Annotated in this window: 48 protein-coding genes and 1 pseudogene (1 of these 49 cut by a window edge); 23 read left to right on the top strand and 26 right to left on the bottom strand. The window is 66.7% G+C overall.

Annotation, left to right across the window (positions count from 1 at the left end):
* Positions 1 to 130: 130 nt before the first annotated feature.
* From RI03_RS16845 to queF, 3 genes are all read right to left on the bottom strand, one after another.
* A complete protein-coding gene (locus RI03_RS16845; protein ID WP_026046809.1) occupies positions 131 to 1,411 on the bottom strand; it encodes a glycoside hydrolase family 130 protein in 1,281 nt (426 codons plus the stop codon).
* 45 nt (positions 1,412 to 1,456) lie between these two features.
* Positions 1,457 to 3,730 carry a glycosyltransferase family 4 protein gene (locus tag RI03_RS16850; protein ID WP_010218761.1) on the bottom strand — a complete coding sequence of 758 codons (2,274 nt, stop codon included), beginning with the start codon at positions 3,728 to 3,730 and terminating at the stop codon, positions 1,457 to 1,459.
* A 145-nt stretch (positions 3,731 to 3,875) separates the two neighbouring features.
* Positions 3,876 to 4,322, bottom strand: a complete 447-nt coding sequence (queF, locus tag RI03_RS16855; protein WP_037478623.1) for a preQ(1) synthase — start codon at positions 4,320 to 4,322, stop codon at positions 3,876 to 3,878.
* Positions 4,323 to 4,351: 29 nt separating this feature from the next.
* Here queF and RI03_RS16860 point away from each other — a divergent pair, with 29 nt between their 5' ends.
* The 5 genes from RI03_RS16860 to RI03_RS16880 all read left to right on the top strand — a co-directional run bounded on the left by RI03_RS16860 (position 4,352) and on the right by RI03_RS16880 (position 10,244).
* Positions 4,352 to 5,905, top strand: a complete 1,554-nt coding sequence (locus RI03_RS16860; RefSeq protein WP_010218763.1) for a cryptochrome/photolyase family protein — start codon at positions 4,352 to 4,354, stop codon at positions 5,903 to 5,905.
* A 31-nt stretch (positions 5,906 to 5,936) separates the two neighbouring features.
* Positions 5,937 to 6,776 carry a 3-mercaptopyruvate sulfurtransferase gene (sseA, locus tag RI03_RS16865; protein WP_010218765.1) on the top strand — a complete coding sequence of 280 codons (840 nt, stop codon included), beginning with the start codon at positions 5,937 to 5,939 and terminating at the stop codon, positions 6,774 to 6,776.
* A 195-nt stretch (positions 6,777 to 6,971) separates the two neighbouring features.
* Positions 6,972 to 8,165 (top strand): cystathionine beta-lyase, encoded by a 1,194-nt coding sequence (gene metC, locus RI03_RS16870; RefSeq protein WP_010218767.1) that lies wholly within the window; start codon positions 6,972 to 6,974, stop codon positions 8,163 to 8,165.
* A gap of 191 nt (positions 8,166 to 8,356) precedes the next feature.
* Positions 8,357 to 9,148, top strand: a complete 792-nt coding sequence (locus RI03_RS16875) for a TorF family putative porin (protein WP_026046810.1) — start codon at positions 8,357 to 8,359, stop codon at positions 9,146 to 9,148.
* A 133-nt stretch (positions 9,149 to 9,281) separates the two neighbouring features.
* Positions 9,282 to 10,244, top strand: a complete 963-nt coding sequence (locus tag RI03_RS16880) for a glycosyltransferase family 32 protein (protein ID WP_010218770.1) — start codon at positions 9,282 to 9,284, stop codon at positions 10,242 to 10,244.
* Positions 10,245 to 10,305: 61 nt separating this feature from the next.
* Here RI03_RS16880 and RI03_RS16885 read toward each other — a convergent pair whose 3' ends face one another.
* The 6 genes from RI03_RS16885 to sppA form a co-directional block, all read right to left on the bottom strand.
* On the bottom strand, positions 10,306 to 10,719 hold the full coding sequence (locus tag RI03_RS16885) for a DUF3035 domain-containing protein (RefSeq protein WP_010162037.1): 414 nt from the start codon (positions 10,717 to 10,719) through the stop codon (positions 10,306 to 10,308).
* Between the two features lie 36 nt (positions 10,720 to 10,755).
* Positions 10,756 to 11,307: a signal peptidase II gene (gene lspA, locus RI03_RS16890; RefSeq protein WP_010162036.1), complete on the bottom strand. Its 552-nt coding sequence runs from the start codon at positions 11,305 to 11,307 to the stop codon at positions 10,756 to 10,758.
* On the bottom strand, positions 11,304 to 14,237 hold the full coding sequence (gene ileS / locus RI03_RS16895; RefSeq protein ID WP_010218772.1) for an isoleucine--tRNA ligase: 2,934 nt from the start codon (positions 14,235 to 14,237) through the stop codon (positions 11,304 to 11,306). Before ileS ends, lspA begins: the two co-directional genes overlap by 4 nt.
* Before the next feature lie 81 nt (positions 14,238 to 14,318).
* On the bottom strand, positions 14,319 to 14,783 hold the full coding sequence (locus RI03_RS16900; protein WP_238542423.1) for an endonuclease domain-containing protein: 465 nt from the start codon (positions 14,781 to 14,783) through the stop codon (positions 14,319 to 14,321).
* An 89-nt stretch (positions 14,784 to 14,872) separates the two neighbouring features.
* On the bottom strand, positions 14,873 to 15,472 hold the full coding sequence (locus RI03_RS16905; protein ID WP_010218776.1) for a GNAT family N-acetyltransferase: 600 nt from the start codon (positions 15,470 to 15,472) through the stop codon (positions 14,873 to 14,875).
* Complete coding sequence (gene sppA / locus RI03_RS16910; RefSeq protein WP_010218778.1) at positions 15,469 to 17,364, bottom strand: signal peptide peptidase SppA; 1,896 nt, start codon at positions 17,362 to 17,364, stop codon at positions 15,469 to 15,471. Before sppA ends, RI03_RS16905 begins: the two co-directional genes overlap by 4 nt.
* Before the next feature lie 250 nt (positions 17,365 to 17,614).
* Here sppA and groES point away from each other — a divergent pair, with 250 nt between their 5' ends.
* Entirely contained in the window at positions 17,615 to 17,902 is a 288-nt protein-coding gene (groES, locus tag RI03_RS16915) for a co-chaperone GroES (RefSeq protein ID WP_010162031.1), read from the top strand.
* A 53-nt stretch (positions 17,903 to 17,955) separates the two neighbouring features.
* Positions 17,956 to 19,599 (top strand): chaperonin GroEL, encoded by a 1,644-nt coding sequence (gene groL, locus RI03_RS16920; protein ID WP_010218779.1) that lies wholly within the window; start codon positions 17,956 to 17,958, stop codon positions 19,597 to 19,599.
* A gap of 152 nt (positions 19,600 to 19,751) precedes the next feature.
* On the opposite strand, the gene RI03_RS16925 is transcribed toward groL, so the two are convergent.
* Positions 19,752 to 20,813 carry a mannose-1-phosphate guanylyltransferase/mannose-6-phosphate isomerase gene (locus tag RI03_RS16925; RefSeq protein ID WP_170318393.1) on the bottom strand — a complete coding sequence of 354 codons (1,062 nt, stop codon included), beginning with the start codon at positions 20,811 to 20,813 and terminating at the stop codon, positions 19,752 to 19,754.
* Between the two features lie 181 nt (positions 20,814 to 20,994).
* Here RI03_RS16925 and RI03_RS16930 point away from each other — a divergent pair, with 181 nt between their 5' ends.
* The 4 genes from RI03_RS16930 to RI03_RS16945 all read left to right on the top strand — a co-directional run bounded on the left by RI03_RS16930 (position 20,995) and on the right by RI03_RS16945 (position 26,685).
* Positions 20,995 to 22,383, top strand: coding sequence for a TIGR03013 family XrtA/PEP-CTERM system glycosyltransferase (locus RI03_RS16930; RefSeq protein WP_010218784.1), 1,389 nt, complete (start codon positions 20,995 to 20,997; stop codon positions 22,381 to 22,383).
* 20 nt (positions 22,384 to 22,403) lie between these two features.
* Positions 22,404 to 24,446, top strand: a complete 2,043-nt coding sequence (gene prsK, locus RI03_RS16935) for an XrtA/PEP-CTERM system histidine kinase PrsK (RefSeq protein WP_026046812.1) — start codon at positions 22,404 to 22,406, stop codon at positions 24,444 to 24,446.
* Complete coding sequence (prsR, locus tag RI03_RS16940; protein ID WP_010218788.1) at positions 24,443 to 25,792, top strand: PEP-CTERM-box response regulator transcription factor; 1,350 nt, start codon at positions 24,443 to 24,445, stop codon at positions 25,790 to 25,792. The genes prsK and prsR overlap by 4 nt, the downstream gene beginning before the upstream one ends.
* Positions 25,793 to 25,866: 74 nt before the next feature.
* On the top strand, positions 25,867 to 26,685 hold the full coding sequence (locus tag RI03_RS16945) for an ATP-binding protein (protein ID WP_010218790.1): 819 nt from the start codon (positions 25,867 to 25,869) through the stop codon (positions 26,683 to 26,685).
* Between the two features lie 85 nt (positions 26,686 to 26,770).
* On the opposite strand, the gene RI03_RS16950 is transcribed toward RI03_RS16945, so the two are convergent.
* On the bottom strand, positions 26,771 to 28,567 hold the full coding sequence (locus RI03_RS16950; protein ID WP_010218791.1) for an ABC-F family ATP-binding cassette domain-containing protein: 1,797 nt from the start codon (positions 28,565 to 28,567) through the stop codon (positions 26,771 to 26,773).
* Positions 28,568 to 28,736: 169 nt separating this feature from the next.
* Between RI03_RS16950 and RI03_RS16955 the strand changes: the two genes are divergently transcribed.
* Genes RI03_RS16955 through RI03_RS16965 form a run of 3 tightly spaced genes read left to right on the top strand, consistent with a single transcriptional unit; the run spans position 28,737 to position 31,190 of the window.
* Positions 28,737 to 29,045 carry a hypothetical protein gene (locus RI03_RS16955; RefSeq protein WP_010162022.1) on the top strand — a complete coding sequence of 103 codons (309 nt, stop codon included), beginning with the start codon at positions 28,737 to 28,739 and terminating at the stop codon, positions 29,043 to 29,045.
* Between the two features lie 34 nt (positions 29,046 to 29,079).
* Complete coding sequence (locus RI03_RS16960) at positions 29,080 to 29,745, top strand: response regulator transcription factor (RefSeq protein WP_010162021.1); 666 nt, start codon at positions 29,080 to 29,082, stop codon at positions 29,743 to 29,745.
* 5 nt (positions 29,746 to 29,750) lie between these two features.
* Complete coding sequence (locus RI03_RS16965; RefSeq protein WP_010218794.1) at positions 29,751 to 31,190, top strand: sensor histidine kinase; 1,440 nt, start codon at positions 29,751 to 29,753, stop codon at positions 31,188 to 31,190.
* Positions 31,191 to 31,314: 124 nt separating this feature from the next.
* Here the strand turns inward: RI03_RS16965 and RI03_RS16970 are convergent, their stop codons facing one another.
* The 3 genes from RI03_RS16970 to RI03_RS16980 form a co-directional block, all read right to left on the bottom strand.
* The gene (locus tag RI03_RS16970) at positions 31,315 to 31,971 is read right to left on the bottom strand and encodes a PEPxxWA-CTERM sorting domain-containing protein (protein ID WP_238542424.1); all 657 of its coding nucleotides are present in this window, start codon (positions 31,969 to 31,971) and stop codon (positions 31,315 to 31,317) included.
* 240 nt (positions 31,972 to 32,211) lie between these two features.
* Positions 32,212 to 33,210 carry an LLM class flavin-dependent oxidoreductase gene (locus tag RI03_RS16975; protein ID WP_010218796.1) on the bottom strand — a complete coding sequence of 333 codons (999 nt, stop codon included), beginning with the start codon at positions 33,208 to 33,210 and terminating at the stop codon, positions 32,212 to 32,214.
* 23 nt (positions 33,211 to 33,233) lie between these two features.
* Entirely contained in the window at positions 33,234 to 35,633 is a 2,400-nt protein-coding gene (locus RI03_RS16980; RefSeq protein ID WP_238542425.1) for a S8 family peptidase, read from the bottom strand.
* A gap of 116 nt (positions 35,634 to 35,749) precedes the next feature.
* Here RI03_RS16980 and RI03_RS16985 point away from each other — a divergent pair, with 116 nt between their 5' ends.
* The 4 genes from RI03_RS16985 (at position 35,750) to RI03_RS17000 (ending at position 40,448) form a co-directional block, all read left to right on the top strand.
* The gene (locus RI03_RS16985; RefSeq protein ID WP_010218798.1) at positions 35,750 to 36,418 is read left to right on the top strand and encodes a pyrimidine 5'-nucleotidase; all 669 of its coding nucleotides are present in this window, start codon (positions 35,750 to 35,752) and stop codon (positions 36,416 to 36,418) included.
* Entirely contained in the window at positions 36,415 to 37,239 is an 825-nt protein-coding gene (gene dapD / locus RI03_RS16990) for a 2,3,4,5-tetrahydropyridine-2,6-dicarboxylate N-succinyltransferase (RefSeq protein ID WP_010218799.1), read from the top strand. The genes RI03_RS16985 and dapD overlap by 4 nt, the downstream gene beginning before the upstream one ends.
* A 109-nt stretch (positions 37,240 to 37,348) precedes the next feature.
* Entirely contained in the window at positions 37,349 to 38,320 is a 972-nt protein-coding gene (gene glpX / locus RI03_RS16995) for a class II fructose-bisphosphatase (RefSeq protein WP_010162013.1), read from the top strand.
* A 268-nt stretch (positions 38,321 to 38,588) separates the two neighbouring features.
* Positions 38,589 to 40,448: a CocE/NonD family hydrolase gene (locus RI03_RS17000; RefSeq protein WP_010218800.1), complete on the top strand. Its 1,860-nt coding sequence runs from the start codon at positions 38,589 to 38,591 to the stop codon at positions 40,446 to 40,448.
* Positions 40,449 to 40,553: 105 nt separating this feature from the next.
* Here the strand turns inward: RI03_RS17000 and RI03_RS17005 are convergent, their stop codons facing one another.
* The 7 genes from RI03_RS17005 to gluQRS all read right to left on the bottom strand — a co-directional run bounded on the left by RI03_RS17005 (position 40,554) and on the right by gluQRS (position 46,300).
* Positions 40,554 to 41,423 carry a 3-hydroxyacyl-CoA dehydrogenase NAD-binding domain-containing protein gene (locus RI03_RS17005; protein WP_010218801.1) on the bottom strand — a complete coding sequence of 290 codons (870 nt, stop codon included), beginning with the start codon at positions 41,421 to 41,423 and terminating at the stop codon, positions 40,554 to 40,556.
* 38 nt (positions 41,424 to 41,461) lie between these two features.
* Positions 41,462 to 42,229 (bottom strand): class I SAM-dependent methyltransferase, encoded by a 768-nt coding sequence (locus RI03_RS17010; RefSeq protein WP_010218802.1) that lies wholly within the window; start codon positions 42,227 to 42,229, stop codon positions 41,462 to 41,464.
* On the bottom strand, positions 42,226 to 43,203 hold the full coding sequence (egtD, locus tag RI03_RS17015) for an L-histidine N(alpha)-methyltransferase (protein WP_010218804.1): 978 nt from the start codon (positions 43,201 to 43,203) through the stop codon (positions 42,226 to 42,228). Before egtD ends, RI03_RS17010 begins: the two co-directional genes overlap by 4 nt.
* Complete coding sequence (gene egtB, locus RI03_RS17020; protein ID WP_081504254.1) at positions 43,203 to 44,462, bottom strand: ergothioneine biosynthesis protein EgtB; 1,260 nt, start codon at positions 44,460 to 44,462, stop codon at positions 43,203 to 43,205. Before egtB ends, egtD begins: the two co-directional genes overlap by 1 nt.
* 71 nt (positions 44,463 to 44,533) lie before the next feature.
* Positions 44,534 to 45,118, bottom strand: a complete 585-nt coding sequence (locus tag RI03_RS17025) for a cob(I)yrinic acid a,c-diamide adenosyltransferase (RefSeq protein ID WP_010218806.1) — start codon at positions 45,116 to 45,118, stop codon at positions 44,534 to 44,536.
* Positions 45,119 to 45,169: 51 nt separating this feature from the next.
* Positions 45,170 to 45,412: a twin transmembrane helix small protein gene (locus RI03_RS17030; protein ID WP_010218807.1), complete on the bottom strand. Its 243-nt coding sequence runs from the start codon at positions 45,410 to 45,412 to the stop codon at positions 45,170 to 45,172.
* Positions 45,413 to 45,421: 9 nt separating this feature from the next.
* Positions 45,422 to 46,300 carry a tRNA glutamyl-Q(34) synthetase GluQRS gene (gene gluQRS, locus RI03_RS17035; protein ID WP_010218808.1) on the bottom strand — a complete coding sequence of 293 codons (879 nt, stop codon included), beginning with the start codon at positions 46,298 to 46,300 and terminating at the stop codon, positions 45,422 to 45,424.
* A gap of 186 nt (positions 46,301 to 46,486) precedes the next feature.
* Between gluQRS and RI03_RS17040 the strand changes: the two genes are divergently transcribed.
* From RI03_RS17040 to ppc, 3 genes are read left to right on the top strand one after another with little or no spacing between them, the layout of a single operon-like run.
* Positions 46,487 to 47,053 carry an HNH endonuclease gene (locus tag RI03_RS17040; protein ID WP_010162002.1) on the top strand — a complete coding sequence of 189 codons (567 nt, stop codon included), beginning with the start codon at positions 46,487 to 46,489 and terminating at the stop codon, positions 47,051 to 47,053.
* A 44-nt stretch (positions 47,054 to 47,097) separates the two neighbouring features.
* Complete coding sequence (locus RI03_RS17045; protein WP_238542426.1) at positions 47,098 to 47,514, top strand: calcium-binding protein; 417 nt, start codon at positions 47,098 to 47,100, stop codon at positions 47,512 to 47,514.
* Positions 47,515 to 47,552: 38 nt separating this feature from the next.
* Positions 47,553 to 50,231 (top strand): phosphoenolpyruvate carboxylase, encoded by a 2,679-nt coding sequence (gene ppc, locus RI03_RS17050; protein WP_026046813.1) that lies wholly within the window; start codon positions 47,553 to 47,555, stop codon positions 50,229 to 50,231.
* Positions 50,232 to 50,416: 185 nt separating this feature from the next.
* Here the strand turns inward: ppc and RI03_RS17055 are convergent, their stop codons facing one another.
* From RI03_RS17055 to RI03_RS17070, 4 genes and pseudogenes are all read right to left on the bottom strand, one after another.
* Positions 50,417 to 51,037, bottom strand: coding sequence for a YbhB/YbcL family Raf kinase inhibitor-like protein (locus tag RI03_RS17055; RefSeq protein ID WP_010218811.1), 621 nt, complete (start codon positions 51,035 to 51,037; stop codon positions 50,417 to 50,419).
* 55 nt (positions 51,038 to 51,092) lie between these two features.
* Positions 51,093 to 51,487, bottom strand: a pseudogene (locus RI03_RS17060) (acyl-CoA thioesterase).
* A complete protein-coding gene (locus tag RI03_RS17065) occupies positions 51,484 to 52,059 on the bottom strand; it encodes a DedA family protein (RefSeq protein WP_010218813.1) in 576 nt (191 codons plus the stop codon). Before RI03_RS17065 ends, RI03_RS17060 begins: the two are co-directional and overlap by 4 nt.
* Positions 52,060 to 52,183: 124 nt before the next feature.
* Positions 52,184 to 54,277, bottom strand: coding sequence for a S9 family peptidase (locus tag RI03_RS17070; protein ID WP_010218815.1), 2,094 nt, complete (start codon positions 54,275 to 54,277; stop codon positions 52,184 to 52,186).
* Positions 54,278 to 54,521: 244 nt separating this feature from the next.
* Here RI03_RS17070 and RI03_RS17075 point away from each other — a divergent pair, with 244 nt between their 5' ends.
* Together RI03_RS17075 and RI03_RS17080 are read left to right on the top strand one after the other, a co-directional pair.
* Complete coding sequence (locus RI03_RS17075) at positions 54,522 to 55,568, top strand: DUF4118 domain-containing protein (protein ID WP_026046814.1); 1,047 nt, start codon at positions 54,522 to 54,524, stop codon at positions 55,566 to 55,568.
* A 236-nt stretch (positions 55,569 to 55,804) separates the two neighbouring features.
* Complete coding sequence (locus RI03_RS17080) at positions 55,805 to 57,598, top strand: aminopeptidase P family protein (RefSeq protein WP_010218818.1); 1,794 nt, start codon at positions 55,805 to 55,807, stop codon at positions 57,596 to 57,598.
* Here the strand turns inward: RI03_RS17080 and RI03_RS24140 are convergent.
* On the bottom strand, positions 57,588 to 57,671 hold the 3' portion of the coding sequence (locus tag RI03_RS24140; RefSeq protein WP_170318391.1) for a hypothetical protein. It continues 54 nt past the right edge of the window; 84 of the gene's 138 nt are visible here — the last part of the coding sequence; its start codon lies beyond the right edge, outside the window; its stop codon occupies positions 57,588 to 57,590. The two genes, RI03_RS17080 and RI03_RS24140, sit on opposite strands and share 11 nt — an antisense overlap.

The following is a 57,671-nucleotide window of genomic DNA, read 5'->3' on the forward strand; positions in this document are numbered from 1 at the left end:
AGGCACAGTCCGGACTCGCGGAGGGCTGGATCCTGAAACGAGTTCAGGATGACGGACGGCTTTGCAGAACGCTCGCCATCGCGGGAAGGACGGGTGGGTTGCACCGCGCCGGCCACCCCACCCAAAACCGCTACCCCATCGCCTCAAGCAACGACCCGATCTGAATAAACGCAAACGCCACCGAGCTGTCCGCCACGCCATACGGCACGAACAGCGTATCGCCATGCCGGATCGCGCCACACGTATAGACGACGTTGGGCACATACCCCTCGCGATCCTGGTTCGCCGCCGCGAGGATCGGCTCGCGCGTGCGGCCGATCACCTTCGACGGATCGGCCTTGTCGAGCAGCACCGCGCCGATCGCATATTTGCGCATCGCGCCGACGCCGTGCGTCAGCAGCAGCCAGCCCTCGTCGAGCTCGATCGGGGGCCCGCAATTGCCGATCTGCACCAGCTCCCACGGGAACGCCGGGGTCAGCAGCTTCTGCCCCTCGTCCCAATGCGTCAGCGTATCCGACTTGAGCAGGAACAGATTCTCGCCGTCCTGCCGGCCGATCATCAGATATTGTCCGCCGACCTTGCGCGGGAACAGCGCCATGCCCTTGTTGCGCGCCGCCGGCCCGGTCATCGGCACCAGATCGAACGCGCGGAAATCGCGGGTGCGCATCAGCTCGGACTGGATCACCGAGCCGTTATAGGCGGTATAGGTGCCAAGCCATTCGACCGTGCCATCGTCATGCGTGAACTGGACGAGGCGGAGATCCTCGAGCCCTTTCGACTGCGCGGCGGTGATCGGGAAGATCACCGTGCCCGACAGCGTCGAATCGCGATGCCGGAACACCGTGATCGGACCTTCGGGAAGCGTTTCCTCGTCGATCCCGACCGCATCCGTCGCGGTCGCGAACGGCGGCTCGGGCGCGAGCTTCAACTGGTTGCCGTCGGTGATGATCCCCTCGCGGAACGCGACCGAGGAAATGTGCCCCTCGCCCACGGCGCGCAGCGACATCAGGATGCGCTGCGATCCCGCCGGCATGCCCGACTGGTCGAAATGCGGCACAGCGCTGGGGTTCATCAGCGCGGCGGCGGCATAGCTGTATTCGTGGCAGAAATACGCGCCGATCAACTGCCGCTTCTCGTCGCCGATCTCGCTGCCGTCGATCCCGAGCATGTCCTCGATTTCGTCGTAGCGCGTCATGAAGACGCGGCGCGTCTGCCAGTGGCGTGCCTCGAAATCCTTGAGGACGAGTTCGAGCTCGGCGCGGGTCTGCGCCGCGTCGAGCGACATCACCGCGGCGACGATCCGCTCGGTCCGGCTTCCGCCGTTGCGCGACCAGGCGAGATGGAACGGCCGCACGACGACTCGGGATGGGTCGGCGTGCAGCCGCAGGGCATGCTGGAACAGTTCTATCACGCGCAAATTGCCTCGTTCAATGCCTTGGCGGCATCGCGAGCGAGGCTACGCGACGGCGCTGTGGGGTCCTGCCACGCTTTCCGTACGCTTTGCCAGCCCCGAAATCGTGCAATTCGCCATTTGCAGCGCCAGAATCGACTCGGCACCCTGGTTTCGGTTCAATCCGGTCGGCATCAGACCGTCGAAACACCCGCCATCCTGCGAGGTCGCCAGCGGCAGGTCGAGATCGTTCGCCCCGAGATACCAGCGATACGCACGACCCGCTTCCTCGACCCAGCGCAGATCGTCCGATGCCAGATACGCCGCATGGCAGGCATCGATCGTCGCCTGCGCTTCCAACGGCTGCTGGTCGAACTGGAGCGGTTCGGCATAGACGCGCCCGAAGCTCTCGCTGCCGACTGCCCGGAAGCGCCCCTCGGGCGACGTCTGCCGCCCGACGATCCAGTCGAGCGTGGCGAGGCCGCACTTGACAAAATCGGGCCGGTCGAGCGCCATGCCGGCACGGATCAGCGCTTCGGGCAGGCGCGCGTTGTCATAGGCGAGGACGATCTCGAACCACTCCCACTCGGGCCGCCGCGCGACTTCGAGCAGAGCGCAAAGTTCGTCGCCGTAGCGCGCGAGGATCTGCTTGGACTGGCTATGCCCCGGATGCGCATCGAGCATCGCCGCAGCACCGAGCATCGCGAAACCGTGCGCGCGCGGCGATCCCAGTTCCATCGTGATCGACACGGTCATGTCGAACATCCGAACCGCCCAGTCGCGATGCTTGGACGACTGCGCGTCGCGAGCGGTCACGCCAAGCGCCCAGAGCGCGCGCCCGTTCGAATCTTCCGAACCGGTATCCTCGCACCAGGTCCGGTCGAAGTTCATGAAGTTGCGGAAGCGCCGTTCGTCCGGGTTCCACGCATATTGAACGAACGATGCGTAGATCGTCATCCACTTGTCGCGCTGGACCTCGTCCATCCCCGGCATCTGGCTGACCAGCATCAGCGCGCGCGCATTGTCGTCGATGCAATAGCCATGACGGCGATCGGGCACCGAATAGATCGAATGCTGAAGCATTCCGGTCGAGTCGCTCATCCGCTCGACCGCCGCGAAATCGGGCTGGAGCGGGGTGAACGACATGCTCGATCCGTGCAGCCGCCGCGGCTTGGCCGCGACCATCGCGGTGATCTCGCGCATCGCGACCTCCGCGAGGCGCGGCCAGATCATCGTGCGGCCCCGCGCATAGGCGCGCTGCTCCAGCCGCTTGCGGTTGCGATCGCTGCTGAGCAGCGCGTTGATCTCGCGCGCGAACGCGTCCGAATCGCTGAAATCGACGAGCACGCCGTAGCCGTCCGCCAGAATCTCGGTCGCATGAACATACGGCGTCGAGACGACCGCCTTGCCCACGCCAACCGCGTAGCTGAGCGTGCCCGACGTGATCTGCGCCGGGTTCAGATACGGCGTCGCGTAAATGTCGGCGGCCTGGAGATAGTCGATCAGCTCGTCATGCTCGAGGAAGGCGTCGATGAACTGGATGTTGCCCGACACGCCGAGCTTTTCGGCGAGGGCCTTGAGGCCATCCCGATACTTCTCGCCCTCATAGGCGACGAGGTTCGGGTGAGTCGCCCCCAGCACGGTGTAAAGCGTCTCGGGATGCGCCGCGACGATCTTGGGCAGCGCCTCGATCATCACTTCGATGCCCTTGCCCGGCGCGAGCAGACCGAAGGTCAGCACGACTTTGCGCCCTTCCCAGCCGAAGCGCGGCTTGAGCGTATCGGGCTCGACGAAATCGCGATCCGGCACACCGTGCGGGATCATCACGATCGACCGACCGCTCGCACCATAGACGCGCTCGAGAATTTCGCGACCGCGCTCGGCCATGACGACGACGCGCGACGCGCGCTGCAGCAGGCCTTCCATCACGCGACGCTGATCGGCATCGGGCTTTTCGAGAATCGTGTGCAGCGTGACGATGACCGGCAACGAGACGCGGTCGAGCAGCGCGAGAATATGCTCGCCGGCCGGACCGCCGAAAATGCCATATTCGTGCTGCAGCCAGATCGCCTGTGCACCGCTCGCTTCAATCGCGCGCGCGGCGTCGAGATAGGCGACACGGTCCTGCTCGGGGATGCTGCGCGTTACCTCGGGCGGATAGACGTAGCGACCGGGATGGTCGTCCATCGCATAGACGTCGATCTTCAGATCGGGGAAGCGGCCCTTGAGGGCCGTGAACGTGTCCGTCGTGTATGTTGCAAGGCCGCATTTCCGGGGCAGGAAATTGCCAATCAGTGCAAGGTGATCGATCGGGGTCACGACATCTGCCAAATGCACCATGTTCGTAATCCTAAGAGTGAAATCGGGGGAACACCCCTCAGCTGTCACCAAACGAACGGCCAAGTTTCAATATGGTTGCAGTGATGTTGCATCGCAACACAGGATTCATGTTAACTTCGATCACTCGCGCGACGGAACGAGCGTCTCAGCCGCGCCCGCGATAGCCCGGAACGTCCTGCGGCGGGAGCCACAGATGCTCGGGCGGCGGTCCGGATTGCCAGAACACGTCGATCGGGATGCCGCCGCGCGGATACCAATAACCACCGATTCGCAACCAGCGTGGCTGCATCTCGTCGAACAATCGCTGGCCGATCCCGACCGTGCAATCCTCGTGGAAACCCTGATGGTTGCGGAAGGCACCGAGGAACAGCTTGAGCGATTTCGACTCGACGATCGTGTCGCCGGGGGCATAGTCGATCACCAGATGCGCAAAATCGGGCTGGCCCGTTACCGGGCACAGGGACGTGAATTCGGGAACCGCGAACCGCACGAGATACAGCGATCCCGCGCGGGGGTTGGGAACGTAATCGAGCACTGCGGCTTCTGGGGAAGCGGGCAGCGCGCTGGTTTGGCCAAGATGAAGTGGTGTCATGCGCAAAAGATAGGGGAGCAGCAGCCGAAATGAAACCGCCGCCCCTCACGCTGATCCCGGTGCTCGGCGACCAGCTCTCGCTCGGCCTGTCCTCGCTCGAGGATGCGGACCCGGCGACCACCACGATCCTGCTGATGGAGGTCGCTGACGAGACGACCTATGTCCGGCACCACAAGCAGAAGATCGCGTTCATCCTGTCCGCGATGCGCCACCACGCCGAGCTGCTCCGTGAGCAAGGGTGGACCGTGGAGTACGTCACGCTCGACGATCCCGACAACAGCGGCAGCTTCACCGGTGAGGTCGCGCGCGCCGTTGCGCGGCTCGAGCCGGAGCGGATCGTCGTAACCGAAGCGGGCGAATGGCGTGTCCAGGCGATGCTCGAGGCGTGGGAAACGCTTTTCGGAATTCCGGTCGAGATCCGCAGCGACGATCGCTTCCTCGCGACTCACGCGGCGTTCCAGGCATGGGCGGAGGGCCGCAAGCAACTCCGCATGGAATATTTCTACCGCGAGATGCGCCGCGAAACCGGGCTGCTGATGGACGGCAAGGATCCGGTCGGCGGGCAGTGGAATTTCGACCATGACAATCGCAAGCCCGCGCAGTCCGACCTGCTGATGCCGCACCCCCTGCGTTTTCCCCCCGATGCGATCACGCAGGACGTGCTCGCGCTGGTGGCGGACCGGTTCGCGGATCATCCCGGCAGCCTCGACAGCTTCGCCTGGGCGGTGACCGCGCACGACGCCGAACGGCAGCAGAAGCATTTCCTCGATCATGCGCTCGCTGGATTCGGCGATTATCAGGACGCGATGCTGACCGGCGAGCCTGCCTTGTGGCATTCGCTGCTCTCGCCCTATCTCAACTCCGGGCTGCTTGATCCCCTCGCGCTCTGCCGCGCGGTCGAGAAGCGGTTCCGCGCGGGCAAGGTGCCGGTCAACGCGGCGGAAGGCTTCATCCGCCAGATCATCGGCTGGCGCGAATATGTCCGCGGGATCTACTGGCGCGAAAGCCCCGAGTACGCGCAGCGCAACGCGCTCGGCGCGACCCGTGCGCTCCCCGCTTTCTACTGGACCGGCGAGACCGACCTGCACTGCATGGCCGAGGCGCTAGGGCAGACGCTCGCCAACGCACACGCGCATCATATCCAGCGGCTGATGGTCACGGGCACCTTCGCGCTGCTGATCGGCGCGGACCCGCACGCGGTCCATCTGTGGTACCTCGAAATTTATATCGACGCGTATGAATGGGTCGAACTGCCCAATACGCTCGGCATGAGCCAGTTCGCCGATGGCGGCCTGCTCGGCTCCAAACCCTATGCGGCAAGCGGCGCGTACATCAACAAGATGTCCGATTACTGCAAGACTTGCCGCTACGACGTCCGCCAGCGGACCGGCCCCGACGCCTGCCCGTTCAACGCGCTCTACTGGGACTTCATCGCCCGCCACGAGGACACGCTCGCGCGCAATCCGCGCATGGCGATGCCGTACCGGACGTGGAGCAAGATGGCCCCAGCGACCCAGGATGAGATCCGCGGGTCGGCAAAAGCCTTTCTCGACCGTCTCGACGCCGCTGCGGAGGCAGGTTAGGCTCCCCAAAACAAGCAAAAGGAGACGGGACATGGACTCGCTGGTGACCACCGAATGGCTCGCAACCGAACTCGGCGCGAACGACTTGCGGATCGTCGACGCGACCTATTTCGCGGGCTTCGGGGACCGCAACGCTGCCGCCGAATATGAAGCGGCGCATATCCCCGGCGCGGTGTTCATGGATCTGGGCGAAATCGCCGACACGTCGAGCGACCTTCCCTCGATGCTTCCCACGCCCGAGAAATTCGCAAGCCGGATGCAGTCGCTCGGGCTCGGCGATGGCAGCCGGATCGTGCTCTACGACAACTCGCCCTATCATACGTCGGCGCGCGCGTGGTTCATGCTCCGCACCTTCGGCGCGCATGACGTCGCGATCCTCGATGGCGGGCTTTCCAAGTGGCAGGCGGAAGGTCGCGACACCGCCAGCGGCAAGGAACAGCTCCGCCACCGGCACTTCACCGTCTGGGCCGACGACAAGGGCGTCCGCACGCTCGACCAGATGAAGGCCAACGTCGACAGCGGCGCAGAGCAGGTGCTCGACGCACGCTCCGCCGCGCGCTTCACCGGCGAGGAAGCCGACCCGCGCCCCGCGACGCACCCGGGGCATATCCCGGGGTCGAAGAACCTGCCGGTCGGTCAGCTGTTCAACGAAGACGGCACGTGGAAGACCGGCGACGCGCTCCGCAGCGCGTTCGAGGGCGCGGGGATCGACCTCGCCAAGCCGCTGGTGACGACCTGCGGCTCGGGTATCACCGCCTCGGCGCTCGCGTTCGGCGCGCATCTGCTGGGGGCGAACGCCGCGGTCTATGACGGCAGCTGGTCCGAATGGGGTGCGGATCGCACGACGCCTAAGGCGACCGGCGCGGCGTAACGCCTTCTTTTCTTTAGCCCCTCCCCTTCAGGGGAGGGGTTGGGGGTGGGGCAGTGCCTCGCAGAGAGCGAAGTTCTGCTGGACTTCCCCACCCCAACCCCTCCCCTGAAGGGGAGGGGCTTCTAGAACGAAGCTCAGCGCTTGCCTTTCCTCACGCAGAGAGCTTTGCAGTCCCGGCACTGCCGGAGCGACACCATGAAGAAGACCGATACCCCCAAGGGCAACTCCACCCGCGTCGTCACCGCCGGTCGCCGCAAGGAATGGACCCAGGGGATCGTCAACACCCCCGTCTGGCGCGCCTCGACGATCCTGTACGACTCGGTCGCCGACCTCCGCGCCGCCGGCGCGCGCGACACGCACCACCGGCTCTTTTACGGCCGCCGCGGCACGCCGACCCAATGGAGCCTTGCCGACGCGCTGACCGAACTCGAGCCCGGCGCCGAAGGTACGTTCCTTTATCCATCGGGTGTCGCAGCGATCGCCGCCGCGATGCTTTCGGTCCTGTCCCCCGGCGACGAAGTGCTGATCCCCGACACCGCCTATGACCCGACCCGCTCGCTCGCCAACGGGCTGCTCGCGCGGATGGGGATCACGACGCGCTTCTATGATCCGCTGATCGGGGCGGGCATGGCCGACTTCATCGGCGACTCCACCGCTGCGATCCTGCTCGAAAGCCCGGGCAGCCTGACCTTCGAGGTGCAGGACATCCCCGCGATCGTCGCCGCCGCCAAGGCGCGTGGCATCACGACGCTGCTCGACAACACCTGGGCGACGCCGTTGTTCTTCCCCGCGATCGCGCACGGGATCGACCTGACGATCCTTGCGTGCACCAAGTACGTCGTCGGGCACAGCGACGTAATGCTCGGCTCGGTCACCGCCGCGCCGGGGCATTTCGCACGGCTGCGCGACACCAGCTTCCAGCTCGGGCAGGTCGCCAGCCCCGACGATTGCTGGCTCGGGTCACGCGGTTTGCGCACCATGGCGATCCGGCTGCGCCAGCACGAACAGAGCGCGCTCCAGATCGCGCGTTGGCTGCACGACCGCCCCGAGGTCGCCACCGTGCTGCATCCTGCCCTGCCCGACTGCCCGGGGCATGAAACCTTCCTCCGCGATTTCTCCGGCTCGTCCGGCTTGTTCTCGTTCGTATTGCAGGGCGGCACCGAGGCGGCGCGCGCCGCGCTGATCGACGGGCTCGAGCATTTCGGGATCGGCTATAGCTGGGGCGGATATGAAAGCCTCGCGATCCCGGTCGATCCGCATCGCCATCGCACCGCGACGCGCCGTGCTGATGCCGGGCCGATGGTGCGGTTGCAGATCGGGCTGGAAGACCCCGAGGATCTGATCGCCGACCTCGCCGCGGGTCTGGAGCGGTTCACCGCCACGCGTTGACCCGGCGCTGTGGCCCGACAGCAACATTGCCTTACGAACCAGCAATGCTCGCGCAATGCTTCTTGTGCGGTGCGGTGAAACACGGCATCATTACCGCCTCTTCGGTCATCGGCGCGGGACGGCTTCAAGCCTTCGACAGATGCCGGATCGAAGACGGCAGGCGGGGACAGTCGCATTTCGAAAGGGAAATGATGCGCTTCTCCAGAACAACGCTTGGCGGGCTGCTGCTCGCCGGATTCGCTACCCCTGCGTTCGCGCAGGAAACCGCCCCACCACCCGCGATCACGATCAACGGCACCGCGGCGGTCGTCACCGACTATCGCTTCCGCGGGATCTCGCAGACCGATCGCAATGCGGCGGTTCAAGGGTCGATCACGGTCACGCATGAATCGGGCTTCTATGCGTCGGTCTGGGGGTCGTCGGTCGACAATTACGTCACCGTCGCCGGGACCGGACATCAGGAAATCGATCTGATCGGCGGCTACAAGAAGACCGTCGGCGGCACGACGTTCGACATCGGTGCGCTGTATTACTTCTACCCGAAGACGCATCCCGCCGGCGACGCCAGCAGCTCGGACTTCGTCGAGCCGTATGTCGACATCTCGCACACCTTCGGCCCGCTGACCTCCAAGGTGACGGTCAATTATGCGCCCAAGCAAAAGGCGCTAGCGCTCGACCAGGGCGCGTCCGGGCTGCTGCGCAAGCGCGACAACGTCTATCTCGCCGGGGATTTCTCGGCGGGCATCCCGAAGACCCCGCTCGGGCTGACCGCGCATGTCGGGCACAGCTTCGGGCCAAGCTGGCTCGCGACCGATTCGACCGGCAAGAAGGGCTATACCGACTGGGGCCTCGGCGCGACCGCGACCTACAAGGTGCTGATTCTCGGCGTATCCTATGTCGACACCGACGCCCGCTTCCTGTCGAGCGGCGGCCGCAACGTCAGCAAGGGCGGCGTCGTCGCCTCGTTGGGCGTGGCGTTTTGACCACGCCAGGATTATAATAAAAAACGCTCCCCCGGCACAGGCCGGGGGAGCGAGTTGCTCTTCCAACGCTTCGCCTGTTGCCTGTTCCCCAAGCGTGCTTGACGAACCGCCATCAGAACAGGGGGCCTATGCGATGGCAGAACCGACGATCCTGCGGGCGAAGCGCGTTATCCATTCGCTTACGGAGGAATCGGCGTGGCGTGTTGCCCGCTTCCTGTACCGGGACCGCCACGATGCAACCGCCGTCATCCCCGCTGCCAGCGAAGCGCCCGTACCGGGCAATTACCGCGAGGATGTCGCACGGATTGGCACGGCAGATCCCGACAGCTTCCCCCCGCTAATCTATCAGACCTGGAAGAGCCGCTCGGTGATCCCCGCCAATTACCGGCACTGGCGGCAAACCTTCGTGGATCTCAACCCGGACTGCCAGGTCTTGCTGTGGGACGATGCTGACAATCGCGCGTTCATCGCGGATCGCTTCGCTTGGGCGCTGCCCGTCTACGACAGCTACCAACGGGAGATCTTCCGCGCCGATGCGGTGCGGTTCTTCTTTCTGTTCGAATTCGGTGGCCTGTATGCGGACATGGATACCGAATGCCTCCGGCCGATTCACCCAAGCGCGACGGCGGGCGCGGTCGTGCTGTGCCGGATGGGAGGCAACCCGGATTTCGCCCATGCGCTTCCGAATGCCGTCATGGCCTCGCGGCCGTTCCAGATATTCTGGCTATTCGCTATCAAACGCATGCTCGACGCAGCCGCTAGCCCCGCCGCAGCAACCTCTGGGCCGGAAGCGTTGACCGGGCCGGTGCTGCTCAAGCAGGCTCATGATGCGTTCGTCAGGCTCGACGAAGCAGCCGTCATGGCGGAGTTGGCACCCGTGCTGGCACTCCTCAACGAGCGTCAGCAGGCTTCGCTCCGCTATGCACAACCGACTCTCCTTCCCGGGCCGGTCTGGTATCCACTCGACTGGACCAACCTGATCCACAAACGCCTTCGCGACCGCCTCCGAAAAGACCAACGGATCCTGCCCGCATCGGTCGGCAGGACGTTGTTCCCGCATGCCGCAGTCGTCACCTATTGGAGCCATTCCTGGTAAGACGGCGGATGTTGCGCAACCGACGCGGTCGCGCTTCGTCCTGACCGCGTCCGGGCATCGCTTACTTCGGCGTGGACGTCCGTGCGGTCTGGCCGTCGCCTTCGGGCGCGGAGACGATGTCGCGCGTCGTCGTGCCCTTGTCGACGACGGTCGTGCCCGGATCGCCGACCGACGACCGGATACCCGGATCGTCATTGTCGATCCCGGCCTGGCTGATCGTCGCCGCCTCGCCCGCGCTGCGCTGCGCCGCGCCGCCGAACAGCGCGTCGAGCGCCTGTGCATTGGCGCTGACGTCGTTCGCGCGCGCCGCCCCGGGCTTGGGCGGGGTCAGCGAGAAATCGGGCGGGATCACTAGCGGGGCCTGGCGTGCGACAGTGAACTCGTCGGGGCCGCTACGTCCGTGGACACGGTTGTGTGCACAGCCCGACAGCAGAACGAGCGCAAGCGCAGCGGGGAGGATCGTCGAAATACGCATGCAAAGTCTCCGTTGGGCCCTGATCTGCCCCTGATTCTATCGTGCCCGGGGCGATCCGGGCCCCGTCGCTGGTGTTGTCGCTGGTGCATCCGCTGCCGGACTCCCCCGCACCGGCTTCTCTCGTACCAGAAGCGCGCGCGCGAACAAGATGACGACGCCGATCGAGATCGCCGCATCCGCGATGTTGAACACGAGGAACGGCTGCCAGCTGCCGAAATGCAGATCGGCGAAATCGACGACATAGCCAAGCCGTACGCGATCCAGGATATTCCCCGCCGCGCCGCCGAGCACGAGGCCGAGCGCCGCCTGCTCCGCGCGGTTGGTTTCGCGCCACATCCACACCAGCACGCCGAGCGCGATCACCCCGGTCATCGCGACCAGCAGCCACCGCATCGTGTCGGTATCGGCATGGAGCAGCCCGAGCGACACGCCATGATTGGCGACGAAGCGCAGGTTGAAGAAAGACGTGACGTAATGCGCATCGCTCAGCGCATCGAGCTTGAGCCCGTCGGTCACGCCGAGCTTCGCCGCCTGGTCACAAACGAACAGAAGCGCGGCGGTCGCCAGCCCGGCCAGCGGCAGCTTCATGCGACCACCTCTTCGCAGCGATCGCACAAATCGCCGTCGACCGTGACTTCGGGCAGATGCCGCCAGCAACGCCCACATTTGTGGAAGTCGGTCCGGCTGACCGCGACGCCCGCGCCCGTCGTCACCTTGGCGACGATGAACAGCTCGGCGAGTGCCTCGACCGGCATCGGGGCCTCGGGGACGACGACCTCCGCCTCGAGGCTCGAGCGCACGATCTTCTCGCGCCGCAGCGGTTCGATCGCCTCGGTCACTTGCGTGCGAAGCGCACGAACCTGCGCCCAATGTGCGGCATCGACCCCGTCGACCGCGGGCAACTCGGGCCATTCGAGCAGGTGCACCGACCCGTCCTCGCTCGGGAAGCGCGACTGCCACGTCTCCTCGGCAGTGAAGCACAGCACGGGAGCGGCATAGCGCACCAACGCGTGGAACAGCATGTCGAACACTGTCCGGCAGCCGCGCCGCTTCGGATCGTTTACCCCATCGCAATAGAGCGAATCCTTGCGGATATCGAAGTAGAAGGCCGACAGGTCCTCCTGCGCGAATTCGGTCAGCAGCCGGACATAGCTGTTGAAATCATACACCGCGACCGCCGCGCGCAGCTTGGCGTCGAGCTCGGCAAGCAACTGGAGCACATAACGTTCGAGCTCGGGCATCTCCGCGACCGGCAGGCGTTCCGCCTCGTCGAACCCTTCGAGCGCGCCGAGCAAATAGCGGAAGGTGTTGCGCAGCTTGCGATACTGGTCGGAGACGCCGTTCAGGATCTCCTTGCCGATGCGGTGATCCTCGGTGAAATCGACCGACAGCGCCCACAGCCGCAGGATATCAGCGCCCGATTCCTTCATCAGGTCGAGCGGGTTGATCGTATTGCCGAGGCTCTTGGACATTTTCATGCCCTTGGAATCCATCGTGAACCCGTGCGTCAGCACCGCCTTGTACGGCGCCCGCCCGCGCGTTCCGCAGCTCTCCATCAGCGACGACTGGAACCAGCCGCGATGCTGGTCCGAGCCTTCGAGATACAAATCGGCGGGCCATTGCAGGTCGGGCCAGCGCCCGCTGTCGAGCACGAACGCGTGCGTGCAACCGCTGTCGAACCACACGTCGAGAATGTCGGTAACGCGCTCGTAATCGGTGAGGCGGTAGTCCGGGCCGAGCAGCTCCTGCGCCGCTTCCTCGCTCCACGCATCGACGCCCTCGGCGCTTACCGCCGCGACGATCCGCGCGTTGACCGCGGGGTCGACGAGATACTGCCCGGTCTTGCGATCGACAAACAAAGTGATCGGCACGCCCCACGCGCGCTGGCGGCTGATCACCCAGTCGGGGCGACCCGCGACCATCGCGGTGATGCGGTTCTGGCCCTTGGGGGGATACCAGGTGGTGGCTTCGATGGCGGCGAGGGCGGTTTCACGCAACGTTCGCCCGGTTCGCCCCTCCCCTTCAGGGGAGGGGTTGGGGGTGGGGGGTGTCTCACCGAGACCGCACTCTGCTGGTGTCTCACCGAGACCGCCCTCTGCTGGACTGCCCCACCCCAACCCCTCCCCCGAGGGGGAGGGGCTAAGATCCATCGGGATAAACCATTGCGGCGTGGCGCGGAAAATCACCTTCGCCTTCGACCGCCACGAATGCGGATAGCTATGCGCGAAATCGTCGCTCGCCGCGATCAGCGCGCCGACGTTGCGCAGGTCCGAACAGATCGGCCCCTCGGCGGAGACGAACTTCTTGTTGATCACCGAGCCCTGCCCGCCGAGCCACGCCCAATCGTCGCGATACATCCCCGCGCCATCGACCGCGAAGACCGGCTCGATGCCGTATTGCTTGCACAGCAGGAAATCGTCCTCGCCATGATCGGGCGACATGTGGACAAGCCCGGTGCCCGCGTCGGTGGTGACGAAATCGCCCGGCAAAAACGGCCGCGGCTTGGCGAAGAACCCGCCAAGCGCATGCATCGGATGCCGCGCGGTCGCGCCCTCGAGCTGCGAGCCCTTGATCGACTGCAATGCCGTGACGGTGCCCGCGCTGTCGCCGATCTTGAGGATCACCGGATGCCCGATCCGTGCGCCGAAGCTTTCGAGCAGATCATGCGCGACCAGCAGCGTGCGCGGCCCCTCGGCCATGTCGTCGAAGCGGACCAGCAGATATTCGATCTCCGGCCCATAGCTCAGCGCCTGGTTGACCGGGATCGTCCACGGCGTCGTCGTCCAGATCACCGCATGCGCGCCGACCAGCTCGGGCGCGTTCGGCGCATCAACGATCTCGAATGCGACGTCGATCTGCGTCGACACCACGTCCTCATATTCGACCTCGGCCTCGGCGAGCGCGGTCTTCTCGACCGGCGACCACATCACCGGCTTCGCGCCGCGATACAGCTGACCGCTCTCCGCGAACTTCATCAGCTCGGTGACGATCGTCGCTTCGGCCGCGAAATCCATCGTCAGATAGGGATGCTCCCAGTCGCCGTTGATCCCGAGCCGCTTGAGCTGCTCGCGCTGCACGTCGACCCAATGCTGCGCATAGGCCCGGCACTCGGCGCGGAACTCGCGCGGCGGGACTTCGTCCTTGTTGCGCTTCTTGGCGCGATACTGTTCCTCGACCTTCCACTCGATCGGCAGGCCGTGGCAATCCCAGCCGGGCACGTACGGCGCGTCCTTGCCGAGCAGCGTTTGCGTCCGGCACACCGTATCCTTGAGGATGTGGTTGAGCGCATGGCCAATATGCATGTCGCCATTCGCGTACGGCGGGCCGTCGTGCAGGATGAACTTCTCACGCCCGGCGCGCGCGGCGCGGACCTTCTCGTACAGCCCCATCGCCTGCCATTTCGCGAGAATCCCCGGCTCCTTGGCGGGGAGCCCCGCCTTCATCGGGAAGTCGGTCTTCGGCAGGAAGACGGTATCGCGGTAATCGCGCGCGGGTGCGGGGGTGGGAGCGTCGGTCATTTGCTTGAGCGCTTAGCCTGAAGCGCGCGCCGTAGAAAGCCCCTCCCCTTTGGAAGACCTCACCAGAAAAGCCCCTCCCCTTCAGGGGAGGGGTTGGGGTGGGGCAGTGCGCTGCCACCGGCCGGGAAGCGTGGAAGCGGTGGCTGCGATGATCTCGGCAACGCCCGCGAGGTTCGTCATGACGTCGGGATTGCCGAAGCGGATGATTGTGAAGCCGAGTGCCCTCAGGCGGACGTCGCGTTTTTCATCAACAGGCCCATCATGCGTGTCGCCGTCTACCTCGACCCCAAGCCCAATGGCAGGGCAGAAAAAATCCAGAATCGCCTGCGCCTCGAACACGACATGCTGGCGACGAAACTTCAGGCCATTCAGTTGGGAGTTAGAAAGCGCCCGCCACAGCCTAACCTCAGGCTCGGTAGGGTTCCGCCGCATCTCATGCGCGCGAGCCAGCAACTCCGCCTCAGTAGCCCTTACTGCCCCACCCCAACCCAGCGCCGGGTCGGTCATGCCCCCGGCATGACCTGAACAGCGCGGGGCGCTGTTCACCCGGCGCTCCTGAAGGGGAGGGGCTAATCGCGCCCTACTCCTGCACTCGCTACTCCCTCGACACGCCTACTCCCTCACACCCCACACCCTCACCAACTCCACACCATCCCCGTCTCGCTGAACGGTTTCGGCTCCATCGGAGGGATCGTCGCCGCATTCAGCTCGCACTGCCAATAACCGACGTCGATCCAGCGCCCTTCCTTATACCCCGCCTCGCGGAAGAACCCCGCGCGCCTGAACCCGACCGATTCATGCAGCCGGATCGAATGGTCGTTCGGCAACGCGATCACGCCGATCGCGTGGGTAAAGCCCTGCGCGCGCACCGTATCGATCAGCGCGTCGTACAATTGCCGCCCGTTGCCGCGCCCGTGCGTGCCGATCTCGAGATAAACCGTCGTCTCGATCGTGTAGCGATACGCGGGTCGATCGCGGAACGCCGATGCATAGGCATAGCCGCGCACCGGCCCGCCCTCGCCTTCGGTCACGACCAGCCACGGGTACAGCCCGTTAGACTTTGCCATCCGCGCGCACATGGTCGCAGTGTCGGGCGCGTCGGACTCGAACGAGACCGTCCCGCGCTCGACATAGGGGCGATAGATCGCCGCGATCGCCGCCGCATCGTCGAGCGTCGCGGGGCGCACTGCGACGCGGGTCGGCCCCTCGGACGGAACCTCCCGCGGCGCGATCACAGCGCGAACCGTGCGAGCACCAGATCGAGCAGCTTGGCATCGCCAGGGCGCGGTGCGGTCCCGCCGATGCCGTCGCACTCGAGGCAGCGCGCCTGAATCGCGGCGCCCGTGCCGATCCGCTTCACATCGCCGAGCGCGCGCGCGAACACCGCGCGACGATCCGCCGCCATCCGCGTGAACGCGTCGCCCGCCGAGGCATCGTCATCATCGCGTCCCGAGGACAGGATCTGGGCGATCATCATCGCGAACGCGCCCGGCTTCTTCTCGAGATATTCGGCATGGACATCGGCGGGCTTCAGCCCGGCGCGCTTGGCGGCTTCGTCGATTGCATCCTGCAACCCGCCGAAGCGGTCGACCAGCCCGAGCTGCCGCGCGGTGCCGCCATCCCAGACGCGCCCCTGCCCGATCTCGTTGACGCGCTCGGGCGTCATCTTGCGCGCATTGGCGACGCGGGTGATGAACTGGCGATAGCCGTTCTCGATTCCCGCCTGGAAGATCGTGTCGGTCTCGGGCGTGGTGCCGCCGTAAATGTCGGGCTGCCCCGACAACGGCGTGGTGCGGACGCCGTCCGAGGTCAGGCCGATCTTCTTGAGCGTGTTCTCGAAGGTGGGAATGATCCCGAAGATCCCGATCGAGCCGGTGATCGTCGTCGGTTCGGCGAAGATCACGTCGCCCACGGTCGACACCCAATAGCCGCCCGACGCCGCGAGGTTGCCCATCGACACGACGATCGGCAGTTTCTGCGCCTTCGCCTCGATGATCGCGCGGCGCATGTCCTCGGACGCGAGCGCCGAACCGCCGGGCGAATCGACGCGGACGACGAGCGCCTTGAGGTCCTTCTTGGCGAGGCCCTCCAGCACCAGCTTGGCGACCGTGTCGCCGCCGACCGAGCCCGCCTTCGACTTGCCGTCGATGATGTCGCCCGCGATCGTCAGCACGCCGATCTTGGCGCCCGCGGTCGGCAGCGGGTTCGCCGCGACGTAATTGGCGAGCTTGATCGTGTTGAACGTCCCCGGCGCCTTGCCATTGGGGGTGCCGGCAAGCTGCGCCACGCGCTTGCCGAAATCGAGCCGGGTGCCGAGCTTGTCGACGATCCCGGCCGAGAGGTTGGCCTCGGCGATATTCCCCTGCGCCGCGGTGATGACCGCGCCCGGGGTCGTCAGGAACGGCTGGAACTTCGCCTTGGGCCGCGCCTTGGTGACGACCTCCTGCCACTGCTGGAACAGCACCTGGTACAGCTTGACGACTTCTTCCTTGGCCTCGGGCGAGGCTTCGGTGCGCGTGTACGGCTCGACGAACGACTTGTACTTGCCGACGCGATAGACGTGCGCGTTGACGCCGAGCTTGTCGATCAGGCCCTTGTAATAGAGCTGGCTTCCGCCCGGCCCCATGAACAGCGTGCCCCCCATCGGGCTCATCCAGATCTCGCTCGCGTTCGCGGCGAGGCGGTAGCCGCCATCGGTATAAGCGGTGGCATAAGCGAGCACCGGCTTGCCCCCCTTCCCATCGGAACCGTCGCGCACGCGGCGGAGCGCGTCGCCGACTTCGGTCAGCGCGGCGGGATAGCCGCCCGCGAACGAGTCGAGATCGAGCACCACCGTCTTGACGCGGTCGTCCTTCGCCGCCTTGTCGAGCGCACGCACGACGTCGCGCAGGCGATATTCCGGGGTCGACCCGCCGCCGCCGAGCGCCGCGAAGGGGTCGCCGGGTGACGGCTGCTCGACGATCGGGCCGTCGAGCTTGAGCACCAGCGCGCCATCCTTGATCGCGCCCGTATTGGGTTTCGCCGCCAGCGCGCCAAACAGCAGGCCGAAGAACAGCAGCATGGCGACCAGCACCAGCGCGTCCTTGATCCCGACCAGAATTCTCCAAGCGCCCCGAACGAGTTTCACCTGCGCCGCTCCCTGCAATGCGGAAAAATACCGCCTACAGCTAGAGCAGCCCCCGGGCGGAGTAAATGCGTGTTAGCGGCGCAACACAGCTTTTTGCCATGAGGCTCGGCCCGCCTGCCAATCGGACCGGCTCGCCACGGAATCGCGGCAGGCCCGTATTGACGATGGCGGGTGGCGTACGCATATGCGCCGTGCTGGCACTCACTGCTGGCGAGTGCCAACAGCTGTTCATAGAAAAGGGACTCCGCGCATGAACTTTCGTCCGTTGCACGACCGCGTCCTCGTCCGCCGCGTAGAGGCAGAAGAGAAGACCGCAGGCGGGATCATCATCCCGGAAACTGCCAAGGAAAAGCCGCAGGAAGGCGAAGTCGTTGCCGCAGGCACCGGCGCCCGCAACGAAGCCGGTGAAATCCACCCGCTCGAAGTCAAGGCCGGCGACAAGGTGCTGTTCGGCAAATGGTCCGGCACCGAAATCAAGATCGACGGCGAAGACCTTCTGATCATGAAGGAATCGGACATTCTCGGCATCGTTGCCTGAGTCTTTCCGTAAACGACCTTCACTATCTTCAACTTCTGAAAGGGTAGCCCACCATGGCATCCAAGGACGTAAAATTCGGGCGTGACGCCCGTGAGCGCATTCTCCGCGGCGTTGATATTCTCGCCGACGCGGTCAAGGTCACGCTGGGGCCAAAGGGCCGCAACGTCGTGATCGACAAGAGCTTCGGCGCCCCGCGCATCACCAAGGACGGCGTCACCGTCGCCAAGGAAATCGAGCTCAAGGACAAGTTCGAGAACATGGGCGCGCAGATGCTGCGCGAAGTCGCGTCGAAGACCAACGACATCGCCGGCGACGGCACGACCACCGCAACGGTTCTTGCTCAGGCGATCGTCCGTGAAGGCATGAAGTCGGTCGCGGCCGGCATGAACCCGATGGACCTCAAGCGCGGTATCGACCTCGCGGTCGTCGAAGTCGTCAAGGATCTCCAGGCGCGTTCGAAGCCGGTTTCGGGTTCGCATGAAGTCGCCCAGGTCGGCATCATCTCCGCGAACGGCGACAAGGAAGTCGGCGAGAAGATCGCGGAAGCGATGGAGAAGGTCGGCAAGGAAGGCGTGATCACCGTCGAGGAAGCCAAGGGTCTCGAATTCGAGCTCGACGTCGTCGAAGGCATGCAGTTCGACCGTGGCTACCTCTCGCCCTACTTCATCACCAACCCCGAGAAGATGTCGGTCGAGCTTCAGGATCCCTACATCCTGATCCACGAGAAGAAGCTGTCGAACCTGCAGGCGATGCTCCCGATCCTGGAAGCGGTCGTTCAGTCGGGTCGTCCGCTCCTGATCATCGCAGAAGACATCGAGGGTGAGGCTCTCGCCACGCTCGTCGTCAACAAGCTGCGCGGCGGCCTCAAGGTCGCAGCGGTCAAGGCACCGGGCTTCGGCGATCGTCGCAAGGCGATGCTCGAGGACATCGCGATCCTGACCAAGGGCGAGATGATCTCGGAAGACCTCGGCATCAAGCTCGAGTCGGTCACGCTCGGCATGCTCGGCACCGCCAAGCGCGTCACGATCGACAAGGACAACACCGTCATCGTCGATGGCGCTGGTGACCATGAGTCGATCAAGGGCCGCACCGATGCGATCCGTCAGCAGATCGAGAACACGACCTCGGACTATGACAAGGAGAAGCTCCAGGAGCGTCTCGCAAAGCTTGCTGGCGGCGTTGCCGTGATCAAGGTCGGCGGTTCGTCGGAAGTCGAAGTCAAGGAGCGCAAGGATCGCGTCGACGACGCGCTGCACGCAACCCGCGCAGCAGTCGAAGAAGGCATCGTCCCCGGCGGCGGTACGGCTCTGCTGTACGCAACCAAGGCGATCGAGAACCTGACCGGCGCGAACGAAGACCAGACCCGCGGGATCGACATTGTCCGCAAGTCGCTGACCGCACTGGTTCGCCAGATCGCCAGCAACGCGGGCCATGACGGCGCCGTCGTCTCGGGCAAGCTGCTCGACGGCAACGACACCACGATGGGCTTCAACGCAGCGACCGACACGTACGAGAACCTCGTCGCTGCCGGCGTGATCGATCCGACCAAGGTCGTCCGCACCGCCCTGCAGAATGCAGCGTCGGTCGCCGGCCTGCTCATCACGACCGAAGCGGCCGTGTCGGAAATGGCTGAAGACAAGCCCGCCATGCCCATGGGCGGCGGCGGCATGGGCGGCATGGGCGGCATGGACTTCTGATCCGGCGGGACCTGCACCGGCTTCGGCCGGTGCGGGCCCCCTGTCGGCTCGGCAAGGACCGGACCACCCAGCCCATACAGGTTGGACGAAAGAAGGGCCGGGGGAGCGATCCCTCGGCCCTTTTTGTTGGACGCGAAAACCCGGTGGTCAGCTCAGCGCTTCATCGCCTCGATCAGCGCCTTGACCTCCTGGCTGCGCCCGCGCGGCAGGATCAGGATATCGGTGCCGCTCGCCACCACGATCAGATCCTCGACGCCGACCATCGCGATCCGCGCACCGTCGCTGCGCACCAGACAGTTGCGCGTGTCGATAGCGATCACCTCACCCTCGTTCTGCCCCGCATGCGCATTGCCGTCCGCGTCGCGCTCACTGATCTCGTGCAGCGCATCCCAACTGCCGAGATCGCTCCAGCCCATGCTGACGCGGACCACCGCGACCCGTTCGGCCTTCTCCATTACCGCATAATCGATCGAGTCCGACGGGGCTGCGCCGAACGCCTCCGCGTCGGGGTACACGCGCGTACCGTCACGGCGGGCATCCGCCATCGCGCGCTGGCAGGCCGACAGCATCTCGGGCGCATAAGCCGTTAGGGCGTCGAGATACGCGTCCGCGCGGAACAGGAAGATCCCACCGTTCCAGGCGTGGTCGCCCGCGGCGAGCATCGCCTCGGCGGCATCGCGCGGCGGCTTCTCGACAAACCGCGCGACCCGGTGGACGCCGCCCGCAATCTCCTCGCCGATGCGGATCCAGCCGTACCCCGTCTCGGGTGCATGCGGGTCGATCCCGAAGGTCACCAGCCAGCCCTGCTCGACCAGCGGCAGCGCCGCCTCGATCGCGGCGTGGAAGGCGGGAACGTCGAGAATGACGTGATCCGACGGCATCACCAGCAACGGTGCGTCGCCAGGGGCGGCGAGCGCGGCGAGCGCGATGGCGGGCGCGGTGTTGCGACCGACCGGTTCGAGGATCAGCGCCTGCGCTGCGGCACTCACCGCATGCAACTGTTCCTCGACCATGTCTGCATGCCGTGCGTTGGCGACGACGATCGGCGCGGCAAACCGCTCGCCTTGCGCGCGCTTGGCGGTCAGCTGGAGCATCGTGTCTTCCGCGGTCAGGGCCAGCATCTGCTTGGGCATCGCGGGAGTCGACATCGGCCACAAACGCGTCCCCGAACCTCCCGACAGGATGACTGGAACGATCGGTGTGGACTGCGGCATTCGGGCGACTCCTTGTTGACGCCCGCTCTAGCGCGCGTGCGCGGATTTGGTAACCGCCCTCGATCAACCGCGATCCCGCGAATTCAGTCTTTCTTCGTCAATTTCTGCGACATCAAGGTTCAACCGTTGAAGGAGCTGTCATCGGCGCGCGTTTTTTGCGGGTGGACAGGGTACGCATGCGATGATCAGGCTGTTCAAACATTATATCCCAAACGCCGTGCTGCTGCTCGGAATGTTCGACGTGTGCCTGCTGATCCTCGCGGGCGAGCTTGGCTACACGCTCCGCATGGGACAGCTCGTTCTGCCGCTCATTCCGATGTCGGACCGGGTTCCCCAGCTCGTGACCTTTGCGGGCAGCGTGGATCTCGCGATGTTCGCGGTCGGCGTTTACGGCGCGAGCGCGCTGCAGTCGCTGCGGCATGCGGTCGCACGGATCCTCGTCGCGGTATCGCTTGGCACGATCTTCCTGAGTGTGATCTATTTCGCCTTGCCGACGATCACCTTCTGGCGCTCCAGCCTGTTGTATTCGATGCTGATCGCGGCCGTCCTGATGATCGCGCTGCGCATCCTGCTGGGCAAGACGCTCGGCGGCCAGGTATTCAAGCGCCGCGTCGTCGTGCTGGGCGCGGGCGCGCGTGCCGCGCGACTCAAGGCCCTGTCGCAGACGCCGGGGTCGGGCTTCGTGGTGGTGGGCTATGTCTCGATGAGCGAAAGTGCGCGCGTCATTCCCGAGGCGATCGCGCGGGATGCGATCTACAATCTGGCGGACCACGTCGTCCTGCTCAACGCGAGCGAAGTCGTCCTCGCGCTGGAGGAACGGCGCAACGCCCTGCCGCTCAAGGACCTGCTCCGGATCAAGACGACCGGCGTCCATGTCAACGAGATCTCGACTTTCCTCGAACGCGAGACCGGGCGGGTCGACCTGCAGAGCGTCAACCCGAGCTGGCTGATCTTTTCCGACGGATTCTCGTCCGGGCGGATGCTGTCTTCGATGTTCAAGCGGCTGTTCGACATCGCCGCGAGCTTCATCCTGCTCACGCTGACGCTCCCGCTGATCCTGATCACCGCGATCGCGATCAAGCTCGAGAGCAAGGGGCCGGCCTTTTATCGCCAGCGCCGGGTCGGACTCTACAATGTCGGGTTCGATTGCATCAAGTTGCGGTCGATGCGGCAGGACGCCGAGGTCGCGGGCACCGCGGTCTGGGCGGAAAAGAACGATCCGCGCGTAACGCGGATCGGTCGCCTGATCCGCAAGGTCCGGATCGACGAGTTGCCGCAGACCTGGTCGGTGCTGAAGGGGGAAATGAGCTTCGTCGGCCCACGTCCCGAGCGCCCGCAGTTCGTCGACGATCTCGAACAGCAACTGCCGTATTACGCCGAGCGCCACATGGTGAAGCCGGGCATCACCGGCTGGGCGCAGATCAATTACCCCTATGGCGCATCGATCGACGATTCGCGGCAGAAGCTCGAATACGACCTGTACTATGCAAAAAACTATTCACCCTTTCTCGACCTGCTGATCCTGCTCCAGACGATCCGCGTCGTCCTGTGGCCGGAGGGCGCGCGCTGAGCATCGAAGCCGGCCTAGCGATGCCGATCCTGTTGAGCCACGCACTGGCCGCGTTGCTCTTTACAGGCGTCGCTCTGTCACGCCTGCACGAGCGCGCCACCGGCCTCCCGCGCGTGACGTTCATCGCAGCCTTGCTGGCCACCGCCTTATGGGCGTTGTCAATCGCGGGGATCGATCAATCGGACGGGATTCCGCGGGTCGCCGAGTCGCTGCGCAACCTCGCGTGGCTCGGTTTCATGTATGCGCTCGTCCGCCGTGACCCGCGCACGCCCGAACATCGTGCGGTCGCAATCCTGTACGGCATCGTCGCGCTGCTGGTCCTGGTCAATGCCGGCCTCGCGATGGTGTGGATCGGGTCGGGCGGAGCGATGCTGCCGGAGATCGCGACGCTACGCCTCGTCCTGCACATGATGGCGGCGATCAGCGCGATCGTGCTGGTCCACCACCTCTATACCGCCGCCGCACCGGGCACGCGCGGGGGCATCCGGCTTGTCGTCCTCGCGCTGGCGGCGATGTGGGGGAGCGACCTCCTGCTGTACGGCGCAGCCTGGCTCGAGGCGGATATCCCCGGCCAGATCGTGGTGGCGCGCGGGATCGTGATGGTCGTGGCCGCCCCCGCGCTGCTGATTGCGGTCACGCGCAACGGCGACTGGACGCTGCACCTGTCGCGCACCGTCGCGTGGCAGACGCTCTCGTTTGCGGCGGTGGTGCTCTACGCCGCGGCAATGGTCGCGGCGACGAGCATCATCGCGCTGGTCAGCGGCCACGATGCCCGCCTGTGGCAGACCGCCTTCGTCGTCGGCTCGACCGCGACCGGGCTGGCGTTCCTCGCCTCGCCACGGGTGCGCGCCTGGACCAAGGTGAAAGTCGCGAAACACCTGTTCCGCCACCGCTACGATTACCGCAGCGAGTGGATCCGCTTCACCGACACGCTTGGCAAGCCCGACGATGCCGCCCCGCTCGACCAGCGGATCGTCAAGGCCGTCGCCGACCTCACAGATTCCCCGGCCGGACTGTTGCTCGTCCCGGAATCGACCGGACCGGGCGGAGGTCTCGGCGTCGGGCTCGACTGGAACTGGGATCTGCCGAGCGGCAGCGCCCCTGCCGCACTGGCGCAATATCTCGTCGACACCGGCCGGATCGTCGAACTGGATACGGTCCGCTCCGGCGCGACCGACGCGGTCGAGGCCGTCGCAATCCCGCGCTGGATGCTGGAAGGCGACGGCTGGGCGATCGTCCCGCTTGCGCATCTCGGTCGTCTTCAGGGCGCGATCCTGCTCGCGCGGCCGCCGATCGACCGGGCGCTCGACTGGGAGGATTTCGACCTGTTGCGGATCGCCGGTCGACATGTCGCGAGCTACCTCGCGGAAGCGCGCGCGCAGGAGGCGCTGGCGGAGGCGCAGCGGTTCGACGAGTTCAACCGTCGGTTCGCCTTCATCCTGCACGACGTCAAGAACCTCGTCAGCCAGCTGACGCTGGTCGCCCGCAATGCCGAACGCCATGCCGACAATCCCGACTTCCGCGTCGACATGGTCGCGACGCTCAAGGACTCTGCGGGGCGGATGAACGACCTGCTCGCGCGCCTGTCGCAGCACCACCGCGCGCGCGCCGATACGCTGCAACCGGTCGCGCTGCGCGACGTGCTCGAACGCGTTGCCCGCACCCGCAGGGCCTATCATCCGGTCACGGTCTCCGGCGATCCGGCGTTGCTTGCACAGGCGGACCCGGCGCGGCTGGAGCAAGTGCTCGCGCACCTCCTCCAGAACGCGATCGAGGCAAGTCTCGCCGACGCCCCGGTCGCGCTATCGCTGACCGTCGACGGCGGACACGCCACCGTCATCGTCGAGGACCACGGCTGCGGGATGACCCCCGCCTTCCTGCGCGACCAATTGTTCAAGCCGTTTGCCTCGTCCAAGCCCGCTGGCTTCGGAATCGGCGCATTCGAGGCGAAGCAACTCGCCGAGGCGATGGGGGGCCATGTCACCGTCGCCAGCCAGCCCGGCCACGGCACGCGCTTCTGCGTCCACCTCCCCCAGCCGCGCAGCCTGGACGCAGCGGCATGAGCGACAAGCCCAAATTGCTGATCGTCGAGGACGATCTCGGCCTCCAGCGCCAGTTGCGCTGGGCCTATGAGGATTATCAGGTCATCACCGCGGTCGACCGCGCGACCGCAATCGATGCCGTCCGCGCGGAGGAACCCGCGGTGGTGACGCTCGATCTCGGTTTGCCACCCGACGCCGACGGCACGCGCGAGGGGTTCGCGACGCTTGCCGAGATCCTCAAGCTCAAGCCCGATACCAAGGTGATCGTCGCCTCGGGGCATGGTGCCCGCGAAAGCGCGCTCCAGGCGATCGCCGAGGGCGCGTGGGATTTCTACGCGAAGCCGATCGATATCGATGCGCTCGGGATGATCGTCGCGCGCGCGTTCCACGTCCATGCGCTCGAGACCGAGAACCGCCGGCTCGCCGCCCGCACCACCGGCACCGCACTGGGTGGGATGATCACCGCCAGCCCCGAAATGCTCAAGGTGACGCGCACGATCGAGCGCGTCGCCCGCGCGGATGTCTCGGTGATGCTGCTCGGCGCGTCGGGCACCGGCAAGGAACTGCTCGCGCGCGGGCTTCACGAGACGAGCGGGCGGCGCGACGGCGCATTCGTCGCGATCAACTGCGCGGCGATCCCCGACACTCTGCTCGAGTCCGAACTGTTCGGGCATGAGAAAGGCGCGTTCACCGGCGCGTTCAAGACCACCGAGGGCAAGATCGAACAGGCCGCCGGGGGCACGCTGTTCCTCGACGAGATCGGCGACGTGCCTTTGCCGTTGCAGGTCAAGCTGCTGCGCTTCCTCCAGGAGCGCACGATCGAGCGGATCGGCGGGCGCAAGGCGATCGCGGTCGATACGCGGATCGTCTGCGCGACGCATCAGGACGTCGATGCGATGGTCGCGGCGGGCAGTTTCCGCGAGGATCTGTATTACCGTCTGGCGGAAATCGTCGTGCGGATCCCGTCGCTCGGCGAGCGTAGCGGGGATGCGGTGCTGCTCGCGCAACATTTCCTCAAGCTCTACGCGCGCACGCTCGACTCGGCGGTCACCGGGCTTGCGCGCGAGGCGCGCGACGCGATCGCGGCATGGGGCTGGCCGGGCAACGTCCGCGAGCTCGAAAACCGCATGAAGCGCGCGGTTATCATGGCGGACGGCAAGCTCGTCACCGCCGCCGACCTCGACCTGCCGGGCGGCGACCCCGAACCCGCACTCAACCTGCGCATGGTCCGCGAATCCGCCGACCGCGCCGCGATCGGCCAGGCGCTCGCGCGCGCCGACGGCAACATTTCCAATACAGCCAAGCTGCTGGGGGTGAGCCGGCCGACCCTGTACGATTTGCTCAAGAGCTATGACCTCCAGGTCTAGACGGGAGCGCTCGACGCACTGCGCTGGACCGCCGGGCTGGCGATGCCGCGGACCGCGGTGTAGCACCGCCGGCGATGACCAAACCGCTCGCCCGTATTGCCGCCGCGCTCGAACGGCTTTCACCGCCCGTCGCCGACTCCGCCGATCCGCTGGCGCATCCCGCCTATGTCTGGCGCGGCGTCGCGCTCGAACCGGTCCGCGCGTTTCGCCCGCTCCCGCTCGAGCGGCTCCACGGGATCGACGCGCAAAAGGCAGCGCTGCTTGCGACCACGCGGCATCTGGCGAACGGTGCGGCGGCGCATGACGTGCTGCTGTGGGGCGCGCGTGGCTCGGGCAAATCGGCCCTGGTCAAGAGCGTAACCGGCGCGGTGCAGGCCGATGGCGGCGCGCTCGCGCTGGTCGAGATCGTGACGCCGCAGCTCGATACGCTCCCCGCTCTGTTCCGGCTGATCGCGGACGTGCCGCGCGCGTTCCTGCTGTTCCTCGACGATCTCGGGTTCGACGCGGCGGCGGACGGACGCGCACTCCGCTCGATGCTCGACGGCGGCGCGGAGGCGCGGCCCGCGAATGCGCGGCTGGTCGTCACGTCGAACCGCCGCCACCTCGTCCCGCGCGACATGATCGACCAGCCGGATGCGGTCAATCCGCGCGACGCCGCCGACGATGGCCTCGCGCTCGCGGACCGGTTCGGGCTGAGCCTCGGCTTCCACGTGGTCGATCAGGACGGCTATCTCGCGATCGTGCGGGCCTACACGGAAGCGCATGCGTTGCCGTTCGATCCGGTCGACGCGGTCGGCTGGGCGACGCGGCGCGGGAGCCGGTCGGGGCGCGTCGCGTGGCATTACATCGTCGATCTCGCGGGGCGCGAGGGGCGCTCGCTTGATCAGGCGTAACCGCGTTCCTGCGCAGGCAGGAACCCAGCGCCGCGAACGCTGCGCCAAGGTACCCTGGGCTCCTGCCTCCGCAGGAGCCCTGAAATTACCCCTGCCCTTCGACCATTTCCGCCAGCTCGAGCCAGCGCAGTTCGGCGGCGTCCTTGTCCGCCTGCGCCTGGCCGATCGCCTCCATCAGCTTCTCGAACCGGTCGGGATCGCGGGTGTAGAGTTCGGGATCGGACAGCAATTCCTGGTCGCGCATGATCGCGGCCTCGAGCGTCTCGATCCGCTTGGGCAGGATCTCGTAATCGCGCTGGTCCTTGTAGGTCAGCTTGACCTTGCCCGGCGCCGCCCCGCCCGCAACCGGCGCCGCCGAAGTCGCGTTCTTGGCGATCGAGCCGCGCTTGGTCGGCGCGGCGGCCTTGCGGCGGCGCTCCCAATCCTCATAGCCGCCCGCCACGACATCGACCGTCCCCGACCCGTCGAGGCCGAGCGTGATCGTCACGGTGCGATCCAGAAAGTCGCGATCGTGGCTTACGATGAGCACGGTGCCGTCATAGTCGCCGATCACGTCCTGGAGCAAATCGAGCGTCTCCAGATCGAGATCGTTGGTCGGCTCGTCCAGCACTAAGAGATTGGAAGGCTTGGCGAATTCCCGCGCCAGCAACAGCCGCGAGCGTTCGCCGCCCGACAGCGTCCCGATCTTCGCGTCGAGCACGCCGGGCTCGAACAGGAATTCCTTGAGATAGCCGACGACATGCTTGCGGATGCCCTGCACCTCGATCCAGTCGCCGCCGTCCGCGAGCACGTCGCGGATCGTCTTGTCGGGCTCCATCTTGCTGCGCTGCTGGTCGATCACGATCCGCTCGATCGTCTTGGCGAAGCGGATCTGGCCGGTGTCGGGCTCGAGCTCGCCGGTCAGCAGCTTGAGCAGCGTCGATTTGCCCGCACCATTCGCGCCGACGATGCCGATCCGGTCCTTGCGCGTCACGCGCAGCGACAGGTCGCCGATGATCGTCCGGTCGCCGAACGCCTTGGAGATGTGCTTGGCGTCGATCACCACCTTGGAGCGCGCGTCGTCGGTGCCGATCGTCAGATTGGCGGAGCCCTGCGGCCCGACCATCGACGCGCGTTCGGCGCGCATCTCGACCAGCTTGGTCAGGCGGCCCTGGTTGCGCTTGCGCCGCCCGGTGACACCGCGCAGCAGCCAATGCTCCTCGAGCTTCAGCTTCGCGTCGAGCTTCTCGGCGTTGCGCTGCTCGTCGGCATAGACCTGCTCGGTCCATGCATCGAACCCGCCGAAACCGATCTCGGCGCGGCGCAGATTGCCGCGGTCCATCCACAGCGTCTGCTTGGTCAGCTTGGTGAGGAAGGTGCGGTCATGGCTGATCACGACGAACGCGCCGCGGAACCGGCCGAGCCATTCCTCGATCCACTCGATCGCGCCGATGTCGAGATGGTTGGTCGGCTCGTCGAGCAGCAACACGTCGGGGTTCTGCGCGAACGCGCGGACGATCGCGGCGCGGCGGCGCTCGCCACCCGAGGCCTTGGCGGCTTCGCGCGTGAGATCGATGCCCAACTGATCGGCGATCGCCTCGGCTTCATATTGCAGCGGCGCATCGTCTCCGCCGAGCACGTAATCCGCGAGCGTATTGCACCCGATCATTGCGGGCTCCTGCTCGAGCAGGATCACGCGTGTACCGGGCACGATCGTGCGGCGACCCTCGTCCGAATCGATCTTGTTGCCGAGCAGCTTGAGCAGCGTCGTCTTGCCCGCGCCGTTGCGCCCGATCAGGGCGAGTCGGTCGCGCGGGCCGACATGGATGTCGAGGCCACGGAAAAGCCAACCCGAGCCCTGAATGACGCCGAGATTTTCATATGCGAGGATAGGTGCTGCCATAAAGACGCGCGTTAGGCGGTGGGGCGGCTTGCGGCAAGCTTTGTGCGTTGCAGCATGCCGCCAACCCGGCACGGGTCCGACTCCGCGCATCCGGGATTGCACCGGATGACGACGGAACACTTCACCGCCATTCACAGGCTGTTCAACGCAACGCACCTATGCCAAGCCCATGAAGATGCTCGCCGCCATCCTGATGGGACTTGCCGTGACCCCCACCCCCGCCGTTCCACCGGCGGCAGGGATGCTGCAACGTGGCGACCAGATGGAAGCGTTGCGCGGGCGTCGCGAAGGGCGCTGGCTCCCTTCCAAGGAAATCGAGGCGCGGATCGTGCCGACCATGCCGGGTGCGCGCTATCTCGGGTTCGACTTCGACCCAGAACGTGGGATTTACACGCTCAAGTTCCTGCGCAATGGATCGGTCATCTGGGTCGAGGTCGACGGCCGTTCCGGCCAGATCATCGGCCGCACCGGCAACTGAACGCCCGAGCGGCGTCGTCCAAGGGGAAAATTGCATGCGCGTTCTGATCGTCGAGGACGAACCCAATCTCGGCCAGCAGCTGAAAAGCACGCTCGAAGGCGCTGGCTACGCGATCGACCTCGCGACCGATGGCGAGGAAGGCCATTTCCTCGGATCGACCGAAAATTACGACGCGATCATCCTCGATCTCGGCCTGCCCGAGATCGACGGGCTGACCGTGCTCGACCGCTGGCGCAAGGAAGGCCGCACCGCGCCGGTCCTCGTGCTGACCGCGCGTGACAGCTGGTCGGACAAGGTCGCCGGGCTCGATGCGGGCGCGGACGATTATGTCGCCAAGCCGTTCCAGTCGGAGGAGCTGATCGCCCGCCTGCGCGCGCTGATCCGCCGCGCCTCGGGCAACGCCTCGTCCGAACTGACCGCAGGCGGCGTCCGGCTCGACACGCGCAGCGGCAAGGTCACGCTCAACGGCGAATCGGTCAAGATGACCGCGCAGGAATATAAGCTGCTCAGCTACCTCCTCCACCACAAGGGCAAGGTGGTGAGCCGCACCGAGCTGATCGAACATATCTACGACCAGGATTTCGACCGCGATTCGAACACGATCGAAGTGTTCGTCACGCGGATTCGCAAGAAGCTCGGGCAGGATGTCATCACCACGATCCGGGGGCTTGGCTACAGCCTCGAGGATCCTGATGCCTGACGCGCATGGCTGAATCGGATCCGCACGCGCAGGGCTCGCTCGCGCCGCCGCTTCCCCCGCTCGAAACCGAGCCGCGGACGCTGCCGCGCGTGCAGACCACGGGGTCGCTCAGCCGCCGGATGATCCTGATCGCGGCGGGATGGATCCTGCTGCTGCTCACCGGCGGCGGGTTCGCGCTCGACCGCGTGCTGAGCACCGCGGTGACGCGCAACTTCGATGACCAGCTCGAATATGTGCTGACCGCGCTGATCGTCTCGGCCGAGATCGGCCCGGAGGGCGAGGTGATCTCGAACCGCGAGCCGGCCGACCAGCGCTTCATCGAGCCCAATTCGGGATTGTACTGGCAGATCAGCGCGCCCGGGCAGGAACCCTTCCCCTCGCGCTCGCTGTGGGACCGGAAGCTCGCCTATGGCTCGCAGCATACCGATCTCGCGGTCCACTCCTATGACAGCAACCAGTTCGTCGACCCCAAGGCGGACACGCCCGAAAAGCTTCGGGTGGTCGAGCGCGACGTGACGCTGCCCGGGTCGAAGGTGCGCTGGCGCTTCCAGGTCGCGCAAAGCCGCGACGGGCTCGACGCGCAGATCAAGGTGTTGCGCAAGACGCTGGTGCGCAGCTTCACGTTGCTCGCCTTCGGGCTGATCGTGATGGCGGCGCTCCAGACCTTCTACGGGCTGTGGCCGCTCCGCCGCGTGCGCGAGGAAATCGCGCGGATGCGCGCCGGAAAGGCGCGGCAGGTCGAGCGCCCGATGCCGGTCGAGGTTGCGCCGCTGGTCGAGGAACTCAACGCGCTGATCGAGCATAACGAGCGGCAGGCGGAGGAAGCCCGGCGCCACGCGGGCAACCTCGCGCATGCGCTCAAGACCCCGCTGACCGTCATCATGAACGCCGCGACCGCCAAGGCGGACGATCTCGGCGAGACGGTCGTACGCGAGGCGCGGACGATGCGGCGGCAGGTCGACCATCATCTCGCACGCGCCCGCGCGGTCGGGCGGCGCGGGTCGGCGCACAGCCGCGCGGATGTCTGGCCAAGCCTCGAATCGGTCGAGCGCGCGGTCGGCGTGTTGTATCGCCACGTCCGCATCGACACGTCCGGCCCACGCGACCTGCAGGTCCATGTCGAGCGTCAGGATCTCGACGAGATGCTCGGCAACCTGATCGAGAATGCCGCAAAATATGGCGGGGGCAGCGTGTTCGTCACGGTGTCGAAGCATTCGGGCTTCGTCGAATTCCTGATCGAGGACGACGGCGTTGGCATCCCCGAGGAAGAGCGCATCCGCATTTTCGATCGCGGCGTCCGGCTCGATTCGGGCAAGCCCGGGACCGGGCTGGGGATGGCGATCGTGCGGGATGTCGCCGAGATTTACGAAGGTACGGTCAGCCTCGAGGAGAGCGAGGATCTCGGCGGATTGCTCGTCCGCTTACGCTTGCCCGCGGCCAACTGAACGAGGCCGCGCGTTTCAGTCACGGCTGGCGGGAGCCCCGCGCTGCGCCGTTCGATGATCGTCGATTGGAAAAGCCGCCGATCCCGCTGGACCGGCGGCTTCCCTGTATCCGGCGATCCCGCGATCAGCTGTAGGTAACGCGCATCCGAACCCTGGAGCGCGCACGGAGGCCGCCGCCGACGAGACCGAAGCCGGCCAGCATCATGATCCAGGTGGCAGGCTCGGGCACGCCCACGACCGAGATGGCGAACTGACCGCTATAATCGTGTGTATCGCCACCTGGGCCGACATGGTTCGGGCCGACCGTGTTCGAACCCCGTCCGGTCGAACGGTGCCAATCGAAGCTGCTGAGGCTGTACTCGAACCCGTTGACCGTCTGGACGGTCGTCCCAGAGAAGCCGCCGGTAGCGTCGTCATCGAGCAGACTGTTGTAAACGCCGCCAATCGACTGGCCGTTGGAGAGCAGGACCGTGATCAGATAGGACGTCGACGCTTCCGCCTTGCTGCCGAATGGCTGACCGTCTCCCAGAATGGCGAACGCGGCGTCGCCGGGAAGCAGCGGTATCGAGATCGGCTGACTCACGTTATTGTAGTTGGACGTGACCGTACCGATGTTCTGCGCGATGAAAACGGTGTTGTTGAGCTTTTTTTCCGTATCCCAGACATAGTTCGTACCAATACCCCGGATCGAAACGCCCGTGATGTTGACGGACGCCTGCGCGCTGGTCGCAAGCATTGCAATGGTGATGGCGGCTGCAGTCGATAAGAGTTTCTTTCGCATGATAGAGTTCCCCCTGATGTGCCTCGTCAGAGAACGCCCGCAATAGTCATGCCATATCAGTTTTATCAATACTGTAGCGCGTTACGCACGACCATTGTGTAACTTGCGCCGACACTAGATCCCGTTCGGCCAAGACATGGCTTTTCGTGGATTTCTCCGTTCGTCGTGCTCCGGCCGTCCTTTCGGCCTTTCCGGCGAACGCGGCGGGGACAACGCCCGCCGCCTGCGGAGCGCGCGCGGCTAGGCCGCGATCGCCAGTTCGCGAAGCGCGTCCGCCGTGATCGTCAGGCTGCGCTTGCGCGCCGCATGATCATAGATCGAGCTCGCGATCATCAACTCGTCGACGCCCGTCCGCGCGACAAAGCCTGCGATCTCGCGTGCGACTTTGGCGGGGCCGCCGACCGCCGAGCAGGACAGCACATGATCGAGGATCGCCCCGCCTTGCGCGCCGAGGGTTTCGCGATAGCCCTCCACCGGCGGCGGAAGCTGGCGCGGATTGCCGGTGCGCAGCGCGACGAACGCCTGCTCCTGCGAGCTTGCGATCAGCGCGCCTTCCGCATCGGTATCCGCCGCGAACACGTTGAAGCCTGCCATCACATGCGGCTTCGCCAGCACCGCCGACGGGCGGAAGGTACGGCGGTAGATTTCGATCGAACTCATCAGCGCATCGGGGGCGAAATGCGAGGCGAAGGCGTACGGCAGGCCCAGCATTGCCGCGAGTTGCGCGCCATAGGTGCTCGACCCGAGGATCCACAGCGACACGTCCGCCCCCGCACCCGGGGTGGCGCGCACGCCGGTCTGGCCGTCGTCGGCGAAATAGCTCTGCAACTCGAGCACGTCGTTGGGGAAGGCGTTCGGATCGGTGTTGAGGCTGCGCCGCATCGCGCGCGCGACGATCTGGTCGGAACCCGGCGCCCGCCCGAGGCCGAGGTCGATCCGGCCCGGGAACAGCGCGTCGAGCGTCCCGAACTGCTCGGCGATCGCGAGCGGCGCGTGGTTGGGGAGCATGATCCCGCCTGCACCGACCCGGATCGTCGAGGTCACGCTGCCGATATGCGCCAGGACGACCGAGGTCGCAGCACTCGCGATTCCGGTCATGCCGTGATGTTCGGCGGTCCAGTAACGCGAGAAGCCGAGGCTCTCGGCATGCGCGGCGAGATCGCCCGCGTTGTGGAGCGCCTGGGCGACGCTGCCGCCTTCGACGACGGGGACGAGATCGAGCAGGGAATAAGCAGTCATGGGCTGGATATGGGAGCCAAGTTTCAAAATGCTACCGACCACCGCGCCGCTGCGCCGAGATCCTGCCCCAGCGCGACGAAATTCCCCGGCTGGCGGCGCAGGAACAGGTTGGTCTGGAGCAGCCCTGTCCACACGGGCAGCGCATAGCGCGCCTCGACATCGATCTCGCGCCCGGTCGGCGCGAGGTTCAGCCGCTGCGCCGTCCAGGTCGAGACCGCGAGCGTGTCGTAATCGTACGCGGTGGGGAGCGTCAGATCGATCCCGCCGCTGGCGACGCGCAGCGGTTGCGCGATCCGCAGCCCGAAACTGTCGCGCGCGCCGAACAGCCGGTCCTTGCCGACGTCCGCCGCAAACGCATTTGTGCGGATCGCGCCGGTGCCGGTGAGCCCGCCACGCACGGTCGCGCCGGTCCAGCCCTGCCGCATCGATCCGCCGACGCTCCACCCGCCGCCCGCCTCGAACCGCGCGGCGGTATCGAGGAACCACGTCGTCGCGCGCGTTCCCCCGAGCGCATCGCCGAAGCGCGCGCCGAGCACCGTCGCCTGTTCCGCCAGCCGCGTTCCGGTAAGCGCGACGCTCAGGCCACCGAACTGCCGGTCGAGCGTAATCGCGCTGCGGTCATAGCCATAGCGGCGATAGCGGTTGCGGATCGCAGCGAGCGCATCGGGGTCGCGCGACAGCGTGTCGCCGCTCTCGACCGCCGCGGTCAGCCCGAACGCACCGATCTGGCGCCGCAGCGCGCTCGACCCGCGCGCGCGATTGTCGAACCCCGCGCCCTGCAGCGGATCGCGCGCGACGAGGAACGCCGGGTCGCTCCGCCCGACGAGGCGCGCGGTCAGCGTCGCGCCCCCCTCGGCGAACCCGACCGCGAAAGCGGCACGCGCGCCGAGCCGGCTCGTCACCGTCCCCGCGATCGCGCGCGCCTGTTCGGCGCTCCCGCGCGAGAGCATCAGCCGCGACACGCTCGCGCCGCCGCCCGCGACCGGCGCGACGGTCATCGCGACGTTCATCATGCCGCCGACGCTGGTCTGGTAATTGCGCGTGGTCGCGAGCAACTGCCCCGCGAGCGTCGGCGCGGGGCCATCGCGGTGGATCGTCCGCGCGAGATCGACCGCGAACGCGCGGCTGAACCCGTCGAGGATGACCGCACCGAGCGCGCCCTGCGCCGCATCCCCCATCGGCGCGGACAGGACCGCGTTGGAGCCGAGCGACGCAGCGGCGTGAGTCCCCGCGACCGACGTCCCGCCGAGCGGCTGGAACGCGCGGGTCAGGTCGAGCACGCCCTTGCCGTACACCGCGTCCTCGCCGGCCGTGCCCGCATCGCGCGCCGAGGCGTAGAGGATCTGGACGATCTGCGCGCCGGTCAGATTGGGAAAGGCCTGCGCCAGCAACGCCGCCGCGCCCGCGATCTGCGGCGCGGCGAAGGACGTGCCCGACCACAGGAACGGCGTTCCCGTCTCGTCGGGCGCGCGCACGCCCTCCCCGACCGCCGCGAGATAATGCGCCGACGAATTGCCGGCGCGGTTGCTGAAGCTCGAGATCGTGTCCGCCCCCGCGGTCCGGCTGTTGTTCGCGCCCACCGACCCCGCGATGATCACCAGCCCGCGCGCGGCGGCGGTGTTGGCAAGCTGCGCGAACCCGTCGGGATTGACCGCGTTCGTCGGGTCGGTCGCGAAATCGTTCCCCGCCGCGATCACGATGACGATCCCGGCTGCGGTCGCGCGGTTGACCGCGGTGACCACCGAGCTCCCCGCCGCACTGCCGCCGAGCGAGATGTTGATGACGCGCGCACCATTGTTGACCGCAAGATCGATCCCGCGCGCGATCGCGCTGTCGGCGAAACTGCAATTGTCGGTCGAGGTCGAGGTGGTCGCGCACGACCCCGGCGTGTCCGCGCGTGCGGCGATGATCGTCGCGTCGAACGCGATTCCCTGCGTCCCCGCATCGTTACGCCGCCCGGCAAGCGTGAAGGCGACCGCGGTGCCATGCCCGTCCTCGTCCGCCGCCGTCGTCCCGCCCGCGACATTGGCGGACGCCGACGAAATCCGCCCGGTAAACTCCGCACTGGCGAGCGCGACTCCGCTGTCGACGATCCCGACCGTGATGGTCCGCCCGGTCGCCCCCGCCTGATATAGGGCAAGCGCGTTCGCCGAGACCGCGCCGACGGTCGCGCGATATTCGGCGGTGTCGTAATTGGTCGCGCTCGGCGTCGGCGTCGGCGCGGGTGTCGGAGTTGGAGTTGGCGTCGGAGCCGGAGTCGGCGCGGGAACCGGGGTCGGTGCGGGCGTCGGCGTCGTGGTCGGTGGTGCAGGAATCGATCCGACTCCCCCGCCGCCGCCGCCGCTGCATGCGCCGAGCGAACCGAGCCCTGCCAGAACCGTCGATCGGGCAATGAACCCCAATAGCCGCCGTCGCATTGTCATTCACGCCATCCCGATACGAAACTCGCCCCACAATCTCCTCGCCGTGTCCCGACGGGTATCGTAGTCGCGCCATCCCTGCCTTGCCCGCCACGCGCCCTGCGCTTAGAGCCGCGCGCATGCTCGCGCGCCTCGCCCTTATCCGCAATTGGGTTTTCGATTTGGATAACACGCTGTATCCGGCGTCGGCGCGGCTGTTCGACCAGATGGACGTCAAGATGACCGCTTATGTCGCGCGCGTGCTGGGCGTCGACCTGATCGAGGCGCGGCGAATCCAGAAGGCCTATTTCTTCGATCACGGCACCACGCTTGCCGGGCTGATGGCCGAGCATGGCGTCGACCCGCACCATTTCCTCGCCGACGTCCACGATATCGAGATGGACGTGCTCGACGAAAACGCCCCGCTCGCCGCCGCGATCGCGCGATTGCCGGGGCGCAAGATCATTTTCACCAACGCCGACACGCCCTATGCGACGCGCGTGCTCGACCGGCTCGGGCTCGGCGAGACTTTCGAGGCGATCCACGACATCCACGCGATGGACCTGAAACCCAAACCCAACGCCTCGGCCTATGCCGGGCTATGCGCGGCGTTCGACATCGATCCGACCGAGTCGCTGTTCGTCGAGGACATGGCGCGCAACCTCGCGCCCGCCAAGGCGATCGGCATGACGACGGTGTGGATCGACAATGGCTCCGAACAGGCCGTCGCCGAACAGGACCGCAGCTTTATCGACTTCACCACGCCCGATCTGACGGCGTGGCTTCACGACATCATGGGGGACGCATGAGCGACTTGCAGACGACGATCGACGCGGCATGGGATGCACGCGACACGGTAAGCTTCGAGACCAAGGGCGCTATCCGCGACGCGGTCGAGACCGCGCTCAACCAGCTCGATTCGGGCACGGTGCGCGTCGCCGAGCCCGATGGCGAAGGTGGCTGGCGCGTCAATCAGTGGCTCAAGAAGGCGGTGCTGCTGTCGTTCCGACTCAATGACATGGCTGAGATCGCCGGCGGTCCCGACGGCGCGCACTGGTGGGACAAGGTGCCCTCCAAGTTCCACGGCTGGGGTTCGGCCGAATTCCGTCAGGCGGGCTTCCGCAGCGTGCCTGGCGCGATCGTCCGGCGCGGCGCGTTCATCGGCAAGGGCGCGGTGCTGATGCCGAGCTTCGTCAACCTGGGCGCCTATGTCGGCGAGAATTCGATGATCGACACCTGGGCGACGGTCGGCAGCTGCGCGCAGATCGGCAAAGGCGTGCATATCTCGGGCGGTGCCGGGATCGGCGGCGTGCTCGAGCCGCTCCAGGCGGATCCGGTCATCATCGGTGACGGCGCGTTCATCGGCGCACGCAGCGAAGTCGCCGAGGGCGTCCGAGTTGGTGAAGGCGCGGTGCTCTCGATGGGCGTCTATCTCGGTGCCTCGACCAAGATCGTCGATCGCGCGACCGGCGAAGTGTTCCGCGGCGAAGTGCCGCCCTATGCGGTGGTCGTCCCCGGCAGCATGGGCGGCGGCGACGGCAAGCCGAGCCTGTACTGCGCGGTGATCGTCAAGCGCGTCGATGCGCAGACGCGTTCGAAGACGAGCATCAACGAGTTGCTGCGCGACTGACCTAATAGCCCCTCCCCTTCAGGGGAGGGGTTGCCAGACGCTGCCCCCAACCTCGACATCCTTTGCCTCCCCGCTTAGTCCACTCGACAAACGACAAAGAGGATACCCGATGACCGCAGCTACCCGCTCCAAGACGCTCGACCGCGTGCTCGTGCTCGAAATGGTCCGCGTGACCGAGGCGGCGGCGGTCGCCGCCTCCACCCTCACCGGGCGCGGTGACGAGAAGGCAGCGGATGCCGCCGCGGTCGAGGCGATGCGCGCCGCGCTCAACGAACTCTACATGGACGGTACCGTCGTCATCGGCGAAGGCGAGCGCGACGAGGCGCCGATGCTGTTCATCGGCGAAAAGGTCGGCTCGGCGATCGGCAAGGGCCCGAAGATCGACATCGCGCTCGATCCGCTCGAAGGCACGACGATCTGCGCGACCGCCGGCCCCAACAGCCTTGCCGTGCTCGCGATCGCCGAGGAAGGCGGGCTGCTCAACGCCCCCGACGTCTATATGGACAAGATCGCATGCGGCCCGGGCTATCCCGAGGGGATCATCGACCTCGACAAGTCGCCCAGCGAGAACGTCCGCGCGCTCGCGGCGGCGAAGGGCGTCGAGCCCAAGGACATCATCGCCTGCGTGCTCGATCGCCCGCGCCACCAGAAGCTGATCGCCGAGCTGCGCGAACTGGGCTGCGGGATCATGCTGATCGGTGACGGCGACGTCGCGGGCGTGATCGCGACGACCAACCCCGATACGACGATCGACATCTACATGGGTGCGGGCGGCGCGCCGGAAGGCGTGCTCGCGGCAGCGGCGCTGCGCTGCGTCGGCGGGCAGTTCAAGGGTCGGCTGCTGTTCCGCAACGATGACGAGCGCGCGCGGGCGGCGAAGTGGGGCGTGACCGATCTCGACAAGCAATACGACCTGACCGAACTGGCGCGCGGCGACTGCATCTTCGCGGCGACGGGTGTCACCGACGGCTCGCTGCTCGCGGGCGTCAAGCGCAAGGGCAAGATCATGACGACCGAGAGCGTCGTGATGCGCGCCAGCTCGGGCACGGTGCGCTGGGTGAAGGGCGAACACCGGATTTGATCCAATGCTTTAGCCCCTCCCCTTTAGGGGAGGGGTTGGGGTGGGGCCGTGCAGCAGAACACGCTCTCTGCGAGGCACGGCCCCACCCCCAGCCCCTCCCCTGAAGGGGAGGGGAGTCCTAAGCCTCTGTCAGCGTGCTTGCACTCCCGCAAATCCCCTATCGTCATGCCGGGCTTGTCCCGGCATCCACCGTGCCGCACACTCGTCACAGGGAATCGGTGGCACGGTCGCCCCCGGCACAGCGCCGGGGTGACGGATGGGGGGCATTATGAAGAGGCTTGCGATACTTCTCGCGCTGACGACCGCGAGTCTGTCCGTGCCGATTGCGGCCAACCCGGTCCAGGCGCCCGCAATCACCCCGCAATTCCCCTACACCTTCGAAGAAGTGATGGTCCCGATGCGCGACGGCGCACGGCTGCAGACCGTTATCCTGCGTCCGCGCGGGCGGACTGGTCCGCTTCCGATCCTGTTCCAGCGGACCCCTTATGGCGTCCCCGATGCCGCGCCCGACAGCGTCCCCGACAATCAGGTCGCGCTCGACAAGGACGGGTATATCTACGTCATCCAGTCGATGCGCGGGCGGTTCAAGTCGGACGGCGTGTTCACGCTGTCGACCGCGGTCCACCCGGGCGACCGCAAGGCGACCGACGAATCGACCGACGCCTATGACAGCATCGACTGGCTGGTGAAGCATGTGACGGGCAACAGCGGCAAGGTGGGGATGTGGGGCGTCTCCTACCCCGGTTTCGCCGCCGCGATCGCGCTGATCGGGCCGCATCCCGCGCTCAAGGCGGTCAGCCCGCAGGCGGCGTGGATCGATTGCTGGCAGTCGGACGATCTCCACCGCAACGGTGCGCTGCGGCTGAGCTATGCGACCGACTGGCTGGCGATGCTCCAGCTCGACAAGACGCAGGACACGACCTTCGTCTACGACCGCTACGATACCTACGACTGGTTCCTGAAAGCGGGTTCGGTCGAAGAGATCGACCGTCAGCATTTCAAGGGCAAGGTGCCGATGTTCACCGCCTTGCTCGACCATCCGAACCACGACGCCTTCTACACCGACCAGCGCTGGAGCGACCGGCTCGGCCGGACGACGGTGCCGACCCTCAACGTCGCGGGCTATTGGGACCAGGAGGACCCCTGGGGTTCGTGGCAGATCTACTTCAAGCAGGCGCAGAACGACCCCGATCATCTCGCGACGATGGTCGCGGGGCCGTGGGCGCACGGCTGGTGGCAGCGCCCGACCGATTCGCTCGGGCCGATCCCGTACGGCGTGCCGAGCGGGCTGCAGTTCCAGGAGCAGGTCCAGGCACCGTTCTTCGCTTATTGGCTCCACGGCACGGGCACGCGTCCGACCACCGGGATCAAGAGCTTCCAGAGCGGCTCATGGACGTGGAAAAGCTACGGAGCCTGGCCGGTCGCGGGGGTGAAGCCGACCGATCTCTTTCTCCACGCCGACGGCTCGCTGTCGTTCACCGCCCCCGCCGCGGGGGAAGCGTGTCGCGCCTATGTGTCCGACCCGGCCAACCCGGTGCCGTTCCGGCAGCGCCCGATGTCGGGGACCTATCTGTCCCCCGACTGGCAGTGGTGGGAGGCGGCGGACCAGCGGTTCGTGCAGGGGCGGCCCGATGTGCTCAGCTACACCAGCGCGCCGCTCGACGCAGACCTGACCGTGACCGGGCATGTCGCCGCTGAACTCGCTGCAGCGACCACCGGGACCGACGGCGATTTCGTCGTCAAGCTGATCGACGTCTATCCCGAAGATGCCGCGAAGCCGACCGGCCGCCCCAAGCCCGGCGACTATGCCCGCTCGCTCAACGGCTATCAGTTGCCGATCGCGATGGACGTCCGCCGCGGGCGTTTCCTCGCAAGCGACACCGCGCCGCAGCCGCTCGTGCCCGGCAAGGTGATGCGCTGGGACGTGCCGTTACGTGAGCACGACCATGTCTTCCTCAAGGGCCACCGCCTGATGGTGCAGGTCCAGTCGAGCTGGTTCCCGGTGATCGACCGCAACCCGCAGACCTTCGTCCCCAACATCGCGCGCGCGAAGCCTGCGGATTTCAAGAGCGCGACGCAGACGGTATGCGCCGGATCCAAGCTGGTGCTGCCGGTGATGCGGCCCTAGGCGTCCCTGCCCTTCCGGGCGTTTTCCCGCGAAAGCGGGAACCCAGGGTTACGAACGCCGCGCTCAATAACCCTGGGCTCCGGCCTGCGCCAGAGCCCAGGACCGTTACCGCGTCGGCACGGGCTCCGCGCCCGAATAATCATAGAACCCGCGCTTGGTCTTGCGGCCGAACCACCCCGCCTCGACGTACTTCACCAGCAGCGGCGCGGGCCGGAACTTGGGATCGCCCGTCCCCTCGAACAGGACGCGCGTGATCTCGAGACACGTATCAAGCCCGATGAAATCGGCGAGCGTCAGCGGCCCCATCGGATGGTTGAGCCCGAGCTGGCACGCGACGTCGATATCGCGCACCGTCGCCACGCCCTCGCCCAAAGCGAAACACGCTTCGTTGAGCATCGGCATCAGCACGCGGTTGACGATGAACCCCGGCGCATCATTGGCGTGGACGATCTCCTTGCCGAGCTTGCGCCCGAACGCCTCGACCGCGGCCACCGTCGCGTCGGACGTGGCGAGGCCGCGGATCAGCTCGATCAGCCCCATCACGGGAACCGGGTTGAAGAAGTGGACGCCCATGAACCGCGCCGGATCGGGCGATGCCTGCGCCAGCCGCGTGATCGGGATCGACGAAGTGTTCGACGCGAGGATCGCATCGCTGGCGAGCACCTTGCCGACCTCGGCGAAGATCGCGCGCTTGATCTCCTCGCGCTCGGTCGCCGCCTCGATCACGAGGAACGCCGGTGCCATCGCGGACAATCCCTCGACCGGCTCGATCAGGCCAAGCGCCGCATCGCGCGCCTCTGCAGTCATCTTCTCCTTGGTGACGAGACGGTCGAGCGCCTTGGCGATCCCCGCCTTGCCTGCGTCCGCACGGTCCTTCGACACGTCGCTGAGCAGCACGTGGAACCCCGCCTGCGCCGCAACCTGTGCGATCCCCGCACCCATCTGGCCCGCGCCGATGACACCTACCGTCTGCATATCCTGTCCTTTGCTGCGTTTTGCCGCAGCCTTAGGGATCAGGCGATGCGGCGGCAATCATAGCCCTTGGTGACATAGGGAAAAGCGACCGGATTGTGCTGAAGCGCGGGCGTCGCGGTAATCAAGTCGCGGACCTGCGCGACCACCTCGGCGCGCGCCGCCGCGGGCAAGGTGGCGATGAAGCTGGTCGACAGCGTGCGCCCGACCACGACATCCTCCACCGTACCATGGTGCGCGTAAGCCCATTCGCTTTCTTCGAGCGAAGAAAAGCCCTCCGCAGGAAAGACGTCGCGCCACGCATCGGCCCGTTCGCGCAGGGCGGTGCCCTGATGCGCGTTGGTCAGCACCGACAGCTGCTTGACCCAGCCGACCGCCTCGTCGCGCAGGTTCCACACCAGCCCGAGCGTCCCGCCAACCTTCAGCACCCGCCGGATCTCTGCCATTACGGCGGGGGTCGCGAACCAGTGGAACGCGGTCGCGCAGACCACCGCATCAACGCTTTCATCGGGCAGCGGGATTGCCTCAGCCTGCCCGACCAGTGGACGCACCTCAGGAAAGTCGGCGACGAGGTGGTCGAGCATGGCCGCGATCGGTTCGAGGGCGAGGATATCCGCCCCGGTCCTGACCAGCGACGCTGTGAACTTGCCCGTCCCTGCACCGAGCTCGAGCACCGTCCGGCCCGGCGCTATGCCTAGCCGGTCCCGCATCCAGTCCACGATCGCACCGGGATAGCCCGGGCGGCTCGTCGCATAGACGCCTGCCGCCCGGTCGAACCCGGTCGCCGCGACCGGATGCAGCGGTGTCACGGCGCGAGGCGGGCGGGCTGTGCCTCGGCGAGGATCACCGCGAACCGCCCCTCGGGGTCGGTCCATTCGCCGACCGGCGTCCATCCGCCCGCGCGCAGCAGGATCCGCGCGTCGCGCGCGCCGAACTTGTGGCTGTTCTCGGTGTGGATCGTCTCGCCCGCCGCCATGTCGAACGGCCGGCCCTCGATCGTGAAGGTCACGTCGCGAGTCGCCTCGAGATGCATCTCGATCCGCGCGCGATCGTCGTTCCAGATCGCGCGGTGGCGGAAGGCGTCGAGTGGGATCGTCGCGCCCAGCTCGCGGTTGATCCGTTCGAGCAGGTTGAGGTTGAACGCCGCGGTCACCCCCTGCGCATCGTCATAGGCGGCTTCCAGCGTCGCCTGGTCCTTGATCCGGTCCATCCCGATCAACAGCATCGCGCCTTCGCCGAGCGACTTCTTCATCGCGCGCAGCAGATCGGTACTCGAATGCGGGATCATGTTGCCGATCGTCGAGCCCGGGAAGAACCCGAGCTTGGGCGTGTCGGCAACCTGCGCGGGCAGCGCGATCGGGTGCATGAAATCCGCCTCGACCGGGAGAACCGACAATGCGGGGAAGGCATTCGCCAGCACCGCCGAGGATTCGCGCAGGAAATCGCCCGAGATATCGATCGGCACGTAAGCCGCCGGGTCGACCGCTTCGAGCAGGATCGGCGTCTTGGTCGACGAGCCCGAACCGAACTCGACCACCGCGCGGCCCTTGCCCGCAATCCGTGCCACGTCGCCACAGCACGCGCGCAGGATCGCGGTCTCGGTCCGCGTCGGATAATATTCGGGCAGATCGGTGATCTTCTCGAACAACTCCGACCCGCGCCGGTCGTAGAACCAGCGGGCCGGGATCGCGCGCGGGCGCAAGCCGAAGCCGCGCAGTACGTCGTTGCGGAAGGCGGGGTCGGCGAGGCTGGCCTGCCCATCCTCGATTTCGGGTTTCAGCATTACAGATCCTTGGCGAGCCGGACGCCGGTGAACTGCCAGCGTTGATGGGGATAGAAGAAATTGCGGTACGAGGCGCGCGCATGGCCGCGCGGGGTCGCGCAGGATCCGCCGCGGAGGACACACTGCCCGCTCATGAACTTGCCATTATACTCGCCGACCGCACCCTCGACCGCGCGAAACCCCGGGTACGGGCGGTAGGCGCTCCCGGTCCATTCCCACACGTCGCCGAAGAAGGCCGGGCCGCCCGTCGACGGCCGCGGCTCGACCGCACCGGCGGTGTCGAGCTGGTTGCCGCCAAGCGGATCGTGACCGGCAGCAGCCGCTTCCCACTCCGCCTCAGTCGGCAGTCGCGCACCCGCCCAGCTCGCATAGGCGTCCGCCTCGAAGAAGCTGACGTGAGTCACGGGCGCCGCCGGATCGATCGCGCGGCGGCCGTCGAGCCCAAAGCGAGTCCACGCTCCGTCGCGCTGCTCCCAATACAGCGGCGCGACGATCCGCTCGCGCTTCACCCACGCCCAGCCGTCGGACAGCCAGTGGCGCGGCTCGGTATATCCGCCATCCGCGATGAAGGCTGCCCATTCGCCGTTGGTCACGGTGCGATCCGCGATCGCGTGGGCACCGAGCAGCGTCTGGTGCCGCGGCCCCTCGCAATCGAACGCAAACCCGTCGCCGTCATGGCCGATTTCGACGATCCCGGCGGCATGCTCGATCCAGCCCGCCGGGCGGGGCATCTCCACCGGCACCTTGCGCGCGGCGGGCCAGACCGCGGGCTCGACCGGATTCTGCGCCATCAGGTGCAGGATGTCGGTGACGAGCAGCTCCTGATGCTGCTCCTCATGATGGCACCCCAGCGCGATCAGCTCCTGCGCCGCCTCGGGCAAGTCGGGGAGCGCGGCGAGCACCTCCGCATCGACGTGCGCGCGATAAGCCAGCACTTCATCGAGCGCCGGACGGGTCACCATCCCGCGCCGGTTGCGCGCGTGCCGCTGTCCCTCGGCCTCGTAATAGCTGTTGAACAGGAACGGGAAGCGTTCGTCGTACAGCCGGTAGCCGCTGACGAAGTCGCGCAGGATGAAGGTTTCGAGGAACCAGCTCGTATGCGCCAGATGCCATTTGGCGGGCGACGCGTCGTCCATCGACTGCGCGGTCGCATCCGCGTCCGACAGCGGCGCGACCAGCGCGACGGTCAGGTCGCGCACCGCCTGGAAACGCGCAGAGAGCGCGGAGGCGTCAGTCCTGGGGGCAGTCCGTGTCGCCATCGCCTCGTCCGTTCCGGAAGTCTTCTGCCCCACCGGGGGAGATCTTCGGGGCTATCCCCCGCTGAACCGTATCAGCGGGTTGCACCCGGTCGCCACAAAACGTCGCCACCGGCATTTTGGTTCACCACCCGCGCGGCAACGAATAGATAATCAGACAATCTGTTGAGATAGGCGAGCGCCAACGGATTGAGCGCGACGTGCCGCGCCGCGCCGACCGCGGTCCGCTCCGCCCGCCGGACGGTCGCGCGCGCGACGTGCAACGCCGCCGCACCGCGCGTTCCGCCGGGGAGGATGAAGCTCGTCAGCGGCGCGAGGTCGGCGTTCATCCGGTCGATTTCGGTTTCGAGCCGCTCGACCTGCGCCGCGACGATCCGCAGCACCATTTCCGACGGCGCGAAATCCTCGCCCGGAGTCGCGAGATCTGCGCCGAGATCGAACAGGTCGTTCTGGACGCGTTCGAGCAGCGCGACGAGCCAGAACACCGACACGCCGGCGTCCTTCAACGCCACTGCGGCGACACCGATCAGGCTGTTCGACTCGTCGACATCGCCGATCGCGGCCATCCGCGCGTCATCCTTGGCGACGCGCGAGCCATCGACCAGCCCGGTCGATCCATCGTCGCCGGTGCGCGTGTAGATACGATTGAGCTTGACCAAATTTCGTCCCCAGGTCCGGTCCTGCCCCGGACCGGCGGTTGTATGGCAGGCTCAGCTCTTGCCTGCGAGCCACATCAGCAGCACGACAATGAAAATCGCGACCGCCTGGAACATGATGCGATACTGCATCATCTTGTTCGACTTAACCGCCGACGGGCTGACACCGTCCGCACTCCCCGTCCCGTCGCGCGCCTGCTGGCTTGCGCCGAGCAGGAAAACGACCAGTCCTCGGACGAGGACGACGACCGTGGCGATCATCGCCGCAATCAGCAGGATTGTCAGGAAAGTGCTCATGCCCTCAACTTAGGCGCTTGCCGCCAGAAAGCCAGTGGTCAGAATGTCCGAGGGCAGCCGCCCCGCCCGCAACAGCGCCGCCAGCGCGTGCCCGTCGTCGCCGCGCAGGCGCAAGCGTTCCAGGGTCGGCGAATCGTTGCGCTTGGCGAGTCGCGCGCCGTCCGCGTCGGTCAGCAATTGGTGATGCCGATAGGCCGGAGTCGGCAGCCCGAGCAGCGCCTGCAGCAACCGGTGCACGTCGGTCGCCGCGAACAGGTCGACCCCGCGCACCACATGCGTCACGCCCTGCGCGGCATCGTCCACCGTCACCGCGAGATGATAGCTCGCGGGCGCATCCTTGCGCGCGAGGACGACATCGCCGTGCCGCTCGGGGTACGCAACCACGTCGCCCGCGATCTCGTCGGTCCATTCGAGCGGTCCGGCACGTTCCGCTGCCGCCGTCATGTCGATCCGCCATGCATGCGCGACGCCCGCGTCGATCCGCGCCGCGCGATCGGCGGGGTCGAGGTGGCGGCACGTTCCGGGATAGACCGCCTCCAGGCCATGCGGCGCGGACAGGCTCGCGGCGATTTCGGCGCGGGTGCAGAAGCACGGGTAGAGCAGCGCCATCCCGCGCAACCGTTCGAGCGCACCGGCATAGACGTCGAGCCGCGCCGACTGGAACAGCACCGGCCCGTCCCATTCCACCCCGAGCCAGCGCAGGTCGGCGAGGATCGCGTCGACATGCTCGGGCCGGCTGCGCGTGCCGTCGATATCCTCGATCCGCAGCAGGAACCGCCCGCCCGCGGAACGCGCCCGATCGTGCGCCTGGATCGCGGAAAAAGCGTGGCCAAGATGCAGCCGCCCGGTCGGGCTGGGGGCGAAACGACTGGTCGTCGGCGCGCTCATGTTCGGGGCCCAAACCGCTGCGTCGGGGTCGATCCTTGGTTGCAAATCGGCACGCTCCCCCTTGACCGCGAGTCGGGCGCTGTGCTGAACTTGTTAACGAAGGGCGTCGCTGTCATCACAGCGTCATCCTAAACGGCAAGAAGCCGCGCAGGAAGTGCCACTCGACTGAGGAATAGGGGGGCTCGCATGTACCATCCCGATCTCATCCGCCACCCCGATGGCTGTCCCGCGCTCGTGCTCAACGCGGATTACACCCCGCTCAGCTATTATCCGCTTTCGGTCTGGCCGTGGCAGACCGCGATCAAGGCGGTGTTCCTCGACCGGGTCGACATCGTCGCGGAATATGAGCGCGAGGTGCGCAGCCCCACCCAACGCATCAAGCTGCCTTCGGTCATCGCGCTCAAGCAATATGTCCGGCCGAGCGCCTTCCCCGCCTTCACGCGATTCAACCTGTTCCTGCGCGACAAGTTCACGTGCCAATATTGCGGTGCGGGCCACGAACTGACCTTCGACCACATCGTCCCACGCGCGCAGGGCGGACGGACGACGTGGGAGAATGTCGCGACCGCCTGTTCGCCGTGCAACCTCAAGAAGGGCGGGCGGACGCCCAAACAGGCGGGCATGCCGCTCCATATCGACGCGATCCGGCCGACGAGCTGGCAGTTGCAGGAACATGGCCGGCGCTATCCGCCGAATTTCCTACACGATACGTGGCACGACTGGCTCTATTGGGACGTTGAGCTCGAAGCTTGACGGGCATCGCATATTCGCCGAGCCCCTCGGTACGGGAGACGACGATGCAGCGTATGTTGATGACAAGCCTGGCCACGCTTCTACTGACGACGACGGGGTGCAACCGCTCGACGCCCGGCGACGACGCGCTTGCCGATTTCGTCCCGCCGACGCTGGTGAAGCGCGAGGAAGTCCGCGCCTGGCTCGAAAAGCGCTTCGCCGACCGCGACGTCGACGGCGACCGGCGGCTGACCCGCGTCGAGCTTGGCAACACCCGGGCGGACCGGATCGCGGGCGCTGATGTCGATCAGGACGGCGCGATCAGCCATGACGAATTCATCGCACACGGGCTGGCGCGATTCGACAAGGCCGACGCCAATGGCGACAAGATGGTGACCAACAAGGAACAGGACGCCGCGCGCGCCGCCGCCGCAGCGACCCCGACGCCAAAGACGATTCCGCCTGCGACGACGGTCCAGTGACGGTTGACCGCGCGGGTGTTGCGTTGCAGCATCCGCACATGGCTGACCTCCCCTCGATTACCAACAATCCCGACATCCGCTTCCTGGGCAAATTGCTCGGCGACGTGATCCGCGCCTATGGCGGCGACGCGCTGTACGAACGCACCGAAGCGATCCGCACCGCCTCGGTCGAACGGCATCGCGGCGCGGGCGAACAGGACGGGGTCGATCTCGAGCTCGACCGGCTCGATCTCGACGAGACGCTCGATTTCGTCCGCGGGTTCATGCTGTTCTCGATGCTCGCCAACCTTGCGGAGGACAGGCAGGGCGTGACCGCGGACGGCGGCGCGGATCTCGCCTCGGCGCTCGACCGGCTCGCCCAGGAAGGGATCGACAAGCCGCAGGCGATCGCCTTGCTCCAGAACGCGCTGCTCGCCCCGGTGCTGACCGCGCACCCGACCGAAGTGCGGCGCAAGTCGATGATCGACCATCGCAACCGCATCGCCGCGCTGATGCTGCTGCGCGACGGCGGCGCGACCGCGACCCCCGAAGGCGACGATATCGAGGAAGCGATCCTCCGCCAGATCGCGCTTCTGTGGCAGACGCGCGTGCTCCGGCGCGAGCGGCTTTACGTTACCGACGAGGTAGAGACCGCGCTCAGCTACCTGCGCGACGTCTTCCTCCCCGCCCTGCCTGCGCTGTACCAGCGCTGGGACCGCGCGCTCGGCGAACGCACCCCCGGTTTCCTCAAGCCCGGGAGCTGGATCGGTGGCGACCGCGACGGCAATCCGTTCGTCACCGCCGACAGCCTGCGCGCCGCGCTCGGCAAGGCGAGCGAGGCGGTGCTCGTCTATTATCTCGATGCGGTCCATGCGCTTGGCGCGGAGCTGTCGATCTCGACCGATCTCACCCCCGCGGATAGTGCGGTCGTGGCGCTCGCCGACGCAAGTGGCGATGGCGCGGAGAGCCGCAGCGACGAACCGTATCGCCGTGCGCTGTCGGGGATCTACGCGCGCCTTGCCGCGACGCATCTCGCGCTGACGGGCAAGCCCGCGCCGCGTCCCGGCCCGCTCAAGGGCGACCGCTACGCCGATCCGCAGGCGTTCCGCGCCGATCTCGTCGTCATCGCGCGCGCGCTTGCCGCGGGCGGCGGCGGGACCTTGTCGTCGGGTGGCGCGCTCGGGCGGCTGATCCGCGCGGTCGAGACGTTCGGTTTCCACCTCGCGACGCTTGATTTGCGGCAGAACAGCGCGGTGCTGGAGCGCGTCGTGGCCGAACTGCTCAAGGTCGCTGGGGTCGAGGACGATTACCTCGCGCTCGGCGAATCGCAGCGCGTGTCGCTGCTCCGCCACGAACTGTCGAACGCCCGACCGCTGGGGAGCGCGTTCGCAGACTATTCGGACGAGACGCAATCCGAACTCGCGATCCTGCGCGCCGCCGCCACCGCGCACGCGACCTATGGGCCGGCGTGCATCGTCCAGCACATCGTGTCGATGGCGCAATCGGTATCCGATCTGCTCGAACTCAACGTGTTGCTCAAGGAAGTCGGGCTGTATCGCCCGCAGGGGGATACCCCGTCCGCCGCGATCATGGCGGTGCCGCTGTTCGAGACGATCGGCGATCTGGAAGCCGCGCCCGAGATCATGAGCGAATGGTTCGCGCTCCCCGAGGTCCGCGGCGTCACCGCCACGCGCGGCTATCAGGAAGTGATGATCGGCTATTCGGACTCGAACAAGGACGGCGGCTATCTCACCTCGACCTGGAGCCTGTCCAAGGCGTCGACCGCGCTGAAAAGCGTGTTCGCGGACGCAGGCGTCGGCATGCAACTGTTCCACGGACGCGGCGGCGCGGTCGGGCGCGGCGGCGGGTCGGCGTTCGCGGCGATCCGCGCGCAGCCGTTCGGCACGGTGCAGGGGCGAATCCGCATCACCGAACAGGGCGAAGTGATCGCGGGCAAATATGGCACGCGCGACAGTGCGATGACCAATCTCGAGGCGATGGCGTCGGCAACCTTGCTCGCCAGCCTCGAGCCCGATCAGCTGTCCGCGGCGGACACGCAGCGGTTTGCCGAGGCGATGGACCGGCTCTCGGCAAGCGCGTTCGAGGCGTATCGTGGCCTCGTCTACGGCACCGAGGGGTTCCGCACCTTCTTCCGCGAAATGACCCCGATCGCGGAAATCTCGGGCCTCAAGATCGGCTCGCGCCCCGCGAGCCGGACCAAGAGCGACCGGATCGAGGATCTGCGCGCGATCCCCTGGGTGTTCAGCTGGGCGCAGGCACGCGTGATGCTGCCGGGCTGGTATGGCGTCGGGCAGGCGCTCGACTCGTTCGAGGACAAGGGGTTGCTCCGCGACATGGCGCAGGGCTGGCCGTTCTTCGCGGCGACGCTGGCGAACATGGAGCAGGTCATTGCCAAGTCCGACATGGCGATCGCCGCGCGCTATGCCGCGCTGGTCGAGGACCGCGGCCTCGCAGACGCGATCTTCCCGCGGATCGAGGCGGGGTGGCGGCAGGCGCATGACGGGCTGTTGACGGTGACGGGACAGTCGCGCCTGTTGGAGGCGCATCCCGCGCTCGAGACGTCGATCCGGTTGCGGCTGCCCTATATCGAGCCGCTCAACCTGTTGCAGATCGAGCTGATCAAGCGGCGGCGTGCAGGCGATGCGGACGAACGGATCGGCGAAGGCATCCTGCTATCGATCAACGCGATCGCGACGGCCTTGCGCAACAGCGGGTAAGGGTTGCGTCCCCTCACCCTGTTTCTACTTTCCCATTTATGCTGCCCCGGCGGAGGCCGGGGCCCAGTTGCGGTGGTCGAGGTAACGACGCGCGCACGCCTGCAACGCCGGTCTCACTACTGGGCCCCGGCCTTCGCCGGGGAGGTAAGGGGGGGATAACGCGATTTCCCACCCCGCGTGAAGCGTCAGGCGATGACCGGCGCGCCATCGTCCGGCACCACACCGGCAGGTTCGCCCCGCGAATACAGTCCGACCAGCACGCCTGCGCCAATCACATGCCCCGCGATCGCGTTGAGCACCGCACCACGCCCCGGTCCGTCGCCAAGATCCTCCGCCACGCAATCGAGCGCGAACACCTGGAAGACATAGCGATGGTCGCCATGCCCGGTGGGCGGATCGGGCGCGAGCCAGCCCTGCGAGAGATAGGAGTTGCGCCCTACCCCGCTGCCATCGGGATGCGCGTCGGCGACGATCGCACCTTCGTCGATGCGTCCGGCGTCGGCTGGCAAGCCCCACAGGATCGCGTGGACCAAGGGCGCGGGCGTCGGTGAATCGGCATCCTCGACCACCAGCGCGACACTCAGCGTCCCCGCCGGCACCGCGCCCCAGGTCAGCGGCGGCGAGACGCCGTCGCCGTCGGCGGTAAAGCGCGGAGGAATGCGCCCTTCGTTCGCGAACGCCGGACTGGTCACTTCGATCGTCGCATAATCACGGCCGAGCACCGGCTCCGCGATGATCAGCTTGTCCGCACCCGCGCGGACGTTGTGCAAAGCGGCACCGAGCCAGTGGGGGAGATGTTCGAGCATCGCGTCAATCCTTGAAACCTGGAGCTTCAAGCCCCCGCGGCCCCAAGCGGTTCCGTCAGGCGGATAAAAACGGCGCGGCGATGTCGTCCCGCACCCGCAGCAACCGCCCGGTCGCGCGGTCGATCAGCGCCCAGGTCGTCACCGCCTGCACCTTCACTTTTCCGTCCGCGCCGAGGAAGCGGACATGCCGGTCGAACCGAGCGCCGGTCGGCGGCGCCGGAACCCACGTCTCGCCGGTCACCGTCTCGCCTGCCGCGACGTTGCCGCGATAATCGATCTCGTGCCGCGTCACGACCCAGACATAGGCCGCCTGCTGCTCTGGCGGCGCGACCGCTTCCCAATGCGCGACCGCGATCTGCTGGATCCAGCGGACCCACACCGCATTGTTGACGTGGCCCAGTTCGCGATGTCGTCGGGCGTCGCGGTGATCGAAAGCGTGAAGCGCGTCATGCCGCCTGTGTGCGCCGGCTACGCCACCAATGCCAGAGGCCGAGCAGCACCGCGATCGCGACGATCACGCCGCCGACGATCAGGATTGCATGCTTGTCCGGAAGGAACCGCTCGATCAGTTTCTCGAAACTGTGCCCGAACAGATAGCCGATCCCGGTGAAAACGATCCCCCAGACGATCGCCGCGACCAGGTTGATCACGACGAACAATTTGGTCGAGACCTTGGTCGTCCCGATCGCGATCGGGCTGATCGTGCGGAAGCCGTAGATGAAGCGGAAGGCGAAGATGAACCCGATCGGATAGCGTTCGAGCAGCCCCAGCGCGCGCTCGAAGATCGGCTTCTCGCGCGCACGCCGAACCCACGGCTTGTCGCGGAACCAGCGGCCGAGCGAGAAGAAGATCTGGTCCGCGACGAACGACCCCGCCGCCGCCGACGCCATCGCGCCGGGCAAAGGGAATAGCCCCTTGTGCGCGAGCAGCCCGCCCGCGACGACGACGGTCTCGCCTTCGATCCCGGCGCCTGCGAACAAGGCGATGAGGCCGTAATGCTGAATGATGGATTCGATCGTCATGCGCGGCTTAAATCCGTTCGCGCCCCGATGTTCCCCGGCGAAGGCCGGGGCCCAGAGCAAAGCGCGCCGCGCCCGTTACCCTGGGTTCCCGCCTTCGCGGGAAAACGGGCAACGGTCGTCTCGCTTACCCCTCGATGCCGAGCTGCCACAGCACGAACGCATGTTCCTCCGCACCCTCGCGCAGCGATTCGAACCGCCCCGACTTGCCGCCATGCCCCGCGCCCATGTTGGTCTTGAGCAGCAGCACGTTGTCGTCGGTCTTGACGCTCCGCAGCTTGGCACCCCATTTCGCGGGCTCCCAATAGGTCACGCGCGGATCGTTGAGCCCGCCCGAGATGAACATCGGCGGATAGGCCTGCGCGGTCACCTGATCGTACGGCGAATAGCCGCGGATCAGCTCGAACGCCGCCTTGTCCTCGATCGGATTGCCCCATTCGGGCCATTCGCCCGGTGTCAGCGGCAGCTCGGCGTCCATCATCGTGTTGAGCACGTCGACGAACGGCACGTCCGCGATCACCGCGCCCCACAGTTCGGGATCGGAATTGACCACCGCGCCCATCAACTCGCCGCCCGCCGAACGACCCGCGATCGCGATCTTGCCCGCCGCGGTCCAGCCGTCCGCGACGAGCACCTTCGCGACATCGACGAAATCGTTGAACGTGTTGGCGCGCTTCTCGAGCTTGCCGTCGAGATACCATTGCTGGCCGAGATCGTCCCCGCCGCGGATATGCGCAATCGCATAGGCAAAACCGCGATCGAGCAGCGACAGCCGCCCAGTCGAGAAACCCGGCGGGATCGCATAGCCGTACGCACCGTAGGCATAAAGGAACAACGGCCGCGACCCGTCCTTCGGGAAGTCGGCGGGATAGACGATCGAGACCGGCACCTCGGTCCCGTCGCGTGCGGTGATCTTGAGGCGTTCGGTGCGATATTTGGCGGCCTGATACCCCGACGGGATTTCCTGGACCTTGAGCGTGGTCAACTCGCCGGTCGCGACGTCATAGTCGTACTCGGTCCCCGGCGTGACCATCGATTCATAGCCGACGCGCAGCACGTCCATCGCATATTCGGGATTGTTGCCGAGCCCCGCGTCGTAGCTTGCTTCGGGAAAACGGATGCGCTGCGGCGCAATCCCGTCCTCGTAGCGGTGGATCTCGATCTGATCGAGCCCGTCCTCGCGCCCGTCGACGATGAAGAAGTCGCGGAAACAGTCGATCCCGGTCATGTAGAAATGCCGCGACGGCGCGATCTTCTCGACCCATTCGCCCGGTGCCGAAATGTGCGCGGTGCACAGCCGGAAATTGGGGTCGGTGTCGTTGGTGTGGATGAACAGCGTGTCGCCGTGCATGTCGACGTCATATTCGCGCCCCACCTTACGCGCCGACACCAAGAGCGGCGCCGCAAGCGGATCGGTCGCGGGGAGCAGATAGATCTCGCTCGTCACATGGTCGCCGCTCGACAGCACGATCCACTTGCGGTCGCTGGTCTCGCTGACGCCCACGCGGAAGCCCTCGTCCGCTTCCTTGAACAGCTCGATATCGTCCGCGATCGGCGTGCCGAGCCAGTGGAGCCGGGCATTGTCGGTGCGCCACTGGTCGTTGGCGAGGCCGTAGAGGAAGCCCTTGTCGTCCGCGGTCCAGACGATCTCGGACAGCATGCCCGGGATCACGTCGGGCAGATGCTCGCCGGTGGTCAAATCCTTGACGCGAATCTCGAACCGCTCCGAGCCATTGTCGTCGATCGCATAGGCGAGCAGCCGCCCGTCATTGCTGATCGAGAAGGCGCCCAGGCGGAAATATTCCTTGCCCTCCGCCAGCACCGGCTCGTCGAGGATCAGTTCGTCCTTCGTCTTGTCGTCGCCCGCGGCGACCGGGCGGCGCCACCATTTGCGATACTGCCCGCCGGTCTCGAACGCGGTCCAGTAGACCCAGTCGCCATCCTTCTGCGGGACCGACGAATCGTCTTCCTTGATCCGCCCCTTCATCTCTTCGTACAGCCGGTCGACCAGCGGCCGATGCGGCGCCATCACGCTTTCGAAATAGGCGTTTTCCGCCGCCAGATACGCCAGCACGTCGGGATCGGTCACCTCGGGATAGCCCGGGTCCTTGATCCACGCATAGGGGTCTTCGATCGTGATGCCGTGCGCGGTGAAGCTGTGCGGACGCTGCTCGGCAACGGGGGGCGTCGGGAGGGTGGAGGGCGATGGGCTCTGGGTCATTCCCGTCTCTTAAGCATGCCGGTGCGGCTTGTCGAAGCCCTGCGAACCGAACGACCCTCAAGCCGGTTGCGGTTGACATGGGTTGGCGACGTCTTGGTTGCGATCGGGCAACGATGCGGCCCGGCATGGCCTGTGGGGTGACGCAGGATTGTGCTAGCACTCCGATCCGTCCCCCAGTGCCTCGAGGAGTTGCTCATCAGCCAGCCCAGCCGATCGCCCGTCTCCTGTGCTGCGGCGGGTCGCGATGCCCGATAGGCGCGCGACGTTCCTCGAAAAACTCCCGCTGCTCGGGACACGGCCGATCGTTCGCTACACGCTGGCGGCGGCGCTGTCGGTCGGCGCGTGCGGCTTGCGCAGCGGGCTCGACCCGTGGTTTCCGCCGGGCTTCCCGTTTCTCACCTTCTTCCCCGCGGTCATCATGTCCGCCTTCGTGCTCGGGCGCGGTCCGGGGATTCTTTCGGCGATCCTTTGCGGGTTGATGGCGTGGTATTATTTCATCCCGCCCTTTTTCAGCTTCAATATCGGCCAGGGGACGACCACCGCGCTTGGTTTTTATGTGGCGGTTGTGGTGGTGGACATCACGCTGGTCCACTGGATGCAGAACGCCAACCACCGGCTGCGCCGCGAACGCGAGCGCAGCCATGCGCTCGCCGACACCAGCGCGCGGCTGGCCGAACGCAACGAGCTGCTGTTCCGCGAACTCCAGCACCGCGTCTCGAACAACATCCAGACGGTCGGCGCGATACTGACGCTGCACCGCCGCGGGGTCGACCATGCTCTGGCCAAGCGGGCGCTCGACGACGCCGCCGCGCGGATCGGGCTGATCGGGCGGATCCAGCGGCAATTGTACGACATCGACGGCAAGCATACCGATCTCGCGGCGTTCGTGCAGGCGCTGGTCAACGATCTCGCCGAGTCCGACGGCCGCGTCGGCATCCGCTACGATGTCGCGGTCGCGCCCGGGATCGTGCTGCACCCCGATGCCCTCATCCCGTTCGCGCTCATCCTTGCCGAGGCGGTCGCCAATGCGACCGAACATGGCTTTGCCGATTGCGCGACGGGGGTGATCCGGATCGCGCTCGACCATGGCTCGGGTGGCGTGATCCTGCGCATCACCGATGACGGTGCGGGGCTGCCCGCAGGCTTCGCGGTCGCGGGCAGCACCAGCCTCGGCCTCAAGATCGCGCTTGCGCTCGCACGGCAGCTCGAGGGCACGTTCGACGTGCTGCCCGCAAGCGGCGGTGGCACCACCAGCGTACTGACGATTCCCGACCGGGTCGGCGAACTCTGAAGCCAGCGTCACCCTGGACCCGTTTCAGGGTCCACGCCGCCCAAATCCAGTCCGTGCCCGCAGCATGGTGGATGCCGAAACGCGTTCAGCATGACGGCGGGGGAAAGTATCCCCCAACCGGGCTGAGCGTCTCGACGACGGGCCGGCCACCGCCCCCGAGGTTCCCCTCGCAACCTGCTCCCGGCTGGCCTATTCTCGCCTGCTCAATACCCAGCACAGCCGGAAAGCCCTCGCCGATGTCCACCCACGCCGCCCGCCTCGCTGCCCTGCGCGACCAACTCCGCCGCGACCGGCTCGATGGCTTCGTCGTCCCGCTGACCGACGAGCATATGTCCGAATATGTCGGCGGCTATGCGCAACGGCTTGCCTGGTTGACCGGGTTCCAGGGCTCCGCCGGGAATGCGGTCGTCCTCCCCGAGGCAGCCGCGATCTTCACGGACGGGCGCTACACGCTGCAGGTGCGCGAGCAGGTCTCGGCGGACGACTGGCAGTTCGTCGCGGTGCCGCAGACGAGCGTCGCGGCATGGCTCGGCGACAATGCCGCGAACGGTGCGCGGATCGGCTACGATCCGTGGCTCCACACCCGCGCCTGGGTCGAGGAAGCGCGCGCCGAGCTGGCGGCGCGCGGTGCCGAGCTGGTCGCGGTCGATACCAACCCGGTCGACGCTGTCTGGCCCGATCGCCCGCTGCCCTCGCCCGCCCCGCTGACGGTGCAGGACGACGCGCAGGCCGGCGCGACGTCGGCGGCCAAGCGCGCGCAGGTCGCGGACTGGATCGCCGCCGAGCAGGCGGATGCCGTCGTGTTGACCGCGCTCGATTCGATCGCGTGGCTGCTCAACGTGCGGGGCCGCGACGTCGCGCACACCCCGGTCGCGCTCGCTTATGCGATCGTCGCGGCGGACGGGACCGCCGACCTGTTCATCGCGCCCGACAAATTGACCGACGCGGTCCGCCAGCATCTCGGCAACGCGATCCGGCTCCACCCGCGCGACGCCTTCGCCGCGGCGTTGCGCGGCCATGCCGGCAAGACGATCGCCGCCGACCCGAACGGCGCGGTCGCGGCGATCTTCGACACGCTCGAGGCCGGCGGCGCGACCGTGCTGCCGCGCCGCGACCCCGTGCTGCTCGCCAAGGCGACCAAGAATCCGGTCGAGATCGCCGGGCACCGCGCCGCCTCGGTGCGCGACGGCGCAGCGCTCGCGCGGTTCCTGCGCTGGGTCGAGGCGGAAGCGCCCAAGGGCGGGCTGACCGAGCTCGATTGCGTCGCCAAGCTCCAGCAGTTCCGCGAGGCGACCGGCGTGTTGCTCGACACGTCGTTCGACACGATCTCGGCGACCGGCGCGCACGGCGCGAGCCCGCATTACCATTCGACCCCCGAATCGAACGCGCCGCTCGAACTGGGGCAGCTCTATCTGGTCGATTCGGGCGGCCAATATGCCGACGGCACGACCGACGTGACGCGCGTGCTGCCGATCGGCTCGCCGACCGCGGAGATGCGCGATCGTTTCACGCGTGTGCTGCAGGGCCACATCGCGCTCGCCACCGCGGTGTTCCCGGTGGGGACGACCGGCGGGCAGCTCGACGGCTTCGCGCGGCGCCCGCTGTGGCAGGTCGGGCTCGATTACGCGCACGGCACCGGCCACGGCGTCGGCGCGTATCTGTCGGTCCACGAAGGCCCGGCGCGAATCGCCCAGCCCTTCTATCCCGGCGGCGGCCCGGCCGAGCCGCTCCGCGCGGGCATGATCCTCTCGAACGAGCCGGGCTATTACAAGGCGGGGGAATACGGCATCCGGATCGAGAATCTGGTGCTGGTGGAGGAGCGCAGCTTCTCGGACGGCGCACCCTTCCTCGGGTTCGAGACGCTGACCTTCTGCCCGATCGAGCGCAGCCTGATTCTCCCGGAACTGCTCAGCACCGCCGAGCGCGCCTGGCTCGACGCCTATCACGCCGAGGTGCTCGCCGTGCTCAGCCCCGCGTTCGACGCCGACGAACGCGCGTGGCTGGCGGAGAAATGCGCGCCTATCGCGTGATGGCGTCGGGCGGCGGCAAATCGGTCGATACGGGCTCCGCCGCCCTTGCCTGCGCCTTGCGCCGCTTCAGATT

It is taken from the genome of Sphingomonas sp. PAMC 26621 (genome assembly GCF_000251145.1).
Taxonomy (GTDB): domain Bacteria; phylum Pseudomonadota; class Alphaproteobacteria; order Sphingomonadales; family Sphingomonadaceae; genus Sphingomonas.

Bases quoted from the DNA above. Each gene is read 5' to 3' on its own strand.
- RI03_RS16850 (WP_010218761.1), bottom strand. From the start codon at position 3,730: ATGGTGCATTTGGCAGATGTCGTGACCCCGATCGATCACCTTGCACTG.
- queF (WP_037478623.1), bottom strand. From the start codon at position 4,322: ATGACACCACTTCATCTTGGCCAAACCAGCGCGCTGCCCGCTTCCCCA.
- RI03_RS16860 (WP_010218763.1), top strand. From the start codon at position 4,352: ATGAAACCGCCGCCCCTCACGCTGATCCCGGTGCTCGGCGACCAGCTC.
- sseA (WP_010218765.1), top strand. From the start codon at position 5,937: ATGGACTCGCTGGTGACCACCGAATGGCTCGCAACCGAACTCGGCGCG.
- metC (WP_010218767.1), top strand. From the start codon at position 6,972: ATGAAGAAGACCGATACCCCCAAGGGCAACTCCACCCGCGTCGTCACC.
- RI03_RS16875 (WP_026046810.1), top strand. From the start codon at position 8,357: ATGCGCTTCTCCAGAACAACGCTTGGCGGGCTGCTGCTCGCCGGATTC.
- RI03_RS16880 (WP_010218770.1), top strand. From the start codon at position 9,282: ATGGCAGAACCGACGATCCTGCGGGCGAAGCGCGTTATCCATTCGCTT.
- RI03_RS16885 (WP_010162037.1), bottom strand. From the start codon at position 10,719: ATGCGTATTTCGACGATCCTCCCCGCTGCGCTTGCGCTCGTTCTGCTG.
- lspA (WP_010162036.1), bottom strand. From the start codon at position 11,307: ATGAAGCTGCCGCTGGCCGGGCTGGCGACCGCCGCGCTTCTGTTCGTT.
- ileS (WP_010218772.1), bottom strand. From the start codon at position 14,237: ATGACCGACGCTCCCACCCCCGCACCCGCGCGCGATTACCGCGATACC.
- groES (WP_010162031.1), top strand. From the start codon at position 17,615: ATGAACTTTCGTCCGTTGCACGACCGCGTCCTCGTCCGCCGCGTAGAG.
- groL (WP_010218779.1), top strand. From the start codon at position 17,956: ATGGCATCCAAGGACGTAAAATTCGGGCGTGACGCCCGTGAGCGCATT.
- RI03_RS16925 (WP_170318393.1), bottom strand. From the start codon at position 20,813: ATGCCGCAGTCCACACCGATCGTTCCAGTCATCCTGTCGGGAGGTTCG.
- RI03_RS16930 (WP_010218784.1), top strand. From the start codon at position 20,995: ATGATCAGGCTGTTCAAACATTATATCCCAAACGCCGTGCTGCTGCTC.
- prsK (WP_026046812.1), top strand. From the start codon at position 22,404: ATGCCGATCCTGTTGAGCCACGCACTGGCCGCGTTGCTCTTTACAGGC.
- prsR (WP_010218788.1), top strand. From the start codon at position 24,443: ATGAGCGACAAGCCCAAATTGCTGATCGTCGAGGACGATCTCGGCCTC.
- RI03_RS16945 (WP_010218790.1), top strand. From the start codon at position 25,867: ATGACCAAACCGCTCGCCCGTATTGCCGCCGCGCTCGAACGGCTTTCA.
- RI03_RS16950 (WP_010218791.1), bottom strand. From the start codon at position 28,567: ATGGCAGCACCTATCCTCGCATATGAAAATCTCGGCGTCATTCAGGGC.
- RI03_RS16955 (WP_010162022.1), top strand. From the start codon at position 28,737: ATGAAGATGCTCGCCGCCATCCTGATGGGACTTGCCGTGACCCCCACC.
- RI03_RS16960 (WP_010162021.1), top strand. From the start codon at position 29,080: ATGCGCGTTCTGATCGTCGAGGACGAACCCAATCTCGGCCAGCAGCTG.
- RI03_RS16965 (WP_010218794.1), top strand. From the start codon at position 29,751: ATGGCTGAATCGGATCCGCACGCGCAGGGCTCGCTCGCGCCGCCGCTT.
- RI03_RS16970 (WP_238542424.1), bottom strand. From the start codon at position 31,971: ATGCGAAAGAAACTCTTATCGACTGCAGCCGCCATCACCATTGCAATG.
- RI03_RS16975 (WP_010218796.1), bottom strand. From the start codon at position 33,210: ATGACTGCTTATTCCCTGCTCGATCTCGTCCCCGTCGTCGAAGGCGGC.
- RI03_RS16980 (WP_238542425.1), bottom strand. From the start codon at position 35,633: ATGACAATGCGACGGCGGCTATTGGGGTTCATTGCCCGATCGACGGTT.
- RI03_RS16985 (WP_010218798.1), top strand. From the start codon at position 35,750: ATGCTCGCGCGCCTCGCCCTTATCCGCAATTGGGTTTTCGATTTGGAT.
- dapD (WP_010218799.1), top strand. From the start codon at position 36,415: ATGAGCGACTTGCAGACGACGATCGACGCGGCATGGGATGCACGCGAC.
- glpX (WP_010162013.1), top strand. From the start codon at position 37,349: ATGACCGCAGCTACCCGCTCCAAGACGCTCGACCGCGTGCTCGTGCTC.
- RI03_RS17000 (WP_010218800.1), top strand. From the start codon at position 38,589: ATGAAGAGGCTTGCGATACTTCTCGCGCTGACGACCGCGAGTCTGTCC.
- RI03_RS17005 (WP_010218801.1), bottom strand. From the start codon at position 41,423: ATGCAGACGGTAGGTGTCATCGGCGCGGGCCAGATGGGTGCGGGGATC.
- egtD (WP_010218804.1), bottom strand. From the start codon at position 43,203: ATGCTGAAACCCGAAATCGAGGATGGGCAGGCCAGCCTCGCCGACCCC.
- egtB (WP_081504254.1), bottom strand. From the start codon at position 44,462: ATGGCGACACGGACTGCCCCCAGGACTGACGCCTCCGCGCTCTCTGCG.
- RI03_RS17030 (WP_010218807.1), bottom strand. From the start codon at position 45,412: ATGAGCACTTTCCTGACAATCCTGCTGATTGCGGCGATGATCGCCACG.
- gluQRS (WP_010218808.1), bottom strand. From the start codon at position 46,300: ATGAGCGCGCCGACGACCAGTCGTTTCGCCCCCAGCCCGACCGGGCGG.
- RI03_RS17040 (WP_010162002.1), top strand. From the start codon at position 46,487: ATGTACCATCCCGATCTCATCCGCCACCCCGATGGCTGTCCCGCGCTC.
- RI03_RS17045 (WP_238542426.1), top strand. From the start codon at position 47,098: ATGCAGCGTATGTTGATGACAAGCCTGGCCACGCTTCTACTGACGACG.
- ppc (WP_026046813.1), top strand. From the start codon at position 47,553: ATGGCTGACCTCCCCTCGATTACCAACAATCCCGACATCCGCTTCCTG.
- RI03_RS17055 (WP_010218811.1), bottom strand. From the start codon at position 51,037: ATGCTCGAACATCTCCCCCACTGGCTCGGTGCCGCTTTGCACAACGTC.
- RI03_RS17065 (WP_010218813.1), bottom strand. From the start codon at position 52,059: ATGACGATCGAATCCATCATTCAGCATTACGGCCTCATCGCCTTGTTC.
- RI03_RS17070 (WP_010218815.1), bottom strand. From the start codon at position 54,277: ATGACCCAGAGCCCATCGCCCTCCACCCTCCCGACGCCCCCCGTTGCC.
- RI03_RS17075 (WP_026046814.1), top strand. From the start codon at position 54,522: ATGCCCGATAGGCGCGCGACGTTCCTCGAAAAACTCCCGCTGCTCGGG.
- RI03_RS17080 (WP_010218818.1), top strand. From the start codon at position 55,805: ATGTCCACCCACGCCGCCCGCCTCGCTGCCCTGCGCGACCAACTCCGC.